The organism is Haloarchaeobius amylolyticus (assembly GCF_042678045.1).
Taxonomy (GTDB): Archaea; Halobacteriota; Halobacteria; order Halobacteriales; family Natrialbaceae; genus Natrinema; species Natrinema amylolyticus_A.
On the sequence record NZ_JBHUDI010000003.1, the window covers coordinates 331,007 to 387,276 of the forward strand.

A 56,270-nucleotide genomic window follows, 5' to 3' on the forward strand; every position below is an offset into this window, starting at 1 on the left:
GCTCGTCGGCCCGCTCACTCCCTGCGATCGTTCGCGGTCAGTTTCTGTGAATGGCCTGCCCTTCCCCGAGTCGCGCGACTCTCGCAGCTGCTCGAGCCGCACTCCTGGTCACAGCAATCACACGTTCGAAGACGGGAACAGAACACAATTCGGTCGGTCGGCTCGTCTCGAGCCCGATACTGGTGTCGATCGCGGGGAATCGATTACTCGAGGTCGACGAACTCGAACCAGTCGGCGTACTCGTCGGGGGCTTCCTCGACGATCTCGAAGAATTTCTGCTGGAGTTCCTCGGTGACGGGGCCACGGGAGCCATCGCCGATGACGACGTTGTCGACCTTCCGGATCGGGGTGACTTCGGCCGCGGAGCCGGTGAAGAACAGCTCGTCGGCGGTGTTGAGTTCGCCACGCGAGATGGAGACGTCGTCGTGGACGGTGTAGCCCAGTTCCTCGGCGATCGTGATCACGGAGTCACGGGTAATGCCGTCGAGGATCGACTCCGAGAGCCCGGGCGTGTAGATCTCGTCGTCGCGCACGAGGAAGACGTTCTCGCCGGGGCCTTCGGCGACGTTACCTTCCTTGTTGAGGACGAGCGCTTCGGCGTAGCCGTTGCGGCGGGCTTCCTCACCGGCGAGCATGCTGTTGACGTAGAGACCGGTCGTCTTGGCGTTGGTCGGAATCTGGCTCGAGGCGTGTTTTCGCCACGAGGAGATCATCACGTCGATGCCGTTCTCGAGGGCGTCCTCGCCGAGGTAGGCACCCCACGGCCAGACCGCGATGGCAGTTCGAGTGGGGCAGTCCTTGGGGCTCACACCGAGGGAATTGTAGCCGTAGTAGGCGATCGGGCGAACGTAACAGGAGGGTAGCTCCTGGCGCTGAATGAGTTCCTTGGTCGCCTCGGTAAGTTCCTCCTTCGTGAACTCGATGTCCATCTCGTAGGGCTTTGCGGACTGGAACAGCCGCTCTAAGTGTTCCTCCCAGCGGAACAGCGCGGGGCCCTTTTCGGTTTCATAACAGCGCGCACCCTCGAAGACGCCCGACCCGTAGTGGAGGCCGTGCGTGAGGACGTGGACCTGCGCGTCGTCCCAGTCGACGAATTCGCCGTCCATCCAGATCGTATCGACGTCCATCTCGTCGAATCCCATGATCAGAACTGTTGAAAGCCCCCGTACTAAGTGTTCGCGGTTTGTGGCTGTACGCCGGCTAACGGGTCGATTCGGCCGCGCCTCGATCGGTCCGTCTGATCGAGTGCTATTGCCGCGCGGCGTCCCTGAGCCGCTCGAGGACGTCTCGGCCCTCGAGGTAGGCGAAGCCGTTGCGATCGGCGTAGGCGCGGGCGTCGGCAGGCGAGAGTGCCTCACCGGTGTCGTCGTCGAGCATCTCACAGACGACGACGGCGGGCGAGCGGTCGGCCGCGTCGGCGAGTGCGAGTCCGAGTTCGGTGTGGCCCTCGCGCTGGGCGAGCAGGTCGGGGGCGCCTTTCAGCAGGTGGACGTGGCCCGGGACCCGGAACTCGTTGGCAAAGTCCGTCGTCTCGGGCGTGGCGGCGGCCTCGCCGAGCGCCTGGATGGTCGTCGACCGGTCCTCGTCGGTGATCCCGGTGTAGGTGTCGCGGTGGTTGACCGTCAGCGAGAACGACGAGCGGTCGTCGTAGCCGAGTTCGTGGTCGGCCGTCGCGGGGTGGTCGATCGCCTCCGAGTAGAAGGGGAGATCGAACGCCTCCGCGACGTCGTGGCCCAGTGCAACGCAGACGAGCCCGCCCGCGTCGTTGCGAAGGCGGGCGACGGCGTCGGGCGTGACGGCGTCGGCGTGATAGATCAGGTCCGTCTCTCCCTCGCGGTCGGCCGCGTCGTGGACGAGGATCGGCTCGCCCGCCCGCAGCGACTCGAGTGCGTGATCGAACGCGCTCGAGGCCACGTCCGTCCCGGCGTTTGCGACCCCGTCGGCGTTCGACCGCGGGCCGGCCTGGCCGGTCATTCGCGATCACCCACCGAGACGGTGACGTGATCGCCGTCTTCGAGTCCGAGTTCCTCGCGGAGCTTGTCGGGGGCGATGACCTCGAGTTGATCGTCGTCGTGGTGGGTGCGTTCGGGCGCAATGGTGTGAGCGTCGTCGTAGACCTCGCCGTCGGCGGTTTCGATCATCGCGGGGTAACAGACGGCGGGGCCGTAGGTTCGCTCCTCGGACTCCCAGCCGTCGATGGGGACGGGCTCGAGCGAGGCCATGGCGCTGCGTCGGCGGACACTGTCCTCACGGAGGTCGACGTTCAACGTGCCGGGGAACGGCTCGTAGCCCAGTCGCTCCTCGAACTGGCGCTGATACCCCGATAGCGAGATGTAGTGGCGGCCCTCGCCCATACCGCTGGTGACGGTACCCTCGAGTGCGACCTGTGCGTCCGTCTCGAAGATGCGACGGTAGTCCTCGTACTCGGCACGTAACGTGCGCTCGCCGGTCTCCGTCACCTGGACCCACTGGCCGTCGCTGACGGTATCGCGCTCGAGCAAGTCGGCGCTCTCGAGGCGCTGGAGGCGCCGCGAGGCGGTCTGGTTCGACGCGTCGAGGCGGTCGGCGAGGTGAGAACAGGAAATCTTGACGTCGCCCTCGAGTCCACCCTCGAGTGCGAGGAGTTTGAGCACGGCCAGTTCGTCGTGCCCAACGGCGGACTCCGCTATCACTGACATACACGCACCTATACCGTAGTCCCCTAAAAGCATATCGAATGTGGAACGCATAACGAAAATGTGACGGCGTTCCGAGCGGGGATCGCGTACGTGGATGTCTCGAGGCGAGTGGAAAAAAGCCACCGGTCGGTGTGTCTCGTTCACAGCTGATCTACGGTCGGCCCGACCTATTTGGCAGTCTGTCACGAAGGTCCCCCATGGCGATAGCGTCCCCACTCGTCGCTGTGGTGGCGTTCCTCGTCGGGGTCGCGCTGATCGTATACAGCGCCGAAGAACTCGTCGAAAGCATTACGAAAGCCGCAGCGGTGACGGGGTTGTCGACGTTCGTTCTCGCGATCTTCTTTGCGGGACTGGACCTCGAAAACTGGGCGTTCGGCGTCGCGTCGATACTCGGTGACCTGCCGGGCGTCGCGATCGGCTCCGCGCTGGGGTCCGGACTCTTCCTCGTCGGGGTTGCAGTCGCGGTCGGCGGGCTCGTCACGCCGTTCGAACCGACGATCGACCGCGACTATCTGCTCTTGTTGCTCGCCTCGCCGCTCGTGTTGCTTGCGTTCATCGTCGACGGTACCGTCTCTCGGCTGGACGGATTCGCACTCCTCGTCTACTTCGGGCTCGTCCTCGGCTACATCTATCGCGAAGAGCGCCGCGGGAGAGAGACCTTCCGGGACGAAGAGGCCGAAGAGGCGCTCGAGGAGATCGACACCGAGGGCCGCGGATCGCTGTACTACCTCGGGCTGTCGGCGCTGTTCGTCGTCGGCATCGTGGTCGGCTCCGAACTCGCCGTCCGGGGCGCACGCGGGACCGTCACCGCGTTCGGCCTGAATCAAACGGTGTTCGGAATGACGGTCGTCGGGGCCGCGATGTCACTCGAGGAGGTGACGCTGGTCGTGGCCCCGATCCGCGAGGGACGACCGAGCATCGCCGTCGGCAACATCGTCGGCAGCCTGATCTTTTTCGCCACCGGAAACGTCGGCCTCCTCGCCGTCACGCGCGGATTTGCGCTCGAGCCCACCGTCCTGACGTTTTACTGGCCGGCGTTTTTTGTGTCGACGGTCGCCATCGGTCTGTTTCTCTCTCGTGGCCGGATCAAACGTCTCGAGGCGGCCGTCCTCTCGCTTCTCTATGCGGGCTACTGGATCGGCAGTTATCTCGTTCTGTGAGGCGAGGGACGCGTATCCGTTCCGTGTGCGGCCAGCAACCAGCAGCCGCGCGTATGATATTTCCGCGTCGACGACACTCACCCCGATCCGATATCGGTCCGATCGACGTCTGACGGCGGGGCCTTCTCTCGGTCGGGGACACTCTCCGTAAACTCGTCGAGCGTGTGCTCGGGTTCGATGGCGCCGCGCTCTCGCTCGGGATTGGCCAGGACTGGGAGGATCATCCTGACGAACGTCACGATGAACAACATCAGGAACGGCCCGAGGAAGATCCCGGACCAGCCAAACAGCGGCGGACCAAACAGGTACGCGAACATGACTAGTCCGGTGTTGAGCAGTCGCCCGGAGAGGTACGGCCGGATGTACGTCCGGACGAGGTTGTCGAACGCGACGATCATGACCGCGAGGAAGACCAGCGGGACCCAGAGAAGTTGCGGTTCGGTCATCGCTGCCTGCACTGCAAGCGTTCCAGCGATCGTAAAATAGACGATCGACCGGCCAACGAGCGGCACGAGCGTAAAGAGGCCGGTGACGACGGCGAACAGCACCGCCGACGGGATCGCCAAGCCGGCGGGCGCAACGACATTAAACAGCGCGTAGATGATCGCCGAGAGGATGATCACCGCGAAGATTGTCATCGTGTAGCCAAAGTAGATCGAACTCAGTCCCCGATCGACGGCCGAGAGGTACGCCGTCGCCAGACTCTCTTCGCCGAACACGTTGGATTCGAACCAGGTGGCGATATTGCGGTCGCTGATCAGCAGGAAGAACGCGATCAGCAGCGAGATGAACATGTTGAACAGCACCGCACCGACCGCACCGATCGCGCCACCGACCGTACCGACCATGTTCTGGACCGATGGGTCCTGAATCAACACGGCAGTCGTGTCGTACACCTCCGAGGGCGTGTTCGGCAGCTCCGAGAGCTGGACCGGCAACTGTGCGAGAATCCTGTCGACCGGCAGGTCCGCGGTCGCCGTCACCAGTTGCCCGAGTGCGACGAGCAGAATCGCGCCGATCATCACGACGATCGGAACGACGATCAGGAGCAGCGTCAGTGCGGCGACGAGCGTCGGCGAAGCGATACGCTGCTCGAGCCGTCGGGTGATCGGCCGTGCGACGTAGTAAATAAATAACCCAAAGACGAGCCACGGGAGGTACTGGTCGATGACGAGCCCTAGCACGGCTAGCAACACGGCTCCCAGTACCCACCAGCCGAGGTGGCCCTGTGCTGCCCAAACACGGACGTTCCGGACCGGTGACGACGTTTCATCCATGGGTGATGATACCACAGAAACACTATTAACGAACGTGCGTCTTCGAAATGAATAACTCGGAAACTGGCGGTTCGGCGCTGCGCCGGTCAATCACGAATCACTCGAACAAGACGAGTTCGTCTGTGTGACCACCGGCCACAGCAGAACGTGATCGGTGGAGAACAACCACTCCCTGCACAATGCAAGCCGTCGTGCTTTGCCGCGACCCGTTGAGCGTTGAGGCGTACTCGCATGAAGCGGTTCCTCGAGGCGCTGTTCGGGCTGATCGCACTAACTGGGATTCCGTATCTGCTCTACCTCGGCGTCTACTACCTCCGACGGCCATCGGGCACGCCGGCCGCCACATGGCCCCGAGAGCCGTCGGTGAGTATCGTCCTGCCGACGTACAACGAAGCCGCCATCGTCGAGTCGAAACTCGAGGAGTTGGTCGACCTCGACTATCCCATGGAGAAGGTCGAAATCGTCGTCGTCGACTCGAGCGACGACGGGACGGCCGACCTGGTCGAGACCTTCTTCGCCGGCCGAAAGGAGCCGAAGCTGACGCTTATTCGCGAGGACGAACGCCGGGGGCTCGCAGTCGCGCTGAACGAGGCCTATGCGGCCGCGGCCAACGAGGTCGTCGTCAAGACCGACTGCGACTCCCGGATCGCGCCTGACGCCGTTCGGAAGGCGGCCGCGAACCTCGCCGATCCCGACGTTTCGGCGGTGACTGGCCGCAACGCAGAGGTCATCGGCGACAGCGAGGTCGAACAGGGCTACCGCGATATCCAGACGAGGATCCAGGTGCTCGAGTCACACATCGACTCGACGCTGATCTTCCACGGGCCGTTCTCGGCGTTCGAACGAGACGCGATCGTCCCGATCGACGAGGATTCGCTCGCCGACGACACCGAACTCGCGCTGAAGATTCGACGCAATGGCGGTCGGGTCGTCTTCGATCCAGCCATCCATTACAGGGAAGCCGCTCACTCGTCGTTCGGCAAGCGCCGCGAGCAGAAAGACCGGCGCGCGATGGGGCTGTTGCGGCTGCTGTGGCGACACCGCGACGCGCTCGGCCGCCATGGAGCCTACGGCCGGGTCGTCCTCCCTTTCAACTGGTGGTTCATGATCGTCTCGCCGTGGCTCGTCGCCGCTGGACTCGCGCTGGCCACGGTTGGCTCGCTGGCGATTTTGGGTCCGTTCGGGCTGGCGACACCGGCCGGCGTCCTCGCGTTCACGGCGCTCGGTTCACGCGACGCGCTCGGGCCGCTCCAGCCGATTTACTCGCTGTTCGACACCCAGATCTCGCTGTTTCGGGCGAGCGTCTCCCTGCTGCGCGCTCGAGCCGACGGCGACGACGAGACTCACGACGGCACGTGGACGCCCGACGAGGAACTCCGGGAGGTGTTACAGTGACCGACGTCGCGATCCTCCACGATCGGTTCCCCGGTATCGGCGGCGGCGAAGAGTTCGCTCTCGAGGCCGCACGCGTCCTCGACGCACCGATCTACACGGCCTACGTCGCCGCGGGTACTGACATTCCCGACGATGTCACCGTGATCCCCTTCCGACAGGAAAAGTACACCTCGTTGCCCTGGCAGCCGTTTCTCGAGTGGAAAAACGAGGGGATGAACCCACTCGAGACACTCAACGTGGCGCTCGACATGACCGACGCGCATCCGGATTTGGTCGGCTACGACGTGATCCTCGAGAGTGCGCCGCTCTCGAAATCCTACGTGCCCGCGGTCGGCCAACGGATCGTTCACTACCCGCACAGTCCGCCCCGGTGGCTCTACGACCTCTACCGGGACCGGCTCTCGTCCTTCCGAAAGCCGATCGTCGAGGCCGGCGTCAAGGCCTACGCGAAGGGCTGGCGGGCGCTGGACAAGGAGGCCAACGACTACGTCGACCAGTTCGTCGCGAACAGCGAACTGGTCCGGGACCGAATCCGACGGTACTACGACCGCGACGCGACGGTGGTCTACCCGCCGGTCACTGGCGACTGGCGCAACGACGGCGACGACGGCTACTTCGTCACCTGGTCGCGGCTCGCCCCCGAGAAGCGGATCGACCTGATCGCGAAAGCGTTCGCGGGGCTGGACGAACGGCTCGTGATCGCCGGCGACGGCCAACAGCGCGATCGACTCGAGGCGTTCGCGGCGAATTACGACAACATCGAGGTTCGGGGCTACGTCGACGACATCGAGTCGCTCGTCGCGCGGGCCACTGCCGTCGTCTACGCGCCGAAACAGGAGGACTTCGGCCTCGTCGGTGCGGAGACAATGATGGCCGGCAAGCCGTTGCTCGGCGTCGACGAGGGGTTCACGCGGTATCAGGTACAGGGCGGTCGAACGGGCCTGTGTTTCGAGCCGACCGTCGCGTCGATCCGGGAGACGGTACGGCAGTTCGACCCCGACGATTTTGATTCCGTCGAAATTCGCCAGGCCGCCAGACGCTACGAGTATGACCGCTTCGCAGAGAACCTGCGCGCGGTCGTTGCGGAGACGGCAGCCGCCGACGTGGCTCCTGACACCGCCGACGAACTGGAACCCAGTCGTCGGTCCCGTTCCCGCACCCGGAGACGCCACCTTCCCGAGACGACCCGCGCCCTCGATACGGATCGCGATACGTCACTCGAGGAGGTGACTGACGAGTGACGGGGGCGACGACTGAGTCCCCACTGTGGCCGATCGACCACCCGGACCCGGTCATCTCAGTGGTTATCCCGACGATCCCCTCGAACAGCCACGATGCCGTCGTCGACTCCCTCCGCGAGCAGACGGCCGACGCATACGAGGTGATCGTCGTCGACGACGCGACGCTCGACATCTGTGAAGCGCGAAACGAAGGCATTCGCGCTGCCCGCGGTGAAATCATCGCACTAACCGACGACGACTGCCGCCCGCCACGAGACTGGCTCTCGAAGATCGTGACGGCCTTCGACCGCGATCCGGAACTCGTCTGTCTCGAGGGGGCCGTCTTCGGCGGGCGCACCTACGACGGGGAGCGCCGCTACGTCGGCTGTAACCTCGCGTTCGACCGTGACGCAGCGCTCAGCGTTGGCGGCTTTCGCTCGACGTTCGCCGGCTGGCGCGACGACACCGAGTTCGGCTGGCGAATGGAGCGCGACGCCGACGGTCACTGTACGTATCACGACGCGGTCCGGATGCACCATCCCGATCCGCCGCGGGCGACGCTCGACGAGACGCTCGAGGCCCGCCTGAAACGGGAGTATCCCGACCGCTACGAGAGCGTGCTCGTCCCCGATACGCTCACAGGACGAGTCAACGATTGGCTGTGGCGAAAGGGGGTCTGGAACGTCGTCGACACGCTCCGATATGACCTCCAGAACGCCATTCGATCCAACAGATGACCTTCCATACGAATTCATGACGAACGTTGCACTTGTCGTCCTCGATACGCTGCGATACGACGCCTTCGAAGAGCACTTCGACTGGCTGCCCGGCCGGCGATTCGAGTCCGCCTGGAGTACGAGCCACTGGACAGTCCCTGCTCACGCATCGCTGTTTACGGGACGGTACGCGAGCGAGATCGGCATCTACGCCGGCGCACAGACGTTCGACTGTCCCGAACCGCTGCTCGCCGAACGGCTCCAATCGGCCGGCTACACGACGCGCGCGTTTAGCGCGAACCCAAACATCACGCCAGTGTTCGACGCTGATCGTGGCTTCGGTCAGTTCGAAAAGAGCTGGCGGCTCCAGCATCACCGCACGGACGTCTTCGACTGGGACGCGTTCATCGCGGAGACGCGCGACTGCGGCCCCGAACGGTATGCGCTCGCGCTTAAGGAGGTCGTGTTGGGAGACAACCGGACGCTCCCGTCGTTGAAACACGGCGCGAAGCTGAAGCTTCGCGATACCCCGCTTGCGAGCCACGTCGAGCACGTCGACGACGGCGCGAGCACCGCGCTCGAGCTCGTTCGCGACACCGCTTTCGCCGACGACGAGTTCCTCTTTCTGAACCTGATGGAGGCCCACTCGCCGTACGATCCGCCGGCGGAGTGGAAGCGTGTCGATGTCGACATCGACGGGCTGGCCGCCTCGCTCGGCGAGCCCGAAGACGATCCCGCGGACCTCGAGCGAGCATACGACGACTGCGTCCGGTACCTCTCGCACGTCTACGAGCAGATTTTCAACGAACTGTGCGAATCGTTCGATCTGATCGTCACGGTCAGCGACCACGGCGAACTCCTCGGCGAGTACGGCGGCTGGGAGCACCTGTCGGGAATCTACCCCGAACTTGCCCGCGTGCCGCTGTCGATCTACGACGCTCGCGAGGGGACCGTCGATGGGGTCACGTACGACGACTGCTCGGTGAGCCTCCTCGATGTCCACGAGACCGTCCTCGCCGCGGCCGGCCTCGAGTCCGATTCCGATGCCAGGGGACGCGACCTCACTGACACCTCTCACCTCACGTCTGAGGGCCGCGACGACGAGGACCGAAGCGAGCCCCCCGATAGCGGGTTCCGCGATGGTGAAGTGCTGGTCGAGTACCACGGCCTTCCCGACCGGCACCTCGACGCCCTGCGCCGCAAGGGGTTCGAAGACCTCGAAAAGCGAACCCGATGGCTCGAGGGAGTCGCGCTCGGCGATTACTTCGGGTACGAGACGTTCGACGGCTTCGGAGAATGGGGTGAATCACCCTACGCGGACCCACGAGCGCGGCTCCGTGACCTCGTCGACGCGCTCGAGCGTCGCACGGACGTCGACGAGGATCGCGAACTCGACGATTCGGTGCTCCAACAGCTCGAGGAGCTGGGATACGCATGAGTAGCCACCAGCATGTCACAGGCGGGCGGTCGCACTCGAGAGAGGTGATCGACTGATGGGCGTCGAACGATTCGTCCGAAAGCTGCCCGAGCGCGGCGTTCGCCGATCGCTCGAGATCGGGTACGAGTGGATGGGGCGCCAGCTGTGGATGGGTGACTTCGCGGACGAAACGGTCCTCGAGCGCGAGTGGGACGTGCTCGTTCTACTCGATGCCTGCCGCGTCGACCTGATGGCCGAGGTCGCCACGGAGTACGACTGGCTCCCCTCGCCGGCCGAGATTGAGGCTGGGGCGATCGACTCGGTTGCGGGGTCGTCGAAGGAATGGATGCGGCGGACGTTCACGCCGGCGCATGCAGCGACCCTCGAACAGACAGCGTACGTGACGGGGAATCCGTTCTCGGCGGCGGTCCTCGGCGACAACCATCCACTGGGGCTGGTCGATGAGGTGTGGCGGTACGCTTGGGACGACGACGCTGGTTCGATCCGCCCGGAACCGATCACCGATCGGGCGATCGGCGTCTGCCGCGACGGCGACTTCGACCGCGTCATCGTTCACTACATGCAGCCACACGTCCCGTTTCTCGATCGGCCGGATCTCCACGCGGGCTACCGTCCGGACGACTGGGGGTCGCCGGATTCGGTCGTCGACCCCGACGAGACCGGAGTAGACGTGTGGGGTCGCGTTCGGCGGGGGGAACTGAACCGAGACGAGGTGTGGGCCGCTTACGCCGACAACCTCCGCGTCGGGCTGGACGCGGTCGCGACGCTCCGGCGGAACGTCGACGGGACGCTGGTGGTGAGTGCGGACCACGGCAACGCGATGGGTGAACTGGGTATCTGGGGCCACCCTGATAGACCCGTCTCGAGCGTCCGACGGGTGCCGTGGATCGAACTCGAGGCCCACGACGAGGGGACGCGAGAATCGGTGCTCGACCCCGACGAGACGGACACGGACGACCGCGCGGTCGACGCTGACGTCCAGGATCGGCTGGCGTCGCTCGGATACACGGAGTGAAACCAAATGCTATCACCAGAGAGAGAACCAGTCGACGGAGCGAATCGGGCGGAGGTGGGGTCACCGTGAGCGACCCCGCCGTCGCGCTCGGCGTAAAGGTCTTCAATCGCACCGAGAAGCTCGAGGCACTCCTCGAGTCGGTCCCGGCCGACGAGTACGAGACGGTCTACGTCGCCGACGACGGCCAAACCGAAGAACGCACCCACCTCTACGAGCGGTCGTGGCCGTTCGATCTCGAACTGATCGATCTCCCCTACGATGCGGGACTCGGTGTCGGCCGTAACGCGATCGTCGACGCGCTCTCCGAGGACTATCTGACGGTCGTCGATAGCGATCACGAGGTGCCGACGAACGTCGGCGTCCTCGCGCGCCAGCTCGAGGCCCGCCCCGAGTTCGGTGGGATCAGCGGGCTGTTACTCGAAGACGGGCGAATCCAGGGGCTGTGTCACGACCTGTTCGAGGAGGGTGACGTGCTCATCCGCGACACCGGTTCGAAGACGGCTGCAATGGTGGCGGGCTACCCGCTCGTCGAGTTCGATTTCGTGCCGAACGTCGTGACACTTCGTCGGGACTGCCTCGAAGAGCTGGCCTGGGACGAAAACTACGTGATCGGCCGCGAACACCTGGATTTCTTCGTTGGCCACTGGCAGGGAACCGACTGGCGGTTCGGTACCTGTCCTGCGGTGTTGTTCCCCCACCGTCCCGGCGGCGGCAGCGAGTACGACTCGAACAGACTCGATCGCTCCAAGCTCCTCGCGAGCAAGTCGTACTTCCGGGAGAAGTGGGGATACGAGCAGGTCGTCGCCCGCGAGTTCTGGCTCGGGAATCAGTCCGTCGATAAACCGCTGGCCATCCTCGACAGCGACGTCCCGGTCCCCACGTGGCTGGGTGCGAAGGTGATGGACCTGCGCGACGCACGATTACGACTCGAGGCCGCGACTGCGAGCGCGAGCGGATCGCTGCGGACGGTGATGCGGCGATGACGACACGGTGAGACGACCATGACGACAGACACGAACACGGATTCGACCGAAACGGCGCGGACGACGCTCCTGGTTACCGTCGACTCGCTACGGGCCGATCGGTTCGACGAGATGGAGCGGACGCGAGACTATCTGGAAACGTGTCACCCGCGGGCGTTCGCGACGTCGACGGCAACGCTGGGAAGTTTTCCGGCGATCATCGGCGGCGAGTACGCCACTGGCGACGGCCTCGGTCGAGCGACCAACGTCGCCAGCCGGTTCGACTGCCGGCGGATCGGGATCACGACGAACCACCTCCTCTCGGCGGAGTACGGGTACGCCGACGCCTTCGACTCGTTTACCTCCCCGAAAGGCGGCGGGGAGACGCTGAAGGAGAAAGGCGCGGTCTTGCTGGATCGCGGCACCCTCGCCTATCGGGTCGCAAGCTGGGGCTGGAACCGATATCAGGCGCTCCTGAGCCGGTTTGTTGACCTCGAGAAGTCGTTTCGCCCGGCCGACGACGTAATCGACCAGTTCTTGGGGGAGATCGAGGGACGCGGCGAGTGGTTCGGCTGGCTGCACTTCATGGAACCCCACCACCCCTACGATCCGGACGGCGCAGACGTGAGCCGAGCCGAGGCCCAGCGGGTAACCCGTCGCGTGCTCTCGGGCCGCGGCTCGGCTGCCGACGAGGACCTCGTTCGCGACCTCTACCGCCGGGAGGTAGCCGAACTCGACCGGAAACTCGCACGCCTCTGGGAGGCGATCCCCGACGACACGCGCGTCGTTTTCTGTGCGGACCACGGCGAACTACTGGGCGAGGACAGCCTGTGGGGACACCCTGGCGAAATGCGACCGGAGTTGCTCAACGTGCCGTTCGGAACGCGAAACGCGCCCGACCTCAGCGAGGTCGTCTCGCTGCTCGACGTCCCGACGATTCTCTCCGGGAGCGAACACGGCCTCGGGACGCTCGAGCGCGAGGTCGCCTTCGCGGCCTACGGAACGAACAAGGCGGCGATGAACGCCGAACACCTCGCGACGACCGACGGCACCGTTCAGCTCTCGGACGGCGAACCGGCGACCGACCCCGAACTCGAGCGGCGACTCGAGCGGTTCGACCCCGAGTACGTGGTCAAAGAGGACGCGCTACAGGAGGATCTGGAGGATCTCGGATACGCATGATCGACGATCGGCAACCCACGGCAGACGGAGGGAGCGACGAATGACAGTGGTCGTCCTGGCACTGGACGCCCTCGACGCAGGCCTGGTCGAGCACTTCGACCTCGACGCGTTCCGACTCGCCTCGAGTGGCGATCTCGAGACGTTCGCACGGACACAGGACGTGCCGTACACCCCGGAGGTCTGGGCGACGGTCGCGACCGGCCTCCCGCCCGAGGAGCACGGTATTACCGGCGGCGGGACGAGCGAGTGGGACAACCCGGTTCTCGAGGGACTCTCGCGTATCTCCGGTCGGCTCGACGAGTCGACGCGCGGCACGCTCGGGAAGGTCGTCCGCTCGCAGACCGGCGAGCGCGAGCAGATCGGCCGCACTGACGCCGCATCGATCTTCGATGCCGAGGACGCAGTGGTCCACAACTGGCCGGGAGTCGCCGACGGCCGGCCGCTTCAGCGGGCCTGGGACCTGATGAACGCCGTCGCCGAGGGAATGCCACGCAGCACGTTCGAGCGCGAACTGTTCGGCCAGTGTGCCCAACAGTTCTCCTGGGCACGCGAGATGCTTCGCCACCCCGTCTCGATCGCCGGCGTCCACGTTCATGCGCTCGACGCCGCCGGCCACGCCTACGCCGACGACGAAGACGCGCTCCGTCGCGTCTATACCCGCGTCAGTGAGTTCGTCGAGGAGGTCGTTGACGCGCTCGAGGACGGCGACGATCTCCTCTTGCTCAGCGACCACGGGATGCACACCGAGTTCTACCCGCCGGACGACGGCGAGAACCCGGCGACGCACTCCTGGCGGGCGTACGCGAGTTCGACGACCGACACCTGTCCCGAGTCCGTGTTCGACGTCAAAGCGTGGATCGACGCGCAAGCCAGCACCACGCGTGTCGAGGGCAGGGCCGACGAGAGCGAGGAGGCCATCGACGTCCCCGAAGATCACCTGCGCGAGCTCGGTTACCTCGACTGACCTTTCACTCGAGATAACCCAGATCCCGAAGCTGCTCCTCCGTCGTGTCCATGACTGCCGGCCGTCGCTCGGCTCGCGTGGCGTCGCTATCGGCGGCGTGTTCGTCGACCCAGTCTCTGACGTCGAAGACGCTCGCCGGCGGCTCGTCCGACAGCGTGGTCGACGCGAGCGCTCGCCAGCTGTGGAACCCGGGCTCGGAGTCGCCGTCGATCCACTCGACTTGCATCCCGTGGTCCGACAGCACCAGCAGTTCGTCGACGCGCTCGCGGACGGCACCGAGCAGGCGATCGACCCGTTCGTACACCGCCCGCAGCCGATCCGGGTGGGTCGCGAAGGCGTGGCCGGCGGCGTCGAGGACGTGCATGTGAACGCCGGCGACGGCAACATCGGCCGTTCCCATCCCCAAGAGCCAGCCCGTCTCGAGGCCGGCGTTGCCATACAGGCGCCGCCAGAGTTCGCCGTCGGTGATCTCGTCGTTCGACGCGAGGTTGAGCCAGTGCCAGGTCTCGCTCAGGTGTTCGGCCGGGGTGACACCGGGCCACCACCGCACGACGCGGCCGTCCGGTTGGAAGAGATGCGAGTGTGACGTCTGGCGTAGCGTCATGCCGACGTCGCCACCCCCGCCGTCAGTGCCGTCGCCCCCACCGGAGTCGCCGCGGAGCCACGTGCCGATTCTAATGCGGACCTCCTTGGGCAGGAGGTAGGGTGCTGCCTTGCTCGCGTACTCGAGGACCGGATTGTGCCACTGCTGTTGCTCGCCGGTCGAGGCGAGGTCGTGCTCCTCGGGTCCGACGCCGGTCGCAGTCGACGTCCAGACCTCGAGCGTGTTCGGGTTCTCGCCGGAGTAGGCGAACGTCTCGAGTTCCCGGTGGGTCTCGAGCAGCATGTTCTCACAGCCCCAGTCGCGGGCGAGGTCGTAGTCGGCGGCGTCGAGGGCGACGATCCCCAGCGTCATGGACGTGTGAACTACGAACGTACTATTCAATGTCCGGCCGGCAGTGGGATCGGCGGGTGTGGCAGGCGGTACACTGATACCGCCGGATGATGCAGTCGTCTCTAACTCGTCCACTGACATCGATGGTGACGATCCACGCTCCTCCACATTCACGTCGATCGAACGTCGTCGCCCGAACACTGACGCGGATGATCGTTCGCACGCCGCTCGAGTGCGAGACCGGGCCCGTCGGCCTGAGCTATCGGTCGCCACGTTCCGCTCGAGACGGATGACGGACGCGACGTCGGTTAGCCTCGGCGGCGAGACGGTGAAGGCGACGGCGGCGAAGTTCGCGATGGCTGCGATCGGCTTCGTCGGGACCGTCGTCTTCGCGCGGATGCTCGGGCCGACCGGGTTCGGCGGCTACTACCTCCTCTTCTCGCTGGTCAAGCTCGGCGACCGGGCGGTCAACGGGTGGGGGACAGCGATCATGAAGCGGTTCTCGGAAGCCGACGCCCCCGAACGGGAGCTGATCGGCGGGCAACTGGTGTTCACGCTGGCGTGGGTCGTGCTCACGGGCGTGGTCAGCGTGCTCGCGTCGCGATGGCTCGTCTCCTACACCGGACTCCCCGAAGCGCCGGTGCTGTTCGTCGTCCTGATGGGGGCCGTCACGCTGTACGAGCCCACAGACCGTGTCGTCCAGGCCCGGGGGCTCGCCGGCGCATCGATGTGGATCGATACGTTTCGGTCGCTGCTGACCTTCCCGCTGCAGCTCGGGCTCGTCCTCCTCGGCCTCGGCGCTGCGGGGATGGCCTACGGGCTCGCTGCGGCGACGTTCCTCTCGCTGCCTGCACTCTGGTATTTCGTGCGGACGAAACCAACGATCCCCTCACGCGACACGCTCGAGAGCCTCTGGTCATATGCGAAGTACAGCATCCCGAACTCGTTTCTCGGGCAGGCCTACGATCGATTCGACATCATCCTGCTTGGCTACCTGCTCGCGCCCGCCGCGGCCGGCCAGTACGAGGTCGCACTGAAGCTCACCGTCCCGGCGACGTTCGTGATGCTGGCCGCCCAGAGCGTGCTGATGGCCCGCGTCAGCCGGCTCCACAGCCAGGGCGAGGACGTCAGCGATGACATCTCGAACACGCTCGCGTTCTCGAGCGTCGTCGCGATTCCGATGTTCTTCGGTGCCGTGGCGATGCCCGAAACACTCGTCGTGACCGCGTTCGGGGCCGAGTACGCCGACGCCGCCTCGTTGCTGATCGGGCTCGCGCTGTTCCAGATCGTGAGCACACAAAGCGGGCCACTCACGAGCGCAATCGGTGGGATCGATCGGCCGGACGTCAACACGTGGATCTCGGCGACGACGCTCGGGCTGAACGTCGTCCTCGGCGTCGCGCTGACGCTCGTATACGGTGCGATCGGTGTCGTGATCGCAACGGTCGTGGCCGAGACGCTTCGATATATTCTCTCTGCGTATGTGATCAGGCAGGAATTGCCGGCAGTCGAGTTGGTTCCTCGAACGCTGCTCGAGCAGCTCGTGGCGTCGGTGCTGATGTTCGTCGTCGTCCTGCTACTCGTCCGAACCGTCCCTGTCGATCGGTGGTACCACCTGCTCGCCGTCGTCTCGGTCGGTGCGGCAGTGTACTCGGCGGCGCTGCTCGCGATCAGTCAGAAACTCCGTGTAACGATCGAGGGGGTCGTTCGGAGTTCTCGCCTCGAGCTGTAGTATGGTCCTGTCGCGAGCAGAGGCCGAAGCCGCAAAACGGGGATCATCCGCTCGAGCAGTCGTAATTGTGTCAGTCCCCGGTGACAGGATCGCGCTCCCAGAACTCGCTTCCCTTCTGCAGTTTCGGCACCCACGTATCGGTCGTCTTCGAAAGTAACGCGACGCGGGAGGCCGGGACGCCCATGACCTCGTCGAACTCGGGCATGTGGTCGGCCACCGCTTCCGTGAATTCCATGACGTCCTCGTGGTCGGGCATCGACGAGCGGTCGAGTCGGCCCCGCGAGTGGCCCACGTGCATGTACGCTTTCAGTTCGATGAAGTCGGGGTCGGCCTGCTGGTAGAAGCCGGCGTACCAGTCGGGATGGTGCATGTTCTCGCCGTCGACCAGCGTCGTCCGCAACACGGTGCGCGTCTCGTCTTTGTCGGCGAGGACGGCCATCGTCTCGAGTAGTTTCTCCCAGGCGTCGTCTTCCATCGCGCCGACGACCTGATCGAAGGTGTGGCGCTCGGGGGCGTCGACGCTGACGTACAGTTGGGTGGGGTCACACTCGGCGAGCACCTCGGGGCGGGTGCCATTGGAAACGAGGAACGTGGTGATGTCGCGGTCGTGGAAGGCCTCGATGAGTTCGGGCAGGTAGGGATACAGCGTCGGCTCGCCGTCGAGGCTGATGGCGACGTGGCGCGGTTCCATCGCCTGCTCGAAGACCTCGCGGGGAACCTCCTCGTTGCCGCCGAAGCCCGAGAGCAGCTTTTTCTGGAGTTTGATGGAGGCATCGACCACCGCCTCGGGGTCGTCCCATTCGACGTCGTCCAGTTCGTAGGCGTGCCCGTTGTGATCGCGCCAGCAGAAGACACACCGCTCGTTACACCGGACGACCGGCGTCATCTGGATACAGCGGTGGGACTCGATGCCGTAGAAGATGTTCTTGTAACACTTTCCCTCGCCGCGCAGGGCGTTTGCCGTCCAGCCGCAGGTCTGGGCGGCCGTGTGGTTCTCGCTGTGGTAGTCCGGGCTCGAGACCTGTGCCGCTCCGCCGTCGTCGGCGTCGGTGTCGGTCCCAGAAGGTGCGGAGTCGCTCATGTTGGCGGCCGTTAGACGGGCGGGGGCAAAAGACGTGTGGTGTTCGTGGTCCCTGACGTGTGACCAACGACTCACGGTACGCGGACTCGTTCGGACTCCTGCGGCGTTCTTCACGGAGTCCGTCTGAGAATCACGTGAGTCGAGTGATCGTCGCCGATCTTCCGCAGGTCGTCGATCGAGGTCCACGGAAGCTGGACCTCGTACCACATCGGCCCCTCGAGGTCCGTCACGGCGACGAGTTCGAGACCGGACTCCTCGAGCATCTGGAGCATCCACTCGAACGACTCGTCGTCGATTCTGGGCCGGTGGAGTTCGAAGAAGAGTACCAGTGGCTGGTCGGACGCGAGCACGTCGGGCATTCCCCGAAACACCTGCGCTTCGTATCCCTCGACGTCCATTCGGACGACGTTGATCTCGTCCGGGGCGACGTCGTGCTCCTCGAGGAGGGTTGACGTCGTCTTCTGTGCAACGTCTATCTGCCGCTCGATGCCGTGTTTTCTGTCGAAGCCGTCCACGTCGACGTGTGACTTGTTACTCAGCGGGAGCACGTTGAACGTGACTGTGCCGTCGCTGTCCCCCACCGCCACCCGTTCGACGTCGATCCGGTCACCGTACCCGTTTCGCTCGATAGAGCGCGTGAGGAGGTCGATGTTTCGTGGATCCGGCTCGAACGCCAGCACGTGCCCGTCGTCACCGAGCACGCGCGCCTCCAGCAACGCGTAGTACCCGATGTTGGCGCCGATTTCGAGCACAGTCACGGTCGAATCGAGCCGCGTTGCGAGTCGCTCGAGTTCCCGCTCGAAGATGCTCGCCGATAGCTCTTCGCGACCGCCGTACATGAGCAATTCCTGTGAGATCCCGTCCATCGACGGATCGAGGACCATTTCGCTGCCGTTGATGTCGCGTACCACGACGCCGTCATCCGCTCGCCAGGCGAGATAGCTGGTATACGCATTCCAGTCGAAGGCACCGCCCGTGAGCCCGCCGATTAACGGCCCGAGTTCGCCACGGCGGATCCAGCGTTTGACCTTGCGCCGATTGGTCGCGACCCAGGACTCGACAGCCGTCGGATCGCTGAGTGCTCGGTTTACTTTCGTGATGATATCCGCCATAGGTACGGCATCGACGCCCGATCTTTTGAAGATATTTTCGACTATATGGTTAGTAATAGATCTATATGTTGATCTTTATTACAGTATAGAGAAACCGAACAGCTGAGCTACGAAGCTGAACGCATCGACGGCTTTCTCGCTCCGCTTGGTGACCAGGGCTCGAGAACACTCGACGTCGCCGCCGGAGGGTCCGTCATTCGTCGGTCCGTTGGTCACTCGAGGAGTCATCGCCGGGACCGCCCGGCAGCGAGAACGGATCGGCGGGCTCGTCGCCGTGTGTCACGTCGTCGCGTTCGAACAGATACAGCGCCGGCCCACCGACGACCATCACGAGCAGGCCGGGAATCGGCACGGCGAGCGGTGAGAGATAGAGACCCAGCGCACTGCCCCATGCGACGCCAACGACGCCCGCCCAAAGTATGGGTCTCGAGACCTCGTTCTGGGCCGCGTCTCGGTAGACGACACCGGCACAGCCGAGCACGGCTGCGACTCCCACCAGCGCGACTGCGATCCCCTGCAGCGAAACCATACCTCGCGTTAGACCGCCGGCTGTAAGTGAGTGTCGCGATCAGCCGATCAAGCCACGATTCGCGAATGCTTGAGTGTGATACGGACTTCTGTCAGTCAATTCCAGTACACCTGCACGACGGTCGCAGTTGCACCAGTAAGCAGTGACAGGAGATCAGATGAGCCAATCACCGGTAGTGCTCTATAGTACCATATAGATATTATAGAACTATGTGACAACTGATCCATATATATGGCTCATAGCATCGTATTTTTATAGCCTCCCGAATTCCTCACGTGATGGCAGACAACCAGTTCGGGCGCTCTGCTGACGGGGTATCGCGACGGAAGTTCATCGCTGCGACCGGCGTTCTCGGATCGATGGCAGCCGCCGGCTGTCTCGGGAACGCAAGCGAGGGTAGCAGCGAGGGCTCACTGTCGGCCGACGGGTCCTCGACCGTCTATCCGATCACCAGCAAGGCCGGATCGCTGTGGAATTCGAACCCGCCAGCCGACGACGAGGAGTACTGGGGCCCGGGTCAGTACGATATCGACTCCGACGAGAACCTTGCGGACTACTGGGCCGGTCTCTACGGCTTCGAGGCAAACGACAGCGGCAAGCCACCGTTCGAGACGTCGATCGGACTGAACCACACTGGCGTCGGGCTGCAGAAACTCGAGGAGGGACAGGTCGATATCGGCGATGCGAGCGCGCCTGTCTCGGCGGAGTTCCCCGACCGAAGCGAGAGCGAACTCGAGCCGTTCGTCGACCACGTCGTTGCCGTTGACGCCCAGCCGATCATGGTGAGCAAAGCCGTTCAGGACGACGGCCTCGACAAGATCACGCTCGAAGAGGTCCAGGGCATCTACCAGGGCGAGATTTCGGACTGGACCGAGGTCGAAGCCTACGACGGGCCGTCGAAGGAAGTTCAGGTCATCGGTCGCGCCGAGGGCTCCGGGACGGACACGTCGTTCCGGAACAACGTCCTCGGCGATCCCGACGCCGAGATGGAAGTCGACTCGCGCAAGGGCGAGAACCAGCAGGTCCAGACGACCCTCGAGCAGTCGGACAACGCCATCGCCTACGCGGGTCTCGCGTTCGTCTCGGACCAGGCGCCGATGGTTAACCTCGTGATCGACGGCACGGAGTACACGCGAGAGAAGATGGCCGAACCCGAGTATCCGCTCGCTCGAGACCTACACTGCTACACGTGGGAGGACACGTCCGAGAAGGAAGCCGCGTTCATCCGTATGATCCTGCACCCCTACGGACAGCAGCAGTTCGTCGAACCGGCAGACTATCTCCCGTTGACGGACGAACGTCGCGAGGAGGAACTGAGCAAACTTCCCGAGCCGAGTAACTAACCAGCGCAGGCGGACGACCGCTCACGCAACCATCACTATTCCATTATAAATGAGTAACACATTACAGAGAGGTGATCAGTCGGAGATCGACGAGGGCGACGATCGGAGGGAATCGCTCCTGCGTCTCGTCGCCGGCGCTTCGCTTGGGGGTTCGTTGCTGACGTTTCTGGTAGCACCGTGGCTCACGGTGTTTTTCGTCATCGCATTTCTCGCGGTCGTCGGGTACGGCTGGCTCGCCTACCAGGAACGAACTGCGAAAGGACTGATGTTCCTCGCGACCGTTTCGACGGCGCTCGTTCTCGTTCTCATCATCGCCTTCCTGTTCATCCGTTCGCTTCCCGCGTTCGGACACATGGGGCTCGACATCCTCTACACCGACGGCGATTTCTGGAGCCGCGCCAACGACCGATACTCGCTGTACCCGGCTATCTGGGGGACCGGTCTTACGACCATCCTGGCGACGATCGTCGCCGCTCCGCTCGGAATCGCATCGGCGATCTTCATCAGCGAAATCGCACCGCCGTGGGCCCACGAGATCGTGAAGCCTGCCGTCGAAACGCTCGCCGGGATTCCGTCGATCGTGTACGGGTTCATCGGTTTTACGATCATCAACGGCTACATGATGGACAACTTCGGCCTCTCCTCGATCGGCAGCATCGTCGTCGTCGGCGTCGTCGTCGGGCTGATGGCGCTACCGACAGTTGCCTCTGTCGCTGAGGACGCGATCGCGAGCGTTCCAGATCACATGAAAGACGGGGCCGTCGCGATCGGTGCAACCGAGTGGCAGACGATCAAGACCGTGACGATTCCTGCGTCCTTTTCCGGGGTTTCAGCCGCGGTACTGCTCGGCGTTGGTCGAGCGGTCGGAGAGACGATGGCGGCGACCGTTATCCTCGGAAACATCATGGAACTGCCAGAGCCGTTGTACAACGTATTCGGAAACACAGTTACGCTAACCAGCCTCATCGCCAGCCAGTACGGTAACTCACACGGCCTTCACAGGGAGGCATTGTTCGCGGCCGGCGTGATCTTGTTTATTACTGTTATGGCGTTGAGCGTCACTGCACAGATAATCGAAGCGCGCGTAAAACGGAACCTCGGAGGTGACCTATGAGCGAACGTTCGCTGCAGTACCAGTCACAGAACGCGTTGACCGTCGAGCACTCTCCAACGCTGACGGGACTCTCGGTCGTCCCGATCGGGCTGTTTCTCGTCGCGTTCGTCGTCGGCAGTGCGACGCTGGCCGGATGGCTTGGCTTCGAGTCGCCGCTCTTCGGGCTCGCACTTGAGACGGTGTTCACCGCGTTGCTGTTCGCTTCCGGTGCCTGTCTTCTGGCAACCGGAGCGGCGTCGCGACTCGAGATAGTCGACACGACGCCAGATCGATCGGCCGGCGTCGGCGTCGCGTCCGGATTCGGATTCGTCGCCTTCAGCGCGATCGGTCTGACCGCGTCGCAGACGTTCGGACTCGGTGGCGTTCGCTGGGCGCTTCCCGCGTCGGTGGTCGGCGTCCTCGTCGCCGGTTCGATCCTGTTTGCGCGCGAGGACTTTGGGGTGACCGTTCCGTCGGGCTTGTTCTCACTCCTGATCGGCGGGCTGTTCCTGTTCGATGTGATCGATCCGAGCTGGACGTTCAGCCCGGCCGGATTCGGCGTGACGTTCTTCGGTACCGTCTTCGTCCCGCTGCTGACGATCGTCGCGACCTTCGTCGGGGCGTGGGCGGCTGCCAACGCGTTTCAAGGATTCGGCGCGGCCGGCCGTCAGGCGGGGGCGTTCTTCCTGATCGGGACCAACGCTGCGCTCATCTTGCTAGTTTTGGTCCTGTTGATCGCGTTCATCGTCAAGAACGGGTTCTGGTACGCCGTCGACGGGATGGAGATCGGGCCTGGCCTGCACTTCCACTGGCCCTTCGTGATGGACGGATACGATGTGTTCCTCGGGCAGAAGGGCATCTTCCCGGCGATCGTCGGCACGTTCTGGCTCGTCGTCGGCGCCGTCGTGCTGGCGGTTCCGATCGGCGTCGGCGCGGCAGTGTTCCTGACCGAGTACGCCGAACAGGGACGGTTCACGTCCGTCGTCGAGGTCGCGACGAACGGCCTCTGGAGCACCCCCAGCGTCGTCTTCGGCCTGTTCGGCTACGCATTCCTCGTTCCTCGACTCGGGAACAATACGAGCCTGTTAGCCGGGATGATCGTCCTCGGATTCATGCTGCTCCCGCTCGTGTTGATCACGAGCCGCGAGGCGATCAAGAGCGTCCCCGACGAGTACCGTGACGCCAGCGCAGCGCTTGGCGTCTCCAAGTGGGAGACGATCAAGGAGGTTACCATTCCGTCGGCGATGCCTGGCATCGTCACCGGCGTCATCATCGGTATCGGTCGAATCGCCGGCGAGACGGCACCGATCCTGATCGTCACCGCCGACAACCCACAGCGGAAGTTCGCGCCGGCCGTCCTCGGCTCGTTCGAGTTCACGGCGACGCCACCGTTTATCGTGAACGACGCGTTGCTCAGTGGCTCGAGCGCACTTCCCTATCAGCTGTACGGAGCGATCACGACCGGTGTCGTGGGTGATGACCCAGGATACGGGTGGGCGACAGCGTTCGTTCTCTTGCTTGTCGTCCTCTCGTTCTACGTAATCGGCATTATGACGCGGATGTACTTCCGGAAAAAGCTACACGCATGAGCAATCGAATGAACGAACCACAAGAACCAGCGGAATCGAATCGACAATCGACTGATAGCGTTACGCAGACGACAGCCGGTGAGTCCCAGGAGAAGATACAGCCGGAGTGGACTGAATACGAGTTCCAGGGTGACCCGAAGTTCTCGGTCGAGGATCTGGACGTCTACTACGGAGACGAGCAGGCGCTACAAGGGATTACGATGGAGGTTCCCGAGAACAGCGTGACTGCGCTGATCGGGCCCTCTGGTTGTGGGAAGTCGACGTTCCTCCGGTGTCTCAACCGGATGAACGACCGCATCAAAAGCGCCCGCGTCGAGGGATCGGTCGAACTAGACGGGGAAGAGATCTATCAGGACGGCATCAACCTCGTCGAACTCCGGAAACGCGTCGGGATGGTGTTTCAGTCGCCCAACCCGTTCCCCAAATCAATCCGAGACAACATCTCCTACGGCCCGCGAAAGCACGGCGAACTCGAGACCGGACTGCTCGCTCGGCTGCGTGGCACCGATTCGACCGATCGTGAACAGCAACTTGTCGAACGCTGTCTCAAGCAAGCCGCACTCTGGGAGGAAGTGAGCGATCGTCTCGACGACAACGCGCTCGGCCTCTCCGGTGGGCAGCAACAGCGACTCTGTATCGCGCGTTGTCTCGCCGTCGATCCCGATGTCATCCTGATGGACGAGCCGGCCTCGGCACTGGACCCCATCGCGACCGCGAAGATCGAGGACCTGATCGAGGAGTTGGCCAAAGAGTACACGGTCATCGTCGTCACTCACAGCATGCAACAGGCCGCACGGATCTCTGATCAGACAGCCGTCTTCCTGACCGGCGGCGAACTCGTCGAGTTCGACGATACCGACAAGATCTTCGAGAATCCCGAGAGCCAGCGCGTCGAGGACTACGTCACCGGCAAGTTCGGGTGATGACGCGCGAGGACTATCAGGACCGCCTCGAGCGCCTTCGCGAGACGGTCATCGCGCTGGGCGATCTCGTCCGGGACCAGCTCGCGGACGGGCTCAGCGCGCTGTTCGCCGGCGATCGTGCGCTCGCACGCGAAGTAATCGCGGACGATCAGGCCGTCAATCGCCGCTCGCTCGAGATCGAAGGTGAATGTCTCGACCTGCTGGCGCTGTACCAACCGGTCGCCGGTGACCTCCGGAGCGTCGTCGCGACGTTCAAGATCGTCACCGACCTCGAGCGGATGGGCGATCTCGCGACCAACCTGGCGGCGTACACGCTGGCGTCGACCGGGTCCGCACCGACGCTTCCCGACGTCGATTTCGAGCGGATCGCCGCGCTCGCACTCGAGTTGGTCGAGGACGCGATCGAGGCGTTCGTCACGGACGACGCCGACGCCTGTTTCGCGGTCGCCGACCGGGACGCCGAACTCGACGCTCGCTGTGAGGCCGTGACCGAACGTATCGTCCGCACGCTCGTCGACCTCCGCGTCGACGGCGATGCAGTCAGAGCCGGGACGGCGTTCTCGGACGAGTCCGACGAGTGGCCGCTCGAGGCCGTCCTGACCAACGTCTCGCGAACGTTCGTGATCGTCCGCGACATAGAGCGGGTCGGCGACCACGCAGTGAACGTGGCCGCCCGAACACTCTACGCACTCGAGAGTAGCGAGGAACTGCTCGCCTGACGACGATGCAGACGATCGAGTGAGAAACGGTTTTCAGAATCCATTGGTATATCAACGGGTTCCTATCTCGAGAACTCGACGGCAGACTGGATCACAGATGAGGTCAATTACGTCCCCTCGAGCGACGAGCAGACCGAGACGAATCTGCAGACACTCGCGGAGATCGTCGGAACATAACGTACTAAGGTCGGCTTCGGCCGAACAGGGACGAGTTGAATCGACCGATGTCTTTGCCGTGGGTGTCGAAGCGACAGTACCACTGTATCGGAACGGTTTTTTGGGAGTGGCAACGATATCCCGTCTAGACAGACGCCCACTATAGATTTTGCAAAACTATAGTCCATACCAACTATAGTCGGCTATGTAAGATATGGTGAACGCAACCATATGTTCCAGCACCGTCATTCACGCGTCTAGCCGTGCAATAGAGCGGAATTGTTCTTCGCTGGATGAGCCATGAGGAGGGGCACCGATCTATATAGAAGTATATATCTAACATAGCATCGTATTTCTATACACAGTCGAACGTTCACCTGATGACCGATACCCAGATGGATCGTTCGGGTCGCTCGTTTTCTCGACGAAAGTTCCTGGCCGCGACGGGCGCAGTGGGCGCCGCTGCGATCGCCGGCTGTACCGAAAACGCGGACGGCGGCGGGAACGAGCGTGTCGTCGTCACAGGAAGTAGTACGGTGTTCCCGGTGTCCGACAGACTCGCCGAAGAGTTCATGGCGGAAAACGACGGCGTGAACGTCACTACCGACTCGACCGGGACCGGTGGCGGGTTCAGCAATAATTTCTGTCCCGGTAACTCCGACATCAACGGTGCCTCGCGGCAGATCAAGGACGCCGAGGTAGAGGACTGCAACGACGAGGGCGTCGAACCCGTCGAGTTCCAGATCGGCAAAGACGCGGTCACGATGGCCGTCCACAACGATTCGCCGGTCGACTGTGTCACTTACGACGAACTCGCCCAGATCTGGAGCGAGGACGGCGCAGAAACGTGGGCCGACGTCAACTCTGACTGGCCCGACGAGGAGATCCAACGCTACGGTCCGCCGTCTACGTCCGGGACGTTCGACTGGTTCAATACCAACGTCATCGGTGAGGATGGGAGTCACGTCGAGCAGTACGAGAAGACCGAAAACGACAACGAACTCGTTCAGGGCATCTCGTCGGGCGAAAACGCGATCGGTTACTTCGGCTACGCGTACTACCGGGAGAACGAAGACAAGCTCAAGGCACTCGAGGTCCGCGAGACCGAAGACGGCGAGTGTACCGCACCGAGCATCGACGCAGCGCAGTCGGGTGCGTATTCGATGGCACGACCACTGTACATCTACGTCAACAAGGAAGCGCTCCAGCAAGATGTGGTCTACGACTTCGTCGAGTTCTACATCGAGCAGTCCTCGACCGACGTCATCTCCGATGTTGGCTACGTCCCCATGAGCGAAGAGCAGGCCCAGTCGAACCTCGACAAACTCGAGAGCGAAGCGAACTGACGGAGCGAATCGAACGATTCACGATGGTAAGTCAACTACGCCCCACAAATGAGTGAACGATCGATAGACGTCGACTTGACACGATCATCGTCGGGTCGAGTCGTCAAAGAGCGCATCTACAAGTGGCTGCTGTTCGCTTGTGCCGCGCTGACCGTGTTCGTTACAGCGGCGATCATCTACACGCTGACAGCCGACGCGCTCACGTTCTTCAGCATGGTCTCTCCGGTGGAGTTCTTTACCGGAACGGAGTGGTTCGTCCGTTCGGACGGCGGGACCTTCGGCGTCTGGCCGCTCGTGACCGCGACGCTTGTCATCACTTTCGTCTCGGCGCTCGTCGCGGTGCCGATCGGCGTCGCAGCCGCCGTCTACCTCAGTGAATACGCCAGCGATCGGATGCGCTCGATCCTGAAACCGTCACTCGAGATCCTCGCCGGGATTCCGACGGTCGTCTACGGCTATCTGGCGCTCGTCTACCTGACGCCTGCGCTCCAGGCGATCGGCATCCCCGTCAGCACGTTCAATCTGCTGTCCGCGTCGATCATGGTCGGGATCATGATCATCCCGATGGTCTCGTCGCTGTCGGAAGACGCGATGAGTTCCGTCCCGGATTCGCTCCGGCAGGCGGGCTACGGGATGGGAGCGACGAAGTACGAGGTGTCAACCGGGGTCGTGATTCCGGCTGCCATCTCCGGCATCTTCTCGTCGTTCATCCTCGCGCTCTCACGGGCGATCGGCGAGACGATGATCGTCGTCATGGCCGCCGGACTGCGACCGCGGATGTTCAATTTTGCGAACCCACTCGACAACCTGCTCAGTTCGGGACAGCCGATGACCGCGGGTATGGTCAGCGCCGTCACCAGTGACGCGACCGGCGGCTCGGCAACGTATTTGAGTATGTTCGCACTCGGACTGACGCTGTTCGTCATCACGTTCGTGATGAACCTCGCGAGCGATTACGTCGCAGCACGCTATCAGGAGGAGTACCAATGAGTGACACCGACGAGATGATGGAGGTGTACCGATAATGGCGACCGACCAGCAGACCAGGACGTGGTACGGAACGGACGAGGCAGTCAGCCGCGTCCGTGGCCAGGCGTTCAAGACGCTCTGTCTCAGTGCGACCCTTCTGGCCCTGTTGTCCGTCTTCGTGCTCCTCCTGTACGTCGCGAACGACGCTTTCCGGCCCCTCTCGGCGGACACGGGGTGGCTTCTCGTAACCATCGGGACGGTCGTCATCCCCGCCCTCGGGGCGATCGGTTACTACTATACGCGTGATACGAGAGCGGGAGAGACAGCAACCATCGCGCTCGGCTTACCGGTCGTCTCGCTGCTGCTCACTGGCGGGGTGTTCATCACGTTCGAACACGTCGTCAGCGTCTATCAGTGGCTCTCGATCCTCGTCTCGCTCGTCGTCGCCGGCGGGATCGTGTACGCCCACAGCCGCGTTCGGACGGAAGCCGACCTCGAGCGACTCGTGGCCGTCGTGGCTGTGCCAGCGCTCGCGCTCTGGTTCATTCCTGGACTCATCCTCTCGCTGCCGATGTTACCAACGGAGTCGCTCGCGCTGCTGGGATCGTTCGTCGTGCCAGTCGCAGTCGTCGTCGGCCTGTTCGTCCGCAGACAGCGCGAGAACAACCGTGACGGTGCGATCGCTGCGGTACCGACGCTCGTCGGGGCGGCGGCAGGATTCGGCGTCGCACCAGTCGTCGGCATCACCCCGTTCGTCTGGATGCTGCTCGTTACGGTCACCGCCGTCCCTGTCGGTCTCTACGTCGAGAGCATCGTCCGCCGTGGGGCCGGCGTGTCAGGGCTCGCGTTCCCGCTGATCGTCGTCGGTGGGATCGTCGCGAGCGTCGTCCTCACGGACACGCTCGGGTTTGCCGGCCCAACGCCGTGGCTCGACTGGGAATTCCTGACGAACGCACCTTCGCGGACGCCCGAAGACGCTGGCTTCTATCCACCGCTGGTCGGCTCGGTGATGATGTTGCTCATCATCGTCATCTCCGCGTTCCCGGTCGGCGTCGGCGCCGCACTCTATCTCGAGGAGTACGCCCCGCAACGAGGTCGCTGGGGCCGGCTCGTCAGCCTGATCGAAGTCAACATCGGGAACCTTGCGGGTGTCCCGTCGGTCGTTTACGGGGTTCTCGGGCTCGCACTGTTCATCCGAGCGGGCGGGCTCGGTTCAGGAACCGCCCTCGTCGGCGGGTTCACCGTCGGGCTGTTGATCCTTCCGATCGTCATCATCTCCTCGCAAGAGGCGATCAGCGCCGTCCCTGACTCGATGCGTCAGGCATCCTACGGCATGGGTGCGACCAAGTGGCAGACGACACGCAACGTCGTCCTTCCGGAAGCACTGCCCGGTATTATGACTGGCAACATCCTCGCGATGGGGCGAGCGATCGGTGAGACGGCACCGTTACTCATCATCGGCGCGCCAGCGGTCGTTCGCATTGCGCCGAGTTCGTTCACGAACAAGTTCAGCGCAATGCCGCGCCAGATCTACACTTGGTCGGGCGAGATCGACGCCGCGTTCCGACACGGTGTGCTGGCAGCTGGCGTTGTCACGCTACTGGTCGTTCTCCTGCTCATGAACGGCGCTGCAATCCTGATTCGTAACAAGTATCAACGCCGAGAGTGACCTATGACACAAGATTCAATGACTAACCCGGACAGCCGTACTGATAGCCAATCGACCGACCTCGAGGGATCGAATCAAACGAGCGATCCGCTCGTCGATTCGTCGATCGACACCGGCCAGTCGGGCGGCTCCGGGGGAGAAACCCGGACAGTAATCGAATCCCGGAACCTCGACGTGTTCTACGACGAGACGCAGGCGCTGCAGAGCGTCGACATCGAAATCCCGGCCGAGAAGGTCACGGCGATCATCGGTCCGTCCGGTTGTGGCAAATCGACGTTCCTCCGGTGTATCAACCGGATGAACGACCTCGTCGATGCTGCACGAATCGAGGGCGAGTTGAACTTCGAAGGGAAAAACGTCTACGACGACGATGTCGATCCGGTCGTCCTTCGGCGCAAGATCGGGATGGTCTTCCAGTCGCCGAATCCATTCCCCAAGAGCATCTACGACAACGTCGCCTACGGCCTGGACGTCCAGGGGATCGAAGGCGATTATGACGCGATCGTCGAGAAGGCGCTCCGCCGCGCTGCGCTCTGGGACGAGGTCAAAGACCAACTCGACTCGAGCGGGCTGGACCTCTCGGGTGGCCAGCAACAGCGGCTGTGTATCGCCCGCGCGATCGCACCTGATCCGGATGTCTTGTTGATGGACGAGCCGGCCTCGGCACTGGACCCGGTCGCGACCTCGAAGGTCGAAGACCTCATCGAGGAACTGTCCGAGGAGTATACGGTCGTCATCGTCACCCACAACATGCAACAGGCCGCCCGTATCTCCGATAAGACGGCCGTCTTCCTGACCGGGGGCGAACTCGCCGAGTTCGACAATACCGACAAGATCTTCGAGAACCCCGAGAGTCAACGCGTCGAGGACTACATTACCGGGAAGTTCGGATAGTCGCTATCGTCGTGTTCTGTTCGGTTTGACGGTCCGTTCGAACTGCCCGCTTCAGTTACGATGTGTGTATTCAGTACTAATCACATCGGTCGAAAGAGACCGTCAGAACGTCTCATAAGTGTCTTCTGCTAACTACGGTGTTTATCCTCCGCCATCGCATGAGTCGGAAGCGATGGTCGCCACTGGGGTTCACATCCTGGTCGGTCTGGCACTGGTCATGCTGGCTTTTCGGTCCAGCCGGCCCGAGCCGTACCTCGTCGCGGCGCTCGCCGCTACCGTCCCCGATAGCGATTCGTTCGTCTTTCGGCCGCTCGTCGAACTCGGATACGTCGGCGGTGCCCTGTGGAGTCATCGGGCCCTCACGCACTCGCTTCTCGGTGGCGTCATCGTGGTTGCTCTCCTCTCGTATTTCGGTCCCCCGCGGGCCGCTGCTATCGGGTTCGGATCACACATCGTCCTTGATGCCCTGTCCGGTGGCATCCGACTGTTCGCTCCCGCCAACCAGACACTGTACGGACTGTCGATCGATTGGTTGCTGCTCAACACACTCGTATCAGCCGTTACAGTACCCACGATTCTCGTCGGGTTGCTCGCAATGAAACACGACTTCGAGTATCGGCCGCCCTCGTTCGCGTCGAAACCGGTTTTCGAGTGGTTCCGGTAGCACGACCCCACAATCGCTCGAGACCCCCAAAATGGATCTGAGGATCGACGGGCGATAGGGTGAGTCTCACGTCTGATACGGACTGCTGTCAGTCAGTTCCGACGCGACCGCGAGCCGTCCTGTGATCGCGCCGGGAATCAGTGACAGCAGACCGTCTGAGTCGTCGCTAGAATTGGTACCGCACGCAGCCTTTATCAGGAACGGACACCGTGAAAACGGTATGGCCAGACAATCGTATCAGGACAAGCTCATGGAACTCCGTGAGGATGTCCTCTACATGAGCGAAGTCGTCATGGAACGGCTTCGCATGGGACTGGACGCCCTGGAACAGAAAGACGAGGACCTCGCCCGCGAAGTGATCGAAGGCGACGGCGAGATCAACCGGATGTACCTCGATCTCGAGCAGGACTGTATCGACCTGCTCGCGCTGCAGCAGCCGGTCGCGAGCGATCTGCGCTTTATTGCCGCCTCGTTCAAGATCATCACCGACCTGGAGCGAATCGGCGACCTCGCGACTAACCTCGGCGAGTACACGTTCGACGCCGAGCGCGATCTGTTCCCCGACGTCGACGTTCAGGAAATGGGTGAGTTGACGCTCGACATGCTCGAGGACGCGATGGTCGCCTACGACACCGAGGACACCAACGCCTGCCGCGAACTGGCGACCCGTGACGACGAACTCGATCACTTCGCCGAACGAGCCAGCGAGATCGTCGTCCGTGATCTCATCGAGCGCGAACTCGAGTCGCCCGACGAGGTCGAACAGCTCCTCCAGGACGTCTCGCGGCTCCTGTTGACGATTCGTGACCTCGAGCGCGTCGGCGATCACACGGTCAACATCGCAGCACGGACGCTGTACATGGTCGAGAACGACGACGAACTCATCTACTGAGACGGATTACTGTCAGTCAGTGCCGGCGCACCCGCAGGACGGGTCGCGGGTGCGCCGGTAACTCGGGACAGCAGACCGTATGAGACGGCCGGACCTGCGTTCGACAGAACAATGGTTCCGTCTCGGCCTCGAGACGGTCGCTGTCGTCAGCCACGACGACTCGTGGCGTCTTAGCCTGCACTGCTGGGACAACCCACGTCGAGGGTCGATCGACAGTTAACTCGTCGAGGGGGTCAGTTACTTTCGTTCCCTGTCTCGTTGTCGGTTTCGTTACCGTCGGTTTCGTTGCCGCCATCGCCACCGCCACCGCCGCCACTGCCACCCATCTGAATCTCACCTTCCATCTGCGGGTGGGGTTCGCAGTTATACGTGGCCATGTCGCTGCTTGCCGTGAAATCGAGGAACTGATCCTCGCCCGGATCCGAAACGGGATCGCCGGTGGTCAGGTCGTTGAGCACCTCTCCGTTCGAATCACGGATCTCCATGTTGTGGTTTGCACCGTCGCCTTCCGACCAGCCGATCGTGTAGTCTTCGCCTTCCTGGAGAATGAGCGTCGGGTTTTGTTCTCCCTCGATGTCAGACGGTGCGAGCCCTTCCCAGTGGGTCGTCTGGCCGCTGAAATCGATCTCCGTTCCGGGTTCGATTTCGAAGCCATCGCCGTCACCGCCGCCACCGTTGCCATTGCCGTTTCCGTTTCCGTTTCCGTTGCCACCGCCACCACAGCCTGCGACAACCGCTGTCGATGCAGCCACACCAGTCAACTGAAGCATCCGTCGTCGGGATAACCGATCGTCTCGTGCCATCATCCTGACTTTGTGCTCAACCGGAATAATCGAATACCCGTCTCCTGCGTGGGAGTCAAGTACGGGAAGGTGCAAAACGGTGAGATCCCCCGTTTTTCGGCCCGAGAGCGCCGCCCTACATCACTGCGTCGGTCGCGGGCGGGCACGTCGATCCGGGACGCCGGTCAACAGCTGTGCCGTGTCGACGACATTTCGGGTGTCGAGCAACAGTTCTGCCGCCTCACGAACCGTAAACTCGGCCTCGAGGGCGACACCGTGACAGCGCGTGTAACACTCGAGCCAGCGGTTCATCGCGGTCTCGAGGGCGGCGAGTTCGGCCGCCGAGAACGGCACCAATCGCCCGCCGGTTCGGGCCTCGACGTAGAGCCAGATGGCCTGGCCCGCGCCTGCCCGGAGGTAGGCGGTGGCGTCGTTGGGACTCGTCGGGCCCTCCGGGCCCGGATCGCCGTCCGGTTGCGTCTCGGCCTTATCGAACGCTGCCCGCTCGCGTTCGGCACGGCGTGCGAGCGCGGCGATTCGAGGCCCGTACCGACTCATCTTATCCCTCGCGGAACTCGACGCCCTTGCCGCCGCGGGGGTGTTCCCACGCCGTGTCGGCGACGATCGCACAGGTCCCACACTCGACGCAGGGCTGGGTGTCGAGGCTGACCACCGTCTCCGCGGTGCCGTTGGTCTTGACCGTCTCCGACCGGTAACAGCCACCGCCGAAATCCTCGGCGCTGACCGGGCAGGCGGTGACGGCTGCACCGCTCGCCTCGTAAGACTCGTCGAGCAGTTCGATGTGTGGGTTGCCGACGTCGGTATCGTACGTGAGGTCGCCGATACGTTCCTCAAGGCTCGGTGGCTCGACGTCGCTGTCCCAGTAGATCGTCTTGCCGTGTTCCTCGGCGATCAGCGTCGGCAGGGAGACGTAGCCGGTCTTCGTGTCGGGCAGCATCGACACCAAAAACGGCGAGTTGTACGCCCGCTCGAGCAGCCGGTCGGCGATCGGATTGCCGACTGCCAGTGAGCCGATCGGCGAGTCCAGCACCCGCTCGACCGCGTTCGTCACGGCGTCGCGTTCGCTGACGCTCCGACTGAGTTCGTACCGCCGCGGCCGGAGTTTGTCCATCGTCCCGGAGTCCTCGAGCAGCTTCGTATAGCGCCGGCCGGCGGCTTCCGGATCGCGGTTGCCACGGGTGACGGCGAAGGCGTCGGCCGCGAGCGCGCCCGCGGTGACGGCGTGGTTCATCCCCTTGATGATCGGCCCCTGGGCCTGCATCTGGCCGGCAGCGTCGCCGACGAGGACGAGCCGGTCGCGGTACGGTTCTCGGTGGGCGACCTTCTTCGAGTCGGGGACGAGTTTCGCCGCGTACTCGCGCTCGTGGTACTCGTTTTTGAACCAGCCCGCCAGTATCGGGTGGGTCAGCAGGGCATCGAGCAGTTCGTGGGGCTCGGCCTCCTGCTCGACGAGACTATCGAGGTGGAAGACGGTCCCGATCGACAGCGAGTCCTCGTTCGTGTAGAGGAAGCCACCACCGCGGACGTCGCTGAAGAGGTCGCCCGAGAACAGGTGGGCGGCCCCCTCGTCGGGCCCGATGTCGAACCGGTCGTCGATCGCGTCGGGGTCCATGTCGACGATGGCCTTGACGCCCTGGAACCACTCGTCGGGCTCCTCCCAGTCCATCAGTCCCGCCTCGCGGGCGAGCTCGGAGTTGACGCCGTCGGCCGCGACGATCAGGTCCGCCTTGATCGGGTCGAGTTCGTCGCAGGTGATGCCGACGATCTCCCCGTCTTCACGCAGGAGGCCGTCGACTCGGACGTTCGTCAGGACGCCGCCGCCGGTCTCGCTGGTCTTCTCGTGGATGCGTTGCTCGAGCCAGGTGTCCATCTCCCGACGCAACACGGAATCACACCAGTCGGTGTCGTGCTCGTGGAGGTCGGTCAGGTCGTAGGTTTTGACCGTGTTGCCGGCGACGTTGTGGATGTAGTAGTCCGTGACCGGTCGCTCGGACGCACGCTCGCGGAAGCCGTCGAAGAGGTCGTCGATCGTGTAGGGGGCCGAGTCTTCGGCGTAGATCAGCCCGCCGGAGACGTTCTTCGCACCCGCTTCCGTTCCGCGTTCGAGGACGAGCGTCTCGATATCGTGGTCTGCCAGCCGCGAAGCCGCCGCAGCGCCACCTGGACCACAGCCCACGACGACGGCCTCGTAGTGTTCGTAGACGTCCGTTCCGGCCGCCATCACTCGTCACCTCCGTCGGCGACGGCCTCGGGCTCGAGTCCCGGCTCACCCAATTCGACGGCCTCGGTCAGCCGCGGCAGGACCTCGAAGAGGTCGCCCTCGATGAAATAGTCACTGAAGTCCCGAATCCGGGCGTCGGGATCGGTGTTGATCGCGACGATCGTGTCGGATTCGTCCATGCCGACCTTGTGCTGGACCGCACCGGAGACACCCGCCGCGATGTAGACGTCGGGGGCGACGACTTGCCCGGTCTCGCCGATCTGACGTTCCTCCTTCGAGTACGCCTCGACGTGGCCCTCGAACTGATACGAGGAGGTGACGATCCCACGTGTGATGCCGAGTTCGGCGTCCTCGAAGGCGTCGACCAGCTCGAGGCCGAGTTCCATCCCCGCCGTCGGGTCGTCGGCGATCCCGCGGCCCAGACAGACGATCACGTCGTGACCAGTGAGATCGATCCCGGCCTCGAGGCGGTCGTAGTCCGTGATGTCGACGCGGAACCAGTCCTCGTCCAGTTCCATATCGTGTTCGATGACCAGTCCCTCGCGGTCGGGGTCGCGCTCGATGGGTTCGAAGCTGCCCGGGATGATCGAACACCCCTTCGGATGAAAATCCCGATCCGGATTGTCCAGACAGAGGATCGTCGAGTACTCGAAGCCCGAGAAGTCCGGCCGTTTCATATGCAAGACCTTCTCGAAGGTCTTTTTGACGCCGGGCTCGCCGGTTTTGACCGGATTCGACACCTCCTCCTCCTCGATGAACAGGTCCGAACAGTCCGAGGCCAGCCCGGAATCGAGTTCGGCCTGAACCTTCGCCGAGAGGTCCCGACCGTTGTTCGTCGCTGGGAACAGGATGTATCGTGGCTCGTCGTAGTCACGCCAGTCGGTACTCTCGACCGTGCCCTTGCCACGGGCCATGTGGGCCGCGATCTCGGTGTAGGGTTTGTGCAGGAATCGCTCGAGGCGCTCGTCGTCGTGATAGACCGCCACGTCGGCACCATAGGCGATACACTCCTCGGCCAGTCCCTCGCAATCGTTGCCCATCAGGAAGGCGACCACGTCCTCCTCGTCGCCGTAGTCGTCGGCGAAGCCGTCCATGAGTTCGCGGGCCTTGCCGAGCATCTCCTTCGAGACGTCGAGCAACTCGCCACCCTGGGTCTCACAGAAGACCCACATGTCCGCGTACTCGCCGTCAGCGAGCGCCCGGACGTGTTTCTTGTCGCGGGTCGGGTGAGAGAGGTCGTCGTCTGCTTCCGGTTCGGCGTCTTCTGTGTCCGACTCGTCGGTCTCCTCCTCGTCAGCGGCTTCGTCCGCCGCTTCGTCGCCGACATCCTCCGTCGTCTCCTCGTACTCTCCTTCCGTCTCCGTGTCCTCCTCGACGCCCTCGTGATCGACGCCGAGTTCTGTGAGCCGGTCCTGGATCGCCTCGCGAGCCGTCGTTCGATCCTGGCCCGTCCGTTCGGCCTCTAAGATCGCCTGGAGATCGTCGACGTCGTCGATCGTCTCGAGTTCGTCGGTCAGTTCGTCAACGGTGTGGTCGTCCGGATCGATGGCTGTCATGTCAATCACCTGCCTCCGCAGCGTAGGGCTGCATTTCTTCGAGCACGTCGCTCATGTCGTCCTCGTCGGGGTCGATCATCGTAGCCTCCCGATCGGACGGCGCTTTGGGGATCGGGTCGACCGACGAGACGATCGTGGGCGAGCCGTCGAGCCCGATGTAGTCGGGATCGAGGTTGAGGTCGGTATGATCCCACGTCGTCAGATAGTCGTCGTGGTTCGTGGCTCGCCGTTCCGTCTCGGCTCGCAACTCCTTGTGTGTCAGTCGATGTGAGGCCTTCCGGTAGGTCGGCTCGAACTCGGGATCGGTGACGACGAAACAGGGCAACGGGGCTTCCACGGTTTCGACCTCGTCGATATCGCCCTCGACGAGCCGTTTCGCACGCAGCGTCCGCTCGTCGGGATCGATATCGAGTGCGATGACGTGGGTGACGATCGGCCAATCCATCGCCCAGCAGGTCTGTGGGCCGGTCTGGCCGGTCTCCCCGTCTGCCGTCTTGAACCCGGCAAAGACCAGATCGATATCCGCGATTTCGTCCTGGTATTTTTCGAGGCCGGCGCTCAACGTGATCGCCGTCGCCCACGTATCGGAGGCGGCCAGCTCCCGGTCGGAGAGGAGATAGCTATCGTCGGTGTAGACCGTCTCCATCGCCCCTTGCAAGACGTCGGCGTACCCTGGTGGCCCCATACTCATGCCGGTGACGTGGCCGCCGTGGCGTACCTTCGTCTGCAGTGCGGCCTGCAACGCGAACTCGTCGTTCGGGTTCATCACGGTCGGCGTCTTTCCCCGTTCTAGGTGACCGTCCTCGTCGAACGAGACGGCCCCTTCCGAGAAGTCCGGGACGCCTTTCGTCAACACGATCGATCTCATCGATCCCTCCGTGAATGTATGTTGAACTTTCGCATGCCTGTCCGCCCCTATCATAGTATCGGTATTAAGAATAGGGGTGGCAATCGCTGATCGGAAATGGCCACGCAGCGGGTTTCTCTCGACAAATGAGCGGGAAATCGTGTCAGCAGAGACCGACGCGGCTCGTGGACGATCTGGATATGACCCGTGTTAGCTGGCCGGCTGAACGGTTGGTGTTACTCCTGTTCGCGTTCGGTCGTCCCCATCGTGATCTCGCCGTCGGCACGGATCGTGCCGTCGATCTCGGCGTCGGGGCCGAGCTCGAGATCGGCACAGGAGACGTCACCGAGGACGCGCGCGTCGGCACCGACCTCGACGTCGCCGTTACGGGTGGTAACGTCGCCATGAATTCGCGTGCCGTCGCCGACGGTGATGTCGCCGCGTGCCCGGAGACTCCCGAAGATATTGCAGGTCGTTCCGACGTCGATCGTCTCCGCGCGGACGTTGCCGTGGAGTCGGCAGTCGTCGCCGATCGTCGCGGGCGTCGAGACGCGCCAGGCGTCGTCGCCGACGGTCGCGTTCTGTGGGATTACCAGCGGTTCAGCGTCAGCGTCGTCCGCGTCGTCCTCGAGGAGTTCGGAGACGAGCTGTTGGGCGGTGTCGTCTTCGCCGATCAACAGGAGGTGTTTGAGGTAGACGAACAGGAAGACGATCGTCGGCATCGGATTGCGGATGACGATCCAGCCGTTTGCCTCGAATCCCTCCTCGATCTCGACGTCGTCGCCGATGTCGAGATCGCCCGCGACTTTCAGCCTGCCGCCGACGTGGACGCGTTCGCCGATGTAAGCGTCCTGGCCGACCAGGACGTTTTCGGCGACGTCACACCACATGTCGAGTCGGCAGTCGCCGTCGGCCTCGATCGCGCCGCCGAACTCGGTCCCTTCGCCGGCCAGGACGTTCCGGCCGCGGACTCCGAACTCGACGGTCGAGCGCCCACCGACGAGGACGTCCCCGTCGGTAACGACGTCGCGCTCTTGCGTTTCCGTTCCGTCCGGAACGACGAGTTCGTCGAGCGGATCCCTGCTGAAGGCCACATTCACGTCACAAGGACATATCACCTAATAAATCTCGCGCGTCGTCGGCCGTCCGTCTGACGTGTGTCTGCCAGTCCGGTGAGTCGGCCAGCGCGGACAGTCGCCCCGTTTTTACACTCCCATCGCATACGGCCAGTCATGACTACGCTCGCGTTCGACGACGACGGCGTCGACGTTGTCTACGAAGGAACCGAGTTCCGCCTCGAGCGGGACTTAGTCGAGGAAGCCACCGAGAAAGCCTACTACGACGTGACCGACCACGAAGTGTTGAAGATCGTCGCCGAACAGCCGAACCTGCAGGGCGAGCCCCGGCGCATCGGCGATATTCTGGACTGACCGGGCCCGCCGTTTGCGGTCGTTAATAGACGACGTGGAGGATCACGAACACCACGATCCCGAGTCCAAACGAGATCAGCCACAGCGTCGCTGCGATCCGGCCCACGCGGGCGTGGCTCGTCCGCGGGAGTTCCGAAGCCGGCCGGGAGAACGCGAGCATGAGGACGTAGTAGAGCAACGGAATACAGACGATCGCCAGCAGGATGTGGATCGCCAGCAACGGCAGATAGACGAACTGGTAGACGGTCTCGGGTCCGGGGAACGGCTCTGGACCACCGGTGACGGTCAGTCGGTACAGGTAGAGGACGAGAAAGCCCACGAACAGGCCGAACGACGCCATCATCGCGACCCGGTGGCGGTCGACGTTCCCGCGTCGGATCGCCCGCCAGCCCACCGTAATCGTCCCGATCGCGGCCGCGCTGAGCACGGCGTTGACGAGCGGAATAGTCTCGATAACCCACTCCGGAGCAGCGGGAACGCTCGAGGACGGGATCCGACCGCCTGCGGCCGCGAAGACGACCGCCAGCGATACCACGCTCAACACACCGGTGAGAAGCCGCACGCGCTCTCTGGGGACGTATTCCATGTGTGACCGTTCGAGCGCAGCGGGAAAGTGGTTACTCTCTGGGTTGCTGTCGCCATCTCGCGTTGCACGGGTTAGTGCACTCCGTTAGAGATGGCTGGCACTCGTCAGGAGTAGTGTCGGAAAGGATTATGCGTGGGTGATGTCCACGAAGGGAAATCACCTGCATCGATGATGGTGGATGTTTTCCACCTATGCGATGCGTGGGACCGGATTCGAACCGGCGGACCCCTACGGGACAGCGCCCTCAACGCTGCGCCGTTGGCCTGGCTTGGCTACCCACGCTCGCTGTCTTTGTCTGCACTCAATCGTATCCAGTGTGATTATAAAAGCCCTTTCCTTTGCGTCCGCGACTGCGGGCGAATCACACACTCCTAGTTATACCTGAATGACGATTCCTCGGCTGATTCGCGTCGCCACCCGCCGATCGACTCCCTGACTGTCGCGATACTTGCCGCTATCTTCACCGCGACCGGGAAAGTCACAAAGGTTTCAACGCTCGAGCAAGAGGTTCGAGTGATGTCAGTGCCGTCTGGTCGGTCGCGCGCGCTCGCTGGGGTGCTCATTGTTGCCGGAATGATCGCCGCCGGCGTCCTCGTCTCGCCGACGACAGTGCTCGAGACCGTCGACGCGGTGGCCGCGGACCCACTTTCGTTCGGACTCGTCGTCGTGGGGCTCTATCTGGTGCGGCCGGCGTTGGCTTGGCCGACCACGCCGCTTGCAGTCGTCGTCGGCTACGGCTTCGGCGTCACGGCCGGCGTTCCCATCGCGCTCGCCGGCGTCGTCACGACGGTGCTCCCGGTTTTCGTCGCGGTCCAGTGGCTCACTGACGACACGGCTCCCACGGCTGCCAGCGACGCTGGTCTGCTCGAGCGGGCCGGTGAAACCGTCGCGCGCTATTACGACACGGCGGGCCCACTACGGGGCGTCACCGCTTCGCGGCTGGCACCGATCCCCTCGGACGTCGCAACCTGTGCCGCCGCCGTCAGCGGCGTCGAACTCCGGTATCTGATCGTCGGCACCGCGATCGGCGAACTGCCCTGGACGATCGCCGCGGTCGTCGTCGGTGCCTCCGCAGCGACGGTCTCGACAAGTGGCCTCGGTGATCTCGGGCTCGCACTCTCGCTTGGCTGTGCGATGGCTGCCGCGCTCTTGCTCGCTGGGCCGCTCTATCGCATGCTCCGAGCACGGACTCAACGGCGTGCCGACGGCTCGAGGCGATCGACGGACGGGTAACTGGGCTCTTTGCGTTGAGACGCGCTCACCGGAACGGATCGCTACAATCGATGATGACCCCGTGATGCGGACAGACGTACTTGCAGTGGCGTTTGTACATCGGCGACTCACAGTGTGGACAGCGAGGGCCGCCAGCCGCTCGGTCGCTCGAGTCGTCCACGGGAGCGCCACCAGCGGTGCCATCCCCACTGTCGGCAGTCATACGACCGTGTTCTCGCCGACCGGTGCTAAGTGTGGTGTTTCCGGTAGTTCAGCGACGGAAAATGAGAAACAGAATGAAAGGTACCGCTCGAAACGGCCTCAGTCAGCGCTTAGCACTCGCTCCAGCCACAGGACTCGCAGGTCTTGCAGCCTTCGGAGAAGTACAGCGACATCGAGCCACAGTCGGGACATTCCGGCGACTCGCCGGCATCGATGAGGTCCTGGGTCGTGTCGTCGTCGGCATCCGCGCCGCCCTGTGCGGCGGCTGCACCGCCGTCGGTCTTGTGACCGTCGGATTCGACGGGATCCGCGTCAGCCGATTCCTCGAGCGTCTGCTGTTTCGGGTACGGCTTGTCGATCTCGCCCTCGAGATAGCGACGCATCGCGGTGCCGATCGCGTCCGGGATCGACTGGATCTGCTCGCCTTTGTCCCAGGCGACCTTGGGACTGCGGGTCCCACAGAGTTCGTCGACGATTTCGTCGGGGTCGACACCCGAGCGAAGCGAGGTCGAGATGACTTTCGCTAGCGCCTCAGTAAAGGAGTTGGTGAAGCCACCGGAGTGGCCGATGTTCGCGAACAGCTCGAACGGCTGGCCGGTCTCGGGGTCTTCGTTGATCGTCACGTAGATCTTCCCGTAGCCGGTGTCGATGCGCTGGCTGACGCCCTGGAGGGCGTCGGGCCGTTCGCGCTTCTCGGTGAAGTCGACCTGCATCGGCTCGGCGTCGCCCAGCAGCGCGTCGACGTCTTCCTCGAGGATGTCCTGGACCTCTTTGCTCTCGAGGAACTGCTCGAGTCCGCCGAAGATCTCGTCGATCTGCTCGACCAGCGCCTCGGCGGCCTCGGTCTCGTCGGCGAAGTCGGTGTTATCGGCGCGCGTGGTCAGCACCTGCTTGCTGCGAGTCCCGTCGCGGTAGTAGGTGACACCCTTGCCGCCGTGCTCGTAGATGTACTCGAACACGTCCTTGGCGTCTTCAAGTGTGGAGTCGTTGGGCGCGTTAACGGTCTTCGAGATCGCGGAGTCGACACCCTCCTGGCAGGCGACCTGCACGCCAGCGTGCTCTTTCGCCGAGAGATCACCGGTCGTGACGAATAGTTCGCCGATGGCGTCGGGTACCGTCGAGAGTCCCTCGACGCCGTTGAACTGATTGGTCGCCATCTGCTCTTTGGCCTCTTCCTTGACCGCGTCGACGTCGATGTCGTTGTCCTTCAGGACGCGGAGGAAGTAGTCGTCGAACTCGACGAGCATCTCGTCGCCCTGAACGTCGTCGGAGACGTTCTTGTAGTAGGCAACGTTATAGATGGGTTCACAGCCGCCGGTGGTGTTGCCGACCATGCTCGTGGTGCCCGTGGGGGCGATGGTCGTCGTGTTGTGGTTCCGGATCGGGAACCCGTCCTCCCAGTCGTCGGCATCGAGGCCGGTCTGGTGCTCGAACCACTCGCGGTACTCGGTTGGGTTCGCGTACTTGGACTTGTCCCACTCGTCGAAGCTCCCGCGCTCCTCGGCGAGTTCGTGGGACGTCCACTTCGAGGTGTGGTTGATGTGGGTCATCAGCTGGCGCGCGACCTCGTTGGAGGCCTCGCTGCCGTACTCCATGCCGAGCTGGATGTACAGCTGCGCCAGGCCCATGATGCCCAGCCCGATCTTGCGCATCTCCCGAACCTTCTGTTCGATCTTGTCGACCGGGAAGTCCGACATCGTGACGACGTTCTCGAGGAACCGGGTGCCCATCTCGATGCGCCGATCGAACTCCTCGAAGTCGACGGCGTCTTCGAGGAAAGCGTCCACGGCGTCCGCGAGCGTGTCGTACTCGTCGCCGTGCTCGTCGTACCAGACGCGCCAGTCAGGGGCCTCGAGGTCAGCGAGCGTCGAGAGGTTGATGTGGCCGAGGTTGCAGGCCTCGTACTCCTCGAGGGGCTGCTCGCCACAGGGGTTCGTCGCGAGAATGCGGTGGTCAGGGTGTTTCTCGACGTCGAAGGAGTGTTGCTTGTTCACCCGCTCGAGGTAGATAACGCCGGGTTCGCCGTTCTCGTGAGCGCCTTCGACGATGTCTTCCCAGAGTTCCTCGGCTGGGATCGACAGCTCCGCGCCGACCTCGACGTATTCTCCGAGGCCGAACATGTCGTAGAGCTCCTTCGTCTCTTCCGTTGCAATGTGTGCCTCGCCCGTTCGGGGGTTGGTAAACGTAAACTCCTCGCCGTTCTGGACGGCCTCCATGAAGTCGTCAGTGATGCCGACAGAGATATTGAAGTTCGAGAGATGGCCCTCGACGGCGTTCCGGAGATGCTTGGGGACCCGCCCCTCGTCGTCGATGAGTTCGCGGGCTTCGTCCAAGGCTTCCTGGAAGGAGGTGTGGGTGTAGTCGTCGGGGTCGTTCAGGCGCAGCGTCTCGGCCAGCGAGACGTCCTTGTTCTTGGCGTGGATGAACTGGATGACGTCGGGATGGGAGACGCGCATGACGCCCATCTGCGCGCCGCGGCGAGCGCCGCCCTGGGCGATCGTCTCGCACATCTGGTCGTACGTGCGCATGAACGTGATCGGGCCGCTGGCGATGCCGCCAGTCGAGCCGACCGCGTCGCCGTAGGGACGGAGCCGCCAGAAGGCATAACCCATGCCGCCGCCGCTCTGGAAGACCTGCGCGGCCTCCTTGGCGGTCTGGTGGATGTCGTCGATGTCGTCGTCGGGGGAGTCGACGAAACACGCCGAGAGCTGCTGGAGCTCGTCGCCTGCATTCATCAGGGTCGGCGAGTTCGGCATGAAATCGAGGTTCGCCATCATCTCCTGGAACTCGTCGGCGACGTCCACGACGTGCTCGCGGATCTCGTCGGGGAGTTCGGGGACGATAGTGTCGTAGGCGAACTTGTTGACGTTGTAGATAGAAAGCGTGGTTTCAGTATCCTCGTCCGTAGTGGTACCGGCGCCGAAGACCTCCGCAGCGAGTTCGTCCCGCCGCGGGTGGTCGGGCTTGAGCTGGTCGGGCGTGACCGTGATCTCGAGGTCTTGCTTCTCGGCCTCGTAGACGGCTTCTGCGAGCGCGATGTTCTTGCCGACGCGGTCGAAGAGATCCTCCTGCTCTTCGATGAGGTCGCCGTCGGCGTTCTTCCGCAGATAGCGTGCGGGCAGAATGTTGTGGTAGGCGTTGTCGGTCAGTCGCTCCTCGAGCGTGTCGCCCTCGGTGCGCTTGATCGGGAGCGTCAGCTCCGCCGCGGAGAGGTCGGCGTCGCTCATGCGCGCGCCACCTCGTCGCTACACCGCTGCAAGGCGTCGATTCTGGCGTGGATCCGAGTCCTGACTCTGATCATTCGTGACGAAGGTTCAGTATTCACGTATTCCTCTTAAGCGTGGTGTTTTCCCCTACTCTCCTTGTAGTAGTACAACTGTACTTGTATAGATGTCTCTGTAACGTATCGTGTCTGGATTTCCTGGGGCCGTCGAGACGGCCGCCTGTGTGGTCACCAGATGCTAGGTCGCCGACCGTCTTAACGATTTTCAGACCGGAGTGAAAGTGACTGTAAGCGACGAGAACCGGTCTCTCTCGCGTGGTTTTCTCTTTCACGACACTGCGATCGGCCCTCGCGAGCGTGTCGCTCGAGTCGCGAACCCCATTTCGAGTCACTCACTGTCGGTGATTAGTCACGTTATCCAGAAAGATTACGTCCCCGTGGCGTCTGGGATCACGTATGATCGATGCACTCACGTCGGCACCACCGATCTTGCTGGTGTTGACCGCGCTCGCTGCGTTCGCCGTCGCAGTCGTTGCGATCAAGATCGCGATCAAACTGGCCGTCCGAATCGGGATCGTCGCAGCCGTCGTGCTCGCGGCGCTCTACGCTGCTGGGTTCACTGATCTTTCGTTTCTTCCCTTCTTCTGAGCGCCGCCGTCTCGTTTCACCGCCGCGATAGCCGTCAGCGCTCGCCGGGTGAATTCAAACCTGCGCGAGGAAGTTTTCGATCACGTCGTGGCCGGCCGCCGTAAGCACGCTTTCTGGATGGAACTGCACACACTCGAGTGGATACTCGCGGTGGCGCACGCCCATGACGAGCGTCTCAGCGTCGTGGTCTGCGGTTGCCGACACCTCGAAACAGTCCGGCACCTCGGTCGCGATCAGCGAGTGGTACCGGCCCGCGCGAAAGCCCTGCTCCAAGCCCTCGAAGACACCCTCACCGTCGTGGTCGACCGCGGAGGCTTTGCCGTGGATCGGTTCGGGGGCCCGACCGACGGTGCCGCCGTATTCGTAGACGGCGGCCTCGAGGCCCAGACAGACCCCCAGCGTCGGCACCTCGGGGGAGAGTTCCCGGAGCACGGCCATCGAGACACCGACGTCGCGGTCGTGTTTCGGGTGACCGGGGCCGGGGCTGATGACGATCGCGTCGGGGTCGACGGCGCGCACGTCCGCGAGCGAGGCCGTGTTCTTCAGCACCTCGGTCTCGGTGCCGGGAAGTTGGCTGACGTACTCGACGAGGTTGTACGTAAACGAGTCGTAGTTGTCGACGAACAGGACCGTAATCGGCTCCGCCGCCCCATCGTCGGTCGCGGGTGTGTCCGCCTCGTCCGTCGTCGCGTTCATCGGCTCACCTCCGGCGTCGCCTCGGCGTCCTCTCCGGGCAGCTTCGCGGCCGGGAACTCGATCTCCTCGAGCGCCGCTAAAACGCCGCCCATCTTCTTTTCCGTCTCCTCGTACTCGGCGGTCGGATCGCTGTCGGCGACCAGTCCCGCGCCGGCCTGTACCGTGATCCGATCTCGCTTCCCTTCGTTTTCAACAGTCGCCGTCCGAATCACGATCGCGAAATCCGCATCGCCGGTCCAGGAGTAGTAGCCGACACCGCCGCCGTAGAGGCCGCGGGGCTCGGACTCGAGGTCGTCGATGATCTCCATTGCGCGGATCTTCGGCGCGCCCGAGAGTGTCCCGGCGGGGAACGACGCTCGCGTCGCGTCGAACGCGTCCGAGTCGTCGGCCAGCCGGCCGGTCACGGTCGATTCGATGTGCTGGACATGGCTGTACTTGAGGACGTTCATGAACTCGTCGACGCGGACCGAGCCCGGCTCCGAGACGCGGCGCACGTCGTTGCGCGCGAGATCGACCAGCATCGTGTGCTCGGCTCGCTCCTTGCCGTCGGCGAGCATCTCGCCCGCGAGCCGGCGGTCCTCAACGGGGCTCGAGCCCCGGTCACAGGTTCCCGCGATCGGGTTCGACATGACTTCGCGCCCGCGCACGGAGATGAGCGTCTCGGGGCTGGCCCCGACGACCGTCAGATCGTCGTGGTCGAGCAGGTACATGTACGGCGACGGGTTCACCTCGCGCATCGCCTCGTAGAAGCCGAGGGGATCGACATCGCCGTACAGTTCCCGCGTGCGCGAGATGACGCCCTGATAGATGTCGCCGTCGAGGACATGCTCTTTGGCCTGCCGAACGCTGTCTTCGTACTCGGCTTTCGGCCCCGCGACCTCGTCTTCGCGGACGAACCCGCCCGTTTCGGGGTGGTCGGCATCGGCAAGCGTCGTCGCGACCGCGGCCGCCTCGTCGACGAGCGCGTTGTAAACCGCCTCAGGGTCGTCGTCGCCTTCGAGTACCGGCGTAAAGACCAGCGAGACAGTCCCGTCGCACTCGTCAAAGGCCAGCGTCTTGGTAGTCAGGAGGAACTGCGCGTCCGGGAACCGCGAGTCGGGTCGCTCGAGCCCGACCTCCTCGAGCCAGAGGTCGTAGACGGCGTCGTAGGCCAGGAATCCGACCAGCCCGCCCTCGAGATGCTGGCGGTCGTGATCGGGCACGTTCTCGAGGCGGACGTCCGGCATCGCGGCCCGCAGCGCGTCGACAGTGTCGCCCTCAGCGTCCGTCTCGATCGCCGATAGCGGCGCATCGTCGGCCAGCGCCTCGACGGTCGCATCGCCGGATTCGACCGTCACGACCGCTGCCGGATCGTAGCCCACGTAGGAGTACCGCGCGTGGCGCTCGGCGCCCGTGGTGCTCGGCCGGAACGCGCCATCCGGATCGCTCGAGGCGGTCTTCTCGGCGCTCTCGAGCAGGAAGGCATACGGCGCGCGGTCACGGTCGATCGCGTCGGATCGACCGGTCAGTGCCGCGTAGGCCGCAAGCGGCGTCGTGTCGACCTCGAGGGTCGCGACGGTGCGGACGACGGCCGGCTGGTCCGATCGCTCGTCGCTCGTCCCCGCGTGGTTGCAAAACGTCTCTCGATCGATGTCGAACGTCGGCGGCTCGGTGGTGTCGGCGTCGCTCATAGTGGTCACGGTTCCGGCTCCGCCGGCCGGCGGGCAGTCTTTGCTCGCTCGACGAACGAGCGGACGGCGTCGACGTCTTTGACGCCGCCGCGTTTCTCGACGCCGCTTGCCACGTCGACGGCGAAGGGCTCGACGGTCCGGACCGCATCGGCGACGTTCGCAGGCGTGAGCCCGCCCGCGAGGATCAGCGGCGACTCGAGGTCCGACGCGGCTTCTCGGGTCCGGTCCCAGTCGTGGGTTCGGCCGGTCCCGCCACCGCCGTCTTCACCCGCGGTGTCGACGATGAGGCCGTCAACGATGTCATCGTAGGCTTCGGCGGATGGGACGTCGTCGGCGTCGATCGCAAGCAGGAGATCCGTGTCGATGTCTGCGCGCAGGGACGCGAGCTCGTCAGGGCTGGCACCACCGTGGAACTGGAGCGCGTCGGGGTCGACTGACTCGACCAGTTCGACCGTGTCGGCGGGATCGTCGGACATCGTGACGAGCGTGCTCGTCACGAACGGCGGCGTAGCCGCTGCAAGCGTCGTGGCCTGTTCGACCGACACTTCACGTGGCGTCTCGACCGGCACGTCACAGATGATGCCGACCGCGTCCGCGCCCGCGTCGACGGCTGCCTCGAGATCGGATTCGGTAGTGAGTCCACAGACCTTGACGCGCGTCATCGTCCCTCCGGCTGTGGCGTCACGCTGCAGAGTTGCTCGAGTTTCTGCGCCGCCGCGCCCGAGTCGATCGCCTCGTGGGCGGCGTCGGCACCGGCCTCGAGCGAATCGGCTTCGCCGGCGACGTAGATCGCCGCGCCAGCGTTGGCCAGGATGACGTCGCGTTTGGCACCGGTCACGTCGCCCTCGAGGATGCCGCGCATGTCCGCGGCGTTCTCCTCGGGAGCGCCGCCAGCGATGTCGTCGATGTCGTGCTCGTCGAGGCCGAGGTCAGCGGGCTCGAGCGCGTACTCCTCGACGGAGCTGCCGTCGACTTCGGCGGCGACGGTCTCGCCGTGGATGGCGATCTCGTCGGTGCCTGCGCCGTGGACGACCAGCGCGCGCTCGATGTCCATCCGGGAAAGCGCGTCCGCGAGGACAGGGACGAGGTCGGGATCGTAGACGCCGACGACCTGCGCGTCGGCCCCGGCAGGGTTGGTCAGCGGCCCGAGGACGTTGAAGATCGTCCGCATCCCGAGTTCCTTGCGCGGGCCGATGACGGCTTTCATCGCCGGGTGGAACACCGGTGCGAGCATGAAGCCGATGCCGTCGTCCTCGATGGCTTCCTCGACGGCCGGCGGTTCGGCCTCGACGTCGACGCCGACTTCTTCCAGGACGTCCGCGCTGCCCGACGACGAGGAGACCGAGTAGTTGCCGTGTTTGGCAACCGGGACGCCGGCTCCCGCGGCGACGATCGCACTCGTCGTCGAGACGTTGATCGTGTTGTAGTCGTCGCCACCGGTACCGCAGGTGTCGACCAGCGGCTCGCGATCCGGTGAGATCGTTCGGGCCGCATCGCGCATCCCCTCGGCGAAGCCCGCGATCTCGGCTTCCGTCTCCCCTTTCGCGCGCAATGCCGCCAACAGCGCGCCGATCTGTGCGTCGGTCGCACCGTCGAAAACGTCCGTCGAGGCGGCTCGAGCCTCTTTCTGTGTCAGATCCTGTCCCTCGGTCACTCGTTCGACGTACTCCTGCATAGTGAACACCAATGTACGTTGTTGTCTTGTAATGCTCAAATCCGTACATCAACTTAAGCGTGTCGACCAGGTGCGTGGGGTCGACTCCCGTACGGCGTCCGATTCGAAACCTTCATTTATAGGGGCGAGCAACAAACGAGTGCAGACAGGAAGCGTGGCAGTGAGGTCACGCAGACCGAAGCCAGACGGGTTGGTGGTCTAGTCTGGTTATGACACCTCCTTGACATGGAGGAGGCCGGCAGTTCAAATCTGCCCCAACCCATTTTCCTGCGAACAAGTCCGTGAGCGGTGGTTTCGTTCCGTTCGGGAAGTTACTCCTGGCAGTCGGGCACAGTGAGACCGGCGAGCGACCGCGGCGCTGATACTCACGTGGACAAACCGATTCGGCTGCACCAGCCCGAATCGGCCACAGGCGGCTCGAGTCGACGATCACTTCTCTCAACACAAGAACGTCCCACCGAAACACCTGACCGGGAAAATTGTCATTGTTTTCCACGATATTGGTTTATGTTATCACTTGGTGTAATATAGGGTATGAGCTCGCACTCAAAACACACTGGCGAGGGTCATGTCCACGAACACCACGCTGGCGCGGTGGGATACGAGACGCCACAGGCCGCCATTGAGGAGGCGACTCGAGAGTCCGTCGCCTATGTGCCGGCCCTCTACGTCGGGACGGGGATCGACGCGCCCGACATGCTGACCGTCGTCGACGTCGACCCCGACTCGTCGACCTACTGTGAGGTCATCGATCGGATCGAGATGCCCACGCCGGGCGACGAGTTACACCACTTCGGCTGGAACGCCTGCTCGTCGTCCTGCCACGTCGAGGGTGCAGAGCGACGGTACCTCGTCGTTCCCGGCAACCGCTCGTCGCGTATCCACATTATCGACACGAAAGACCGGGAAAACCCCGAACTGGTCGAAGTAATCGAACCCGAGGAAGTCTTCGAACACGACCTCTCGGCCCCGCACACGGTCCACTGCATCCCCGAGGGAAAGATCATGATCAGTATGCTGGGCAACGCCGACGGCGACCTCCCGGGCGGGTTCCTCCTCCTCAACGAGGATTTCGAGGTCGAAGGGCGGTGGGATACGCCCGGCGACATCGAAATGAACTACGACTACTGGTACCAGCCCCGCCGGAACGTGATGGTCTCGAGCGAGTGGGCCGCACCCTCGACCTACCAGCCGGGATTCGACCTCGAGGACGTTGAAGCCGGGAAGTACGGCCAGAAACTGCACTTCTGGAACTGGGAGGATCAGACGGTCGAACAGACGATCGACCTCGGCGAGGAGGGGATGATCCCGCTCGAGGTACGCTTCCTTCACACCCCCGAATCGGACCACGCCTACGTCGGTGCCGCGCTCTCGTCGAACATGTTCCACCTGTACAGAGACGGCGACGAGTGGCACGCGGACAACGTCATCGACGTGGAGCCCCGCGAACACGAGGACTGGGACATGCCCGTTCCCGGCCTGATCACGGACCTCCTGGTCTCGATGGACGACCGCTACCTGTTCTTCGCGAACTGGCTCCACGGCGAGGTCCGCATGTACGACATCTCCGATCCGTCGAACCCACGACTGGCCGACACGATCTCCGTGGGCGGACTCTTCAGTGACCGCCAGGAGGTCCAGGGTCGGGCGATCAATGCCGGGCCGCAGATGCTCCAGCTCTCGCTCGACGGCGAGCGCCTGTACTTCACGACGTCGCTGTACTCGACGTGGGACGACCAGTTCTTCCCCGAGGAAGGCGAGCAGGGCTCGGTGATGCTGAAAGCCGACGTGAATCCCCGCAGGGGGACGATGACCCTCGACGAGGAGTTCCTCGTCGACTTCGGGACGCTGCCGGAGGGGCCGGCACGCGCCCACGAGATCCGCTGGCCCGACGGCGACTGCACGAGCGACGTCTGGATGTAGGAACGACGATCGAAGGCACCCCCTCGAGAGGACGACTGCTCGCGGGGGTAGGAGGCGGTCCGCCGGCGGCGCGTGGGCCGATCGAAACGGTGACGAGACAATGGACGTTCACTCAACGAAAACCGGTGAGAGACGATGCGGGTGAGCCAGGCGACCGCGACCGTACTCATCACGCTCGCAGTCTGGCCTATAGCCGTCAGCGCACACGGGGATGGCGTAGAGACAGCAGCGGCAGGAGGTCACGAGCCAGCGATACCGTTCGTGGTCGCGATCGGGTTCTCGGCGCTACTCGGCGTCGCAGTCGGCCTCGGGTCCGTCTCTCACTACAGAGTCGACCCTGCCGTCACGGACGTCCACGATGCGACGACGCGACGCGAGGTGACGGTCCTGGTGATCGTACTCGGACTCGCAGCGTTGCTGTCGGGGCTCACTCAACAGTGGCTCCTGGCGATCGAGGGCGGGCTGCTCGGCGGAGCAGTTGCCTGGATCGCGCGAACACACGGTGTGTCTCCCCACGCCGGCTGTGCGGACGCGGCACTCGGCGCGATACTGACCCACCGCGTCGTCGAAGGGGTCCTCGTCGCGGGCATCTACGCGACGAACGCCTCGTTCGGACTGGTCGCGCTCGCCGTCCTGACGGTACACGCACTCGCCGAGACGGTCGCCGTCGGCGGACTGTATGCGCCGGTCAGCCGCAGTTGGGGCGTCGCGAGCGTCCTCGCGGTCCAGTTCGGCTTCGTCGCCGGTGCCGTCGGTGGGGGCGTTCTCATCGCAAGCCTCACACCACCGGTCGCCACGCTCCTCCTTGCGGGCGTCGGGGGAGCCCTCCTTGTGACCGGAACGACCGAGTTCCGCGTGTCGGCGGTGGGGCGACAGCATCGTCTCGAGGCGTGACGTCGAACGCGTTGCGAGCGTCAGTCGAGTGATTCCCAGGTCGCGGAGGCGGTCACGCGACCGTCCTCGATTTCGACCGAACTCTCGGCGGCCGACGAGCCAAGCGAGTCCTCGAGCGCGCTCGCGTCCCCGTCACCGAGGATCGCCGCGAACTTGCCGCTTGCCTGCGACCCAGTGTCGTCGAACGTGAGCGAACTGACGCCGCCGTCAACGCCCTCGAGTTCGCTGTATTCCATGTTGAATTCGTCCTGGGTTTCGCTGCCGATGTCGGAGACGTCGTCACCGCTCTCGTCGTCGCTTTCGGAGGGTGACTCGAACGTCTCGCCGTAGCCGCCGAGCACGAGGTGACCGTGTCCCGCCGTCGAGACGAGCCACTCGAGGTCGTCGCTCTCCGCTGTCGCCCGCTCCGTCTCACCTGCAGCAGCCTCGATCGGGGTCCGAATCGCGTCGACCGGCTCGGTGATGTCGTCACCACTGGTAAAGACGAGCGCGCTGTCGCTGACGGCGATCGCCTCGCTGCCCTCCTCGTCCACCGGCGTGTAGACGTCGTAGTCGTCGATTTCGTCGGTCTGCTCGTACTGTTTGGAAAGCGAGAAGCCCTCCGGCTCGGCTGTCAGGATCCCGTCGACTTCCTCGGTGTCGATCTCCCCAGTCAGGACGATGGCCTCGTTCGTCGAGAGCATCGCGTCGCTTTTGGAGGACAGATCTTCGCTTTCGTCAGTCTCAGTTCCCGACTGGCTGTAGTTGACCATCCCCGAGAGCCCGTACGCGCTGAGGCCGAACCCGACGACGAAGGCCGCTGCCATCATGCCGGTCAGCGGAAGCCCGAGCATCGGGTCCGACTGTGAGTCAGTGGTGGCGTTGGTGGTACTTTGGTTTCCGGACTCGAGGTTCGAGAGGTGGTTCCAGTCGACGTAAATGTAACTGAGCGAGCCGTTACTGTCGGTGGTGAGCCAGCGGTGGTAGCCGGGTAAGTCGATGCCATTGCCGTTTCCATTCCCGTTCCCTGCTTCGTTTGATCCGAGACAGCCGGCGACACCGGTCGCCATCGATGCGCCCGCAGCTTTCAGAACGTTCCGACGGTTGAGATTCATCAGAGGTCGAGGCGGATACCCCGAGGCTTGACCTCGGGGAGGAAGCCGACACTTGGGAAACAAACCACGCCTTACAGCACGGCTAACTCCCCACACTGCCAAACACCACCTATTAAATAGTTCTATAGCTTCTAATGAAGTATGGCGGAGGTGATCAGGAACATCCAAGTCAAACTCAACATCCCCGAGTCACGACACTCGGATGTTGACCAGACATTCGAGGAGTTCCGCCAAGCCGCCCAACACGTCGCAGACTACGGGTGGAGCGACGACCCAGACCACCTCGTCAAAGCCAAGAACAAGCTCCACGAAGCCACGTACACCGAAGTCCGCGAGCAAATCAACCTCCAATCCAGCCTCGTCCAATCTGCAAGAAACCTCGCCGCCACGGCTCTCGGGAACTGCCACGACTTGCTCGAAGACGACAAGAACACGAGCAAACCGGAGTTCCGAGGCACCGTCATCGTGTACAACGGACGCACCATCACGTACAACGACGACCACGTGACACTCGCCACTACAGGCGACCGCGTGACAGCCGAGTACGTCCTGCCACACGACGACGAGGATACGCCGTTCGAGGGGTACTGGAACGAGGATGACTGGGAGAAAAAAGAGGCCACACTCCACAAGCGTGACGGCGAATACTACCTCCACGTTGCCGTTGAGAAGGAAGTTGAACCTGTTTCTATCGACGAGCAGACCGGGAACGGAGTGGTTCTCGGCGTAGACCTCAACGTGGACGGCTACCTCGCTGTCACCAGCACGGGAGCGTTTCTCGGCAACGCGGACGAACTCAATCACAAGCGCGACGAGTACGAACGCCGCCGTGGAAACCTGCAACGGACGGGAACTCGCTCGGCACACCTCACCATCCAATCAATCGGCGACAGGTTTGCCGAGTGGAGCCGTCACCGCTTGCACGACGTGTCGAACGGTATCGTTCGAGAGGCCGTTGAGAACGACTGTACGCACATCGCGTTCGAGCGGTTGACATACATTTGGACGCGAATCTCGAACGCCTCGAAGTTCCAGCAGTGGGCGTTCAGAGAAGTCCAACGGCAAGTCACATACAAGGCCGAAGAACACGGCATCGAAGTCGAAACCGTCGCACCGCAGTATACGTCCCAGCGGTGCAGTCACGGCGATTGTGGGTTCACCCACGAGGATAACCGCGATGGCGACGAGTTCGAGTGCTTGAAGTGTGGAAAAGAGTTGCACGCAGATTACAACGCTGCGCGGAACGTGGCGTGGCGTCTCGTCCAGAACTGGCTCAAGTCTGGTTCTGGACGGGCCACCAGTCAACTGGCCCTGAAGTCAGGAACCGTGAACGCGAACGGCGATTTCACCGCCTCCGCCTAAGTGCGGCAGAGCGGGAGTTCACTAACAAGCCTCGGGGCTTGACCCCGAGGCAGTTGACGATAGCGAACGATACGTATACCTCCTGAAGAACGTTTCTGATCGACGCCGTGTTATCGGGGTATGACGAATGTTTCGCGATGATATCGAGAGACAAGACGAAATTGGGTGGTGTGAAACCGCCACACACGGCGATGTGCGACCGAACGGTACAAACCCCCGAATCAACTGGACCTTGACATGGAAGTCGTCGGTCGGCTGCTGGCGCTGCTCGCGGTGTTACTGGTCGGTGCTGGACTGCGGACGACCGGCATCCTTGATCGCCGTCGGACCGAACTGCTGAACGCCTTCGCATACTACGTCGCGTTGCCGGCGCTGATCTTCGTCTCTACCTACAATCGAGCCATTGGTGAACTCCTCTCGCCAGCACTGCTGGGTGGTCTTCTCTTCGTGCTGTTCGCGACCGTGGGACTCGCCGCGCTCGTCCACCGCAACCGCGACTCGAGTGCACGCCGCAGCGTCGCGATCGTCCAGTCGTACCACTCGAATCTGGGCTATCTCGGCTTACCGCTGGTCGCGGCGACGTTCGACGCGTCGGTGACGGCGATCGCAAGCGTCGTATTGGGCGTCGTGACGCTGACGCAGATGCCGCTGACGATCCTCGTTCTCTCGACGCTGAACGGGGCCGATGTCTCGCTCGCGCGGGAGCTCCGCGGGCTCGCGACCAACCCCGTGCTTGCGACGCTGGTCGGCGGACTCGCCGTCGGCTCGCTCGGAATCTCGGTTCCGTCGACCGCTGCGAGCGGGCTCGATGCGGTCGGTTCGCTGGCGTTGCCCGTCGCGTTGCTCTGTGTGGGTGCATCCCTGCAGGTCGATCCCGGCGACATCGATCTCGGAGCGACAGCCGCCGTCGTCACGCTCAAAATCGGGCTGATGCCGGTGCTCGCGTGGGTCGTCTTCTCGACGCTGGCCGTCGACGCGGCGACGTTCACTGCCACCGTGGTGATGTTCGGGACGCCGACGGCCGTCTCGACGTTCGTCTTCGCGAACGAACTCGGCGGCGACCGGGAGTTCGCATCGCTGAACGTGTTCCTCACGACGCTACTCTCGATCGCGACGCTGTTCGTGCTCATCACGCTAGTCGGCTGAGCGAACGAGCTGTCTCGAGCAACGCGACCTCGAACGGTGGATCGCTGCGCAGCAGCGTCGTACTACCGCGAGAAGAAGTTCTTGATCCTACCGAGCAATCCAGGCGCGTCGTTGCTCTCATCGCCATCGTCGCTCGCGTCAGACGCTCCGTCGCGGTCGACCGAGCCGGCCAGTGGGCCGGCATCGTCGGGCACGTCAGCATCGCCATCGGTGCCGCCAGCACCCGCCTCCGACGTCTCGAGGTCGTCCAGCGAGAGGTCGACATCGTCGATCTCGGGGGTCGACTCGCGGCCCTCGCCGGCCTCGGCGGCCCGGACGTCCGCGCCGGTGACGGCTCCCTCCTCGATGCGGGCGGCCAGGTCCTCGAGCGAAGCGTCGTCGGGAAGCGACGAGGCGGCGGCATCGACCGTCGTCGCGTCGTTCGCGGTCGTGTCCGGCTCGGATGGAGCGTCGGTGTCGTCAGTGTCGTTGGTCGCGTCTGCGTCCGACTCGCTGTCAGCAGCTGTTCGGTCGGCCGTCGCAGTCTCGGTGACCGATCCGGCATCTGGCTGACTCGCGTCGTCAGTCGTCTCGGCGGCTGCCGGAACGTCGTCCTCGTCGAAGGTGGCCGTGACGGCGTCAGACTCGTCCGTCGTGACGGTCGTGTCGCTCGAGTCCGCTGACTTGGATTTCGTCTCGTCGAGCGACGCGAGAATGTCGTCGACGCTCTCCTCGGAGACGACACGCTGGGGGCCACCACTCGGCTTGAGGCTGTCTCCCGACTCGGCATCGTCGGCCCCGTCCGGATCGGCTGCACGCTCGTCGCTCATGATGGCAGTCTGGCGCTGCCGAGGACATAACTGTTCCCCTGTTACGACAGTCCGGATTCCGAGACGGACCGCGGCTCGAGCGGGAGCTACTCCGCGAGCGGGGGGTGTGCCCGGACGACGTTGAGGACGGCACCGACGAGGATGATGATCCCGGCGAAGTAGAGCCAGGTGACGAACAGGAGAACGACGCCAACGGCACCGTAGGCCTCGTACTGGGCCGCGTTCGCGGCGTAGAGCTGAAACCCGAACTGCAGGATCGTCCAGCCGACGGCGGCGAAAACGGCGCCGGGCAGGATCTCGCGGATGTCGACCGGAATCGGCGGCAGGACGTAGTAGATCGGCAGGAAGACGAAGACGAGCCCGACCAGCAACGTGAGCCAGCTCAGAGCACCGACGAACGGAACCGTATCGGAAACGATTCGGAGCAACGTCCCGATCCCGATCATCAACACGAGCGCGCCTGCGCCGGCGACGATGACCGTGAGTCCGTCCTTGATCTGGTCGACCATCGAGTCCTCGGCTACCTCGTCGTAGACCTTGTCGAACGCCAGACTCAGCCCGCGAAAGACCTTGAGTGCACCCCACGTGGCGACGACGAGTG

At 63.6% G+C, this 56,270-nt stretch carries 52 protein-coding genes and 2 tRNA genes (1 of these 54 cut by a window edge); 29 read left to right on the forward strand and 25 right to left on the reverse strand.

Going from position 1 to position 56,270, the window contains the following annotated elements; all coding sequences use genetic code 11:
- Positions 1-203: 203 nt before the first annotated feature.
- From ACFR99_RS05445 to ACFR99_RS05455, 3 genes are all read right to left on the reverse strand, one after another.
- Positions 204-1,142 (reverse strand): branched-chain amino acid transaminase, encoded by a 939-nt coding sequence (locus ACFR99_RS05445; protein ID WP_390285115.1) that lies wholly within the window; start codon positions 1,140-1,142, stop codon positions 204-206.
- A gap of 106 nt (positions 1,143-1,248) precedes the next feature.
- On the reverse strand, positions 1,249-1,974 hold the full coding sequence (gene ribB / locus ACFR99_RS05450; protein ID WP_390285117.1) for a 3,4-dihydroxy-2-butanone-4-phosphate synthase: 726 nt from the start codon (positions 1,972-1,974) through the stop codon (positions 1,249-1,251).
- Positions 1,971-2,678 (reverse strand): DUF120 domain-containing protein, encoded by a 708-nt coding sequence (locus ACFR99_RS05455; RefSeq protein WP_390285119.1) that lies wholly within the window; start codon positions 2,676-2,678, stop codon positions 1,971-1,973. The genes ribB and ACFR99_RS05455 overlap by 4 nt, the downstream gene beginning before the upstream one ends.
- A gap of 197 nt (positions 2,679-2,875) precedes the next feature.
- Between ACFR99_RS05455 and ACFR99_RS05460 the strand changes: the two genes are divergently transcribed.
- Entirely contained in the window at positions 2,876-3,838 is a 963-nt protein-coding gene (locus tag ACFR99_RS05460; RefSeq protein ID WP_390285121.1) for a sodium:calcium antiporter, read from the forward strand.
- Positions 3,839-3,915: 77 nt separating this feature from the next.
- Here the strand turns inward: ACFR99_RS05460 and ACFR99_RS05465 are convergent, their stop codons facing one another.
- On the reverse strand, positions 3,916-5,115 hold the full coding sequence (locus ACFR99_RS05465; RefSeq protein WP_390285123.1) for an AI-2E family transporter: 1,200 nt from the start codon (positions 5,113-5,115) through the stop codon (positions 3,916-3,918).
- Positions 5,116-5,346: 231 nt separating this feature from the next.
- Here ACFR99_RS05465 and ACFR99_RS05470 point away from each other — a divergent pair, with 231 nt between their 5' ends.
- The 8 genes from ACFR99_RS05470 to ACFR99_RS05505 all read left to right on the forward strand — a co-directional run bounded on the left by ACFR99_RS05470 (position 5,347) and on the right by ACFR99_RS05505 (position 14,007).
- Positions 5,347-6,510, forward strand: coding sequence for a glycosyltransferase (locus ACFR99_RS05470; RefSeq protein WP_390285125.1), 1,164 nt, complete (start codon positions 5,347-5,349; stop codon positions 6,508-6,510).
- Entirely contained in the window at positions 6,507-7,751 is a 1,245-nt protein-coding gene (locus ACFR99_RS05475) for a glycosyltransferase (protein WP_390285127.1), read from the forward strand. Before ACFR99_RS05470 ends, ACFR99_RS05475 begins: the two co-directional genes overlap by 4 nt.
- Positions 7,748-8,467, forward strand: coding sequence for a glycosyltransferase family 2 protein (locus ACFR99_RS05480; RefSeq protein ID WP_390285129.1), 720 nt, complete (start codon positions 7,748-7,750; stop codon positions 8,465-8,467). Before ACFR99_RS05475 ends, ACFR99_RS05480 begins: the two co-directional genes overlap by 4 nt.
- A 16-nt stretch (positions 8,468-8,483) precedes the next feature.
- Positions 8,484-9,884, forward strand: coding sequence for a sulfatase-like hydrolase/transferase (locus ACFR99_RS05485; RefSeq protein ID WP_390285131.1), 1,401 nt, complete (start codon positions 8,484-8,486; stop codon positions 9,882-9,884).
- 55 nt (positions 9,885-9,939) lie between these two features.
- The gene (locus tag ACFR99_RS05490; RefSeq protein WP_390285133.1) at positions 9,940-10,899 is read left to right on the forward strand and encodes a hydrolase; all 960 of its coding nucleotides are present in this window, start codon (positions 9,940-9,942) and stop codon (positions 10,897-10,899) included.
- Positions 10,900-10,964: 65 nt separating this feature from the next.
- Positions 10,965-11,882, forward strand: coding sequence for a glycosyltransferase family 2 protein (locus tag ACFR99_RS05495; protein WP_390285135.1), 918 nt, complete (start codon positions 10,965-10,967; stop codon positions 11,880-11,882).
- 18 nt (positions 11,883-11,900) lie between these two features.
- Positions 11,901-13,043 carry a sulfatase-like hydrolase/transferase gene (locus tag ACFR99_RS05500; protein WP_390285137.1) on the forward strand — a complete coding sequence of 381 codons (1,143 nt, stop codon included), beginning with the start codon at positions 11,901-11,903 and terminating at the stop codon, positions 13,041-13,043.
- A 40-nt stretch (positions 13,044-13,083) separates the two neighbouring features.
- A complete protein-coding gene (locus ACFR99_RS05505) occupies positions 13,084-14,007 on the forward strand; it encodes an alkaline phosphatase family protein (protein WP_390285139.1) in 924 nt (307 codons plus the stop codon).
- 4 nt (positions 14,008-14,011) lie between these two features.
- On the opposite strand, the gene ACFR99_RS05510 is transcribed toward ACFR99_RS05505, so the two are convergent.
- Entirely contained in the window at positions 14,012-14,962 is a 951-nt protein-coding gene (locus ACFR99_RS05510) for an alkaline phosphatase family protein (RefSeq protein WP_390285141.1), read from the reverse strand.
- A 268-nt stretch (positions 14,963-15,230) separates the two neighbouring features.
- Between ACFR99_RS05510 and ACFR99_RS05515 the strand changes: the two genes are divergently transcribed.
- Complete coding sequence (locus tag ACFR99_RS05515) at positions 15,231-16,673, forward strand: lipopolysaccharide biosynthesis protein (RefSeq protein WP_390285143.1); 1,443 nt, start codon at positions 15,231-15,233, stop codon at positions 16,671-16,673.
- 70 nt (positions 16,674-16,743) lie between these two features.
- Here ACFR99_RS05515 and twy1 read toward each other — a convergent pair whose 3' ends face one another.
- The 3 genes from twy1 to ACFR99_RS05530 form a co-directional block, all read right to left on the reverse strand.
- Entirely contained in the window at positions 16,744-17,754 is a 1,011-nt protein-coding gene (twy1, locus tag ACFR99_RS05520) for a 4-demethylwyosine synthase TYW1 (RefSeq protein WP_390285145.1), read from the reverse strand.
- A 110-nt stretch (positions 17,755-17,864) separates the two neighbouring features.
- On the reverse strand, positions 17,865-18,866 hold the full coding sequence (locus tag ACFR99_RS05525) for an FkbM family methyltransferase (protein WP_390285147.1): 1,002 nt from the start codon (positions 18,864-18,866) through the stop codon (positions 17,865-17,867).
- 193 nt (positions 18,867-19,059) lie between these two features.
- Positions 19,060-19,395 carry a hypothetical protein gene (locus ACFR99_RS05530; protein WP_390285149.1) on the reverse strand — a complete coding sequence of 112 codons (336 nt, stop codon included), beginning with the start codon at positions 19,393-19,395 and terminating at the stop codon, positions 19,060-19,062.
- 278 nt (positions 19,396-19,673) lie between these two features.
- Between ACFR99_RS05530 and ACFR99_RS05535 the strand changes: the two genes are divergently transcribed.
- From ACFR99_RS05535 to phoU (ACFR99_RS05585), 11 genes are all read left to right on the forward strand, one after another.
- Positions 19,674-20,738, forward strand: a complete 1,065-nt coding sequence (locus tag ACFR99_RS05535) for a PstS family phosphate ABC transporter substrate-binding protein (protein ID WP_390285151.1) — start codon at positions 19,674-19,676, stop codon at positions 20,736-20,738.
- A gap of 49 nt (positions 20,739-20,787) precedes the next feature.
- Positions 20,788-21,852, forward strand: a complete 1,065-nt coding sequence (gene pstC / locus ACFR99_RS05540; protein ID WP_390285153.1) for a phosphate ABC transporter permease subunit PstC — start codon at positions 20,788-20,790, stop codon at positions 21,850-21,852.
- Positions 21,849-23,420 carry a phosphate ABC transporter permease PstA gene (gene pstA, locus ACFR99_RS05545; protein ID WP_390285155.1) on the forward strand — a complete coding sequence of 524 codons (1,572 nt, stop codon included), beginning with the start codon at positions 21,849-21,851 and terminating at the stop codon, positions 23,418-23,420. The genes pstC (ACFR99_RS05540) and pstA (ACFR99_RS05545) overlap by 4 nt, the downstream gene beginning before the upstream one ends.
- Complete coding sequence (pstB, locus tag ACFR99_RS05550) at positions 23,417-24,343, forward strand: phosphate ABC transporter ATP-binding protein PstB (protein ID WP_390285157.1); 927 nt, start codon at positions 23,417-23,419, stop codon at positions 24,341-24,343. The genes pstA (ACFR99_RS05545) and pstB (ACFR99_RS05550) overlap by 4 nt, the downstream gene beginning before the upstream one ends.
- Positions 24,343-25,062 (forward strand): phosphate signaling complex protein PhoU, encoded by a 720-nt coding sequence (gene phoU, locus ACFR99_RS05555; protein ID WP_390285159.1) that lies wholly within the window; start codon positions 24,343-24,345, stop codon positions 25,060-25,062. The genes pstB (ACFR99_RS05550) and phoU (ACFR99_RS05555) overlap by 1 nt, the downstream gene beginning before the upstream one ends.
- 536 nt (positions 25,063-25,598) lie before the next feature.
- Positions 25,599-26,564, forward strand: a complete 966-nt coding sequence (locus tag ACFR99_RS05560; protein ID WP_390285161.1) for a phosphate ABC transporter substrate-binding protein PstS family protein — start codon at positions 25,599-25,601, stop codon at positions 26,562-26,564.
- A 48-nt stretch (positions 26,565-26,612) separates the two neighbouring features.
- Positions 26,613-27,554, forward strand: a complete 942-nt coding sequence (pstC, locus tag ACFR99_RS05565; protein WP_390285163.1) for a phosphate ABC transporter permease subunit PstC — start codon at positions 26,613-26,615, stop codon at positions 27,552-27,554.
- A 34-nt stretch (positions 27,555-27,588) separates the two neighbouring features.
- Positions 27,589-29,202, forward strand: coding sequence for a phosphate ABC transporter permease PstA (pstA, locus tag ACFR99_RS05570; protein WP_390285165.1), 1,614 nt, complete (start codon positions 27,589-27,591; stop codon positions 29,200-29,202).
- A 3-nt stretch (positions 29,203-29,205) separates the two neighbouring features.
- Positions 29,206-30,096 (forward strand): phosphate ABC transporter ATP-binding protein PstB, encoded by an 891-nt coding sequence (pstB, locus tag ACFR99_RS05575; protein WP_390285167.1) that lies wholly within the window; start codon positions 29,206-29,208, stop codon positions 30,094-30,096.
- A gap of 172 nt (positions 30,097-30,268) precedes the next feature.
- Entirely contained in the window at positions 30,269-30,760 is a 492-nt protein-coding gene (locus tag ACFR99_RS05580; RefSeq protein WP_390285169.1) for a metal-dependent hydrolase, read from the forward strand.
- Positions 30,761-30,980: 220 nt separating this feature from the next.
- On the forward strand, positions 30,981-31,652 hold the full coding sequence (phoU, locus tag ACFR99_RS05585; RefSeq protein ID WP_390285171.1) for a phosphate signaling complex protein PhoU: 672 nt from the start codon (positions 30,981-30,983) through the stop codon (positions 31,650-31,652).
- Between the two features lie 233 nt (positions 31,653-31,885).
- Here the strand turns inward: phoU (ACFR99_RS05585) and ACFR99_RS05590 are convergent, their stop codons facing one another.
- From ACFR99_RS05590 to ACFR99_RS05615, 6 genes are all read right to left on the reverse strand, one after another.
- Positions 31,886-32,422 (reverse strand): plastocyanin/azurin family copper-binding protein, encoded by a 537-nt coding sequence (locus tag ACFR99_RS05590; protein WP_390285401.1) that lies wholly within the window; start codon positions 32,420-32,422, stop codon positions 31,886-31,888.
- Between the two features lie 153 nt (positions 32,423-32,575).
- Positions 32,576-32,992, reverse strand: coding sequence for a hypothetical protein (locus tag ACFR99_RS05595; RefSeq protein ID WP_390285173.1), 417 nt, complete (start codon positions 32,990-32,992; stop codon positions 32,576-32,578).
- Position 32,993: 1 nt separating this feature from the next.
- Positions 32,994-34,676, reverse strand: coding sequence for an FAD-dependent monooxygenase (locus ACFR99_RS05600; protein ID WP_390285175.1), 1,683 nt, complete (start codon positions 34,674-34,676; stop codon positions 32,994-32,996).
- Complete coding sequence (locus tag ACFR99_RS05605) at positions 34,676-36,232, reverse strand: electron transfer flavoprotein subunit alpha/FixB family protein (RefSeq protein WP_390285177.1); 1,557 nt, start codon at positions 36,230-36,232, stop codon at positions 34,676-34,678. Before ACFR99_RS05605 ends, ACFR99_RS05600 begins: the two co-directional genes overlap by 1 nt.
- Position 36,233: 1 nt before the next feature.
- On the reverse strand, positions 36,234-37,100 hold the full coding sequence (locus ACFR99_RS05610) for an electron transfer flavoprotein subunit beta/FixA family protein (protein WP_390285179.1): 867 nt from the start codon (positions 37,098-37,100) through the stop codon (positions 36,234-36,236).
- 215 nt (positions 37,101-37,315) lie between these two features.
- Positions 37,316-38,173: an acyltransferase gene (locus ACFR99_RS05615; RefSeq protein ID WP_390285181.1), complete on the reverse strand. Its 858-nt coding sequence runs from the start codon at positions 38,171-38,173 to the stop codon at positions 37,316-37,318.
- A 138-nt stretch (positions 38,174-38,311) separates the two neighbouring features.
- On the opposite strand from ACFR99_RS05615, the gene ACFR99_RS05620 reads away from it, so the two are divergent.
- Positions 38,312-38,509 carry a DUF5800 family protein gene (locus ACFR99_RS05620; protein ID WP_390285183.1) on the forward strand — a complete coding sequence of 66 codons (198 nt, stop codon included), beginning with the start codon at positions 38,312-38,314 and terminating at the stop codon, positions 38,507-38,509.
- A 22-nt stretch (positions 38,510-38,531) separates the two neighbouring features.
- On the opposite strand, the gene ACFR99_RS05625 is transcribed toward ACFR99_RS05620, so the two are convergent.
- Positions 38,532-39,095, reverse strand: coding sequence for a DUF420 domain-containing protein (locus ACFR99_RS05625; protein WP_390285185.1), 564 nt, complete (start codon positions 39,093-39,095; stop codon positions 38,532-38,534).
- 197 nt (positions 39,096-39,292) lie between these two features.
- A tRNA-Leu gene (locus ACFR99_RS05630) sits at positions 39,293-39,377 on the reverse strand.
- A 234-nt stretch (positions 39,378-39,611) separates the two neighbouring features.
- Here ACFR99_RS05630 and ACFR99_RS05635 point away from each other — a divergent pair.
- Positions 39,612-40,328, forward strand: a complete 717-nt coding sequence (locus tag ACFR99_RS05635) for a TVP38/TMEM64 family protein (protein WP_390285187.1) — start codon at positions 39,612-39,614, stop codon at positions 40,326-40,328.
- A gap of 25 nt (positions 40,329-40,353) precedes the next feature.
- Here the strand turns inward: ACFR99_RS05635 and ACFR99_RS05640 are convergent, their stop codons facing one another.
- Together ACFR99_RS05640 and ACFR99_RS05645 are read right to left on the reverse strand one after the other, a co-directional pair.
- Complete coding sequence (locus tag ACFR99_RS05640) at positions 40,354-40,530, reverse strand: HVO_2523 family zinc finger protein (protein WP_390285189.1); 177 nt, start codon at positions 40,528-40,530, stop codon at positions 40,354-40,356.
- A gap of 109 nt (positions 40,531-40,639) precedes the next feature.
- Complete coding sequence (locus ACFR99_RS05645) at positions 40,640-43,756, reverse strand: adenosylcobalamin-dependent ribonucleoside-diphosphate reductase (RefSeq protein ID WP_390285191.1); 3,117 nt, start codon at positions 43,754-43,756, stop codon at positions 40,640-40,642.
- Positions 43,757-44,208: 452 nt separating this feature from the next.
- Here ACFR99_RS05645 and ACFR99_RS05650 point away from each other — a divergent pair, with 452 nt between their 5' ends.
- Positions 44,209-44,400, forward strand: coding sequence for a hypothetical protein (locus ACFR99_RS05650; RefSeq protein WP_390285193.1), 192 nt, complete (start codon positions 44,209-44,211; stop codon positions 44,398-44,400).
- A gap of 54 nt (positions 44,401-44,454) precedes the next feature.
- On the opposite strand, the gene trpG is transcribed toward ACFR99_RS05650, so the two are convergent.
- Genes trpG through trpD form a run of 4 tightly spaced genes read right to left on the reverse strand, consistent with a single transcriptional unit; the run spans position 44,455 to position 48,441 of the window.
- Positions 44,455-45,096: an anthranilate synthase component II gene (gene trpG, locus ACFR99_RS05655; RefSeq protein ID WP_390285195.1), complete on the reverse strand. Its 642-nt coding sequence runs from the start codon at positions 45,094-45,096 to the stop codon at positions 44,455-44,457.
- Positions 45,093-46,766, reverse strand: a complete 1,674-nt coding sequence (gene trpE, locus ACFR99_RS05660; RefSeq protein ID WP_390285197.1) for an anthranilate synthase component I — start codon at positions 46,764-46,766, stop codon at positions 45,093-45,095. Before trpE ends, trpG begins: the two co-directional genes overlap by 4 nt.
- 5 nt (positions 46,767-46,771) lie before the next feature.
- On the reverse strand, positions 46,772-47,428 hold the full coding sequence (locus ACFR99_RS05665) for a phosphoribosylanthranilate isomerase (protein WP_390285199.1): 657 nt from the start codon (positions 47,426-47,428) through the stop codon (positions 46,772-46,774).
- On the reverse strand, positions 47,425-48,441 hold the full coding sequence (gene trpD / locus ACFR99_RS05670) for an anthranilate phosphoribosyltransferase (protein ID WP_390285201.1): 1,017 nt from the start codon (positions 48,439-48,441) through the stop codon (positions 47,425-47,427). Before trpD ends, ACFR99_RS05665 begins: the two co-directional genes overlap by 4 nt.
- A 187-nt stretch (positions 48,442-48,628) precedes the next feature.
- Here trpD and ACFR99_RS05675 point away from each other — a divergent pair.
- The 3 genes from ACFR99_RS05675 to ACFR99_RS05685 all read left to right on the forward strand — a co-directional run bounded on the left by ACFR99_RS05675 (position 48,629) and on the right by ACFR99_RS05685 (position 51,258).
- Positions 48,629-48,703: transfer RNA gene (locus ACFR99_RS05675), tRNA-Val, on the forward strand.
- Positions 48,704-48,975: 272 nt separating this feature from the next.
- Entirely contained in the window at positions 48,976-50,364 is a 1,389-nt protein-coding gene (locus tag ACFR99_RS05680) for a selenium-binding protein SBP56-related protein (protein WP_390285203.1), read from the forward strand.
- A gap of 135 nt (positions 50,365-50,499) precedes the next feature.
- Positions 50,500-51,258 carry a hypothetical protein gene (locus ACFR99_RS05685; RefSeq protein WP_390285205.1) on the forward strand — a complete coding sequence of 253 codons (759 nt, stop codon included), beginning with the start codon at positions 50,500-50,502 and terminating at the stop codon, positions 51,256-51,258.
- 20 nt (positions 51,259-51,278) lie between these two features.
- Here ACFR99_RS05685 and ACFR99_RS05690 read toward each other — a convergent pair whose 3' ends face one another.
- Positions 51,279-52,352, reverse strand: a complete 1,074-nt coding sequence (locus ACFR99_RS05690) for a twin-arginine translocation signal domain-containing protein (RefSeq protein WP_390285207.1) — start codon at positions 52,350-52,352, stop codon at positions 51,279-51,281.
- Positions 52,353-52,493: 141 nt separating this feature from the next.
- Here ACFR99_RS05690 and ACFR99_RS05695 point away from each other — a divergent pair, with 141 nt between their 5' ends.
- Positions 52,494-53,714, forward strand: a complete 1,221-nt coding sequence (locus ACFR99_RS05695; RefSeq protein ID WP_390285209.1) for an RNA-guided endonuclease InsQ/TnpB family protein — start codon at positions 52,494-52,496, stop codon at positions 53,712-53,714.
- Between the two features lie 237 nt (positions 53,715-53,951).
- On the forward strand, positions 53,952-54,860 hold the full coding sequence (locus ACFR99_RS05700) for an AEC family transporter (protein WP_390285211.1): 909 nt from the start codon (positions 53,952-53,954) through the stop codon (positions 54,858-54,860).
- 62 nt (positions 54,861-54,922) lie between these two features.
- Here the strand turns inward: ACFR99_RS05700 and ACFR99_RS05705 are convergent, their stop codons facing one another.
- Both ACFR99_RS05705 and ACFR99_RS05710 read right to left on the reverse strand, forming a co-directional pair.
- Entirely contained in the window at positions 54,923-55,669 is a 747-nt protein-coding gene (locus tag ACFR99_RS05705; RefSeq protein ID WP_390285213.1) for a hypothetical protein, read from the reverse strand.
- Positions 55,670-55,755: 86 nt separating this feature from the next.
- Positions 55,756-56,270, reverse strand: the 3' portion of a protein-coding gene (locus ACFR99_RS05710; protein ID WP_390285215.1) for a YihY/virulence factor BrkB family protein. It continues 268 nt past the right edge of the window; 515 of the gene's 783 nt are visible here — the last part of the coding sequence; the start codon falls outside the window, past its right edge — the gene reads right to left on this strand; it ends in the stop codon at positions 55,756-55,758.

Excerpts from the sequence above, each read along its gene's own strand:
- ACFR99_RS05535 (WP_390285151.1), top strand. The coding sequence starts at position 19,674 with ATGGCAGACAACCAGTTCGGGCGCTCTGCTGACGGGGTATCGCGACGG.
- ACFR99_RS05465 (WP_390285123.1), bottom strand. The coding sequence starts at position 5,115 with ATGGATGAAACGTCGTCACCGGTCCGGAACGTCCGTGTTTGGGCAGCA.
- ACFR99_RS05510 (WP_390285141.1), bottom strand. The coding sequence starts at position 14,962 with ATGACGCTGGGGATCGTCGCCCTCGACGCCGCCGACTACGACCTCGCC.
- ACFR99_RS05610 (WP_390285179.1), bottom strand. The coding sequence starts at position 37,100 with ATGAGATCGATCGTGTTGACGAAAGGCGTCCCGGACTTCTCGGAAGGG.
- ACFR99_RS05470 (WP_390285125.1), top strand. The coding sequence starts at position 5,347 with ATGAAGCGGTTCCTCGAGGCGCTGTTCGGGCTGATCGCACTAACTGGG.
- ACFR99_RS05460 (WP_390285121.1), top strand. The coding sequence starts at position 2,876 with ATGGCGATAGCGTCCCCACTCGTCGCTGTGGTGGCGTTCCTCGTCGGG.
- ACFR99_RS05580 (WP_390285169.1), top strand. The coding sequence starts at position 30,269 with ATGGTCGCCACTGGGGTTCACATCCTGGTCGGTCTGGCACTGGTCATG.
- ACFR99_RS05690 (WP_390285207.1), bottom strand. The coding sequence starts at position 52,352 with ATGAATCTCAACCGTCGGAACGTTCTGAAAGCTGCGGGCGCATCGATG.
- pstC (WP_390285163.1), top strand. The coding sequence starts at position 26,613 with ATGAGTGAACGATCGATAGACGTCGACTTGACACGATCATCGTCGGGT.
- ACFR99_RS05625 (WP_390285185.1), bottom strand. The coding sequence starts at position 39,095 with ATGGAATACGTCCCCAGAGAGCGCGTGCGGCTTCTCACCGGTGTGTTG.
- pstA (WP_390285155.1), top strand. The coding sequence starts at position 21,849 with ATGAGCGAACGTTCGCTGCAGTACCAGTCACAGAACGCGTTGACCGTC.
- ACFR99_RS05700 (WP_390285211.1), top strand. The coding sequence starts at position 53,952 with ATGGAAGTCGTCGGTCGGCTGCTGGCGCTGCTCGCGGTGTTACTGGTC.
- phoU (WP_390285159.1), top strand. The coding sequence starts at position 24,343 with ATGACGCGCGAGGACTATCAGGACCGCCTCGAGCGCCTTCGCGAGACG.
- ACFR99_RS05680 (WP_390285203.1), top strand. The coding sequence starts at position 48,976 with ATGAGCTCGCACTCAAAACACACTGGCGAGGGTCATGTCCACGAACAC.
- ACFR99_RS05595 (WP_390285173.1), bottom strand. The coding sequence starts at position 32,992 with ATGAGTCGGTACGGGCCTCGAATCGCCGCGCTCGCACGCCGTGCCGAA.
- ACFR99_RS05705 (WP_390285213.1), bottom strand. The coding sequence starts at position 55,669 with ATGAGCGACGAGCGTGCAGCCGATCCGGACGGGGCCGACGATGCCGAG.
- ACFR99_RS05605 (WP_390285177.1), bottom strand. The coding sequence starts at position 36,232 with ATGACAGCCATCGATCCGGACGACCACACCGTTGACGAACTGACCGAC.
- ACFR99_RS05665 (WP_390285199.1), bottom strand. The coding sequence starts at position 47,428 with ATGACGCGCGTCAAGGTCTGTGGACTCACTACCGAATCCGATCTCGAG.
- ACFR99_RS05650 (WP_390285193.1), top strand. The coding sequence starts at position 44,209 with ATGATCGATGCACTCACGTCGGCACCACCGATCTTGCTGGTGTTGACC.
- ACFR99_RS05635 (WP_390285187.1), top strand. The coding sequence starts at position 39,612 with ATGTCAGTGCCGTCTGGTCGGTCGCGCGCGCTCGCTGGGGTGCTCATT.
- ribB (WP_390285117.1), bottom strand. The coding sequence starts at position 1,974 with ATGACCGGCCAGGCCGGCCCGCGGTCGAACGCCGACGGGGTCGCAAAC.
- ACFR99_RS05560 (WP_390285161.1), top strand. The coding sequence starts at position 25,599 with ATGACCGATACCCAGATGGATCGTTCGGGTCGCTCGTTTTCTCGACGA.
- pstB (WP_390285167.1), top strand. The coding sequence starts at position 29,206 with ATGACACAAGATTCAATGACTAACCCGGACAGCCGTACTGATAGCCAA.
- ACFR99_RS05695 (WP_390285209.1), top strand. The coding sequence starts at position 52,494 with ATGGCGGAGGTGATCAGGAACATCCAAGTCAAACTCAACATCCCCGAG.
- ACFR99_RS05485 (WP_390285131.1), top strand. The coding sequence starts at position 8,484 with ATGACGAACGTTGCACTTGTCGTCCTCGATACGCTGCGATACGACGCC.
- ACFR99_RS05685 (WP_390285205.1), top strand. The coding sequence starts at position 50,500 with ATGCGGGTGAGCCAGGCGACCGCGACCGTACTCATCACGCTCGCAGTC.
- ACFR99_RS05590 (WP_390285401.1), bottom strand. The coding sequence starts at position 32,422 with ATGCTTCAGTTGACTGGTGTGGCTGCATCGACAGCGGTTGTCGCAGGC.
- trpG (WP_390285195.1), bottom strand. The coding sequence starts at position 45,096 with ATGAACGCGACGACGGACGAGGCGGACACACCCGCGACCGACGATGGG.
- ACFR99_RS05445 (WP_390285115.1), bottom strand. The coding sequence starts at position 1,142 with ATGGGATTCGACGAGATGGACGTCGATACGATCTGGATGGACGGCGAA.
- twy1 (WP_390285145.1), bottom strand. The coding sequence starts at position 17,754 with ATGAGCGACTCCGCACCTTCTGGGACCGACACCGACGCCGACGACGGC.
- pstB (WP_390285157.1), top strand. The coding sequence starts at position 23,417 with ATGAGCAATCGAATGAACGAACCACAAGAACCAGCGGAATCGAATCGA.
- ACFR99_RS05505 (WP_390285139.1), top strand. The coding sequence starts at position 13,084 with ATGACAGTGGTCGTCCTGGCACTGGACGCCCTCGACGCAGGCCTGGTC.
- ACFR99_RS05645 (WP_390285191.1), bottom strand. The coding sequence starts at position 43,756 with ATGAGCGACGCCGACCTCTCCGCGGCGGAGCTGACGCTCCCGATCAAG.
- ACFR99_RS05530 (WP_390285149.1), bottom strand. The coding sequence starts at position 19,395 with ATGGTTTCGCTGCAGGGGATCGCAGTCGCGCTGGTGGGAGTCGCAGCC.
- pstA (WP_390285165.1), top strand. The coding sequence starts at position 27,589 with ATGGCGACCGACCAGCAGACCAGGACGTGGTACGGAACGGACGAGGCA.
- phoU (WP_390285171.1), top strand. The coding sequence starts at position 30,981 with ATGGCCAGACAATCGTATCAGGACAAGCTCATGGAACTCCGTGAGGAT.
- ACFR99_RS05490 (WP_390285133.1), top strand. The coding sequence starts at position 9,940 with ATGGGCGTCGAACGATTCGTCCGAAAGCTGCCCGAGCGCGGCGTTCGC.
- ACFR99_RS05600 (WP_390285175.1), bottom strand. The coding sequence starts at position 34,676 with ATGGCGGCCGGAACGGACGTCTACGAACACTACGAGGCCGTCGTCGTG.
- trpE (WP_390285197.1), bottom strand. The coding sequence starts at position 46,766 with ATGAGCGACGCCGACACCACCGAGCCGCCGACGTTCGACATCGATCGA.
- ACFR99_RS05455 (WP_390285119.1), bottom strand. The coding sequence starts at position 2,678 with ATGTCAGTGATAGCGGAGTCCGCCGTTGGGCACGACGAACTGGCCGTG.
- ACFR99_RS05515 (WP_390285143.1), top strand. The coding sequence starts at position 15,231 with ATGACGGACGCGACGTCGGTTAGCCTCGGCGGCGAGACGGTGAAGGCG.
- ACFR99_RS05500 (WP_390285137.1), top strand. The coding sequence starts at position 11,901 with ATGACGACAGACACGAACACGGATTCGACCGAAACGGCGCGGACGACG.
- ACFR99_RS05620 (WP_390285183.1), top strand. The coding sequence starts at position 38,312 with ATGACTACGCTCGCGTTCGACGACGACGGCGTCGACGTTGTCTACGAA.
- pstC (WP_390285153.1), top strand. The coding sequence starts at position 20,788 with ATGAGTAACACATTACAGAGAGGTGATCAGTCGGAGATCGACGAGGGC.
- ACFR99_RS05640 (WP_390285189.1), bottom strand. The coding sequence starts at position 40,530 with ATGACTGCCGACAGTGGGGATGGCACCGCTGGTGGCGCTCCCGTGGAC.
- ACFR99_RS05525 (WP_390285147.1), bottom strand. The coding sequence starts at position 18,866 with ATGGCGGATATCATCACGAAAGTAAACCGAGCACTCAGCGATCCGACG.
- trpD (WP_390285201.1), bottom strand. The coding sequence starts at position 48,441 with ATGCAGGAGTACGTCGAACGAGTGACCGAGGGACAGGATCTGACACAG.